Source organism: Streptomyces sp. NPDC049597 (genome assembly GCF_040675505.1).
Lineage (GTDB): Bacteria > Actinomycetota > Actinomycetes > Streptomycetales > Streptomycetaceae > Streptomyces.
This window is the reverse complement of record NZ_JBFAOY010000041.1, coordinates 1-50,915: the sequence shown is the minus strand read 5'-3', so window position 1 is coordinate 50,915 and position 50,915 is coordinate 1. Positions and strand designations below refer to the sequence as shown.

Below are 50,915 nucleotides of genomic sequence, written 5' to 3'. Positions count from 1 at the left end.
CAGGCACAAGATCAGCAGACACCCCACAGATCCTGCCGACTCAACACGCAACTGCCAAGCCCCACAACGAACTTCATTCTGAAACGATCAGTAAGTCGACCTTTTACTCGACACCGCCTGCTCGACACCGCCGGCGAGGTTGGCCTTCCCAACGGTCCCCGATTTCCGGGCCGTATTCGTCTATCTACATCGAGTGGGGCACACGCATGGCCCTGATCTACTCGGACCGGAACCCGCCCCCACTGGGGGCGGCGCCCGTCCCCGCTGGGACTGGGGGCAGACCCCGCCGTGGCAGCCCGGCGGTTGACGGAGAACCACGCCGTTGCCGCCGGGTGTTTCCGGTACGCCTGGGATCGGCAGGTCGCAGGACGACGCGATCGCAGACGGTTCCTCAGCGCGGAGGTCACGGGTTGCCCGTCCCAGGCTACGACGGCGGTCCGCTGCCGGCGGTCCCGCTGCAGCCTCGCGGCCGCGTGCGCTGCGCCGCTCGTACGATAGGGCCATGGGTTACGACGTACATATCACGCGACGCGACTTCTGGTGGGACGAGGAGGGCGAGCCGATCGGCGCGGACGAGTGGACCGCGGTGGTCAAGGGCGATCCCGAGCTGGAGATGGCCGGGGCCGCGGAGGCGGCGGTGGAGGGGGGCGACGCCGTCCTGCGGTACGAGAACCCGCTGCTGGCGCGGATGGTGACGCACCCGGCCGTCGACACCGAGGGCGCCTGGCTGGACCTGCGGGAGGGCGTGATCACCGTGAAGAACCCGGACGACGTGCTGCTGGCCAAGATGAAAGCCGTCGCCGCCCTGCTCAATGCGAAGGTGCAGGGCGACGACGGCGAGGACTACCCGCTCTGAGCGGACCCGTGGACCGGGCCCGGCAGGCGGTTCAGAGCGCGGCGACGTACACGGCGATGCTCTCCGTGGCGTCACCGTAGAAGCGCTTGAGGACCCGTTGGACCGGCCAGACGACCGACCCGTCGGGAAGGTGGAGTTCCACGTTGATCTCGCCCTGCGGGTCGGCGTCGTCGACCACCCACTCCCCGCCCTTGGTACGGCGGATCAGTTCTCCCACGTAGGCGCCGACGGCGAACAGCCGGGCGCCGGTGTCCTCGGCCAGCAGGCCGCCCGGGACGGGGTTCCCGGCGTCCGCGGACTCGGCCAGGAAGCGCTCGATCTCACGCGCGCTGTCCGGCGTGAAGTCCACGCGGTAGCCTGAGCTGCTGAGCGCCTGGGCGATCCACTCGGAGTAGACCTGAATGTCCTGGGCCAGTCCCTGTCCGGGCATCTGATTCGTCCTCGCGATGTCGTGGTGCTGGTGGCTGGTGGAGTGTAACCACGGACGGCGGGGCGGCCGGGCGGCGGGAGTGCCGCCCGGCCGCCCCGTAGGTCACGGCACTTCGAAGACCTCTACGACCACCCCCTGCGTCTGTCCGTAGGTGACGACGTCGTCCAGCGCCTGCTGCTGCGCGCTGCTCATGCCCGGCGGGACGCCGATCTCCAGCCTGCGGGCCTGGATCGCGCTGCCGTCGACCGTCGTACCGCGCCAGGTCCGGCCGGTGAAGTTGGCCATGTCACGAACGTATTTGCGGCCGAGGCCCCGGATACTGGACGCCTGCTGGTACGAGGCCAGGCTGGTGTCGATGGATTTGATGCTGGTCGCGGTTCCGGTGGCCGCGTCCCAGCGGTCGATCGTCGGGAAGCTGTTCGGCAGGTTTCCGCCGCGCATGTCCTCGATCGCGAGTCCGCGCTCGTTGGCCGGCAGCTTCCACACGGAGCCGGCCTGCGCCACCTCTGCGCCCGCGGCGAGCCTGCGCAGCATCTGGAACGCGCCCCGTACGAGGAACGGCAGTCCGGCGACCACCTCGCCGCTCCCGTACATGTCGGAGCCGGTGTCGGCACCGTGCTCCTCGGCGAACTCGTCGTAGTCCTCCTGGAAGGTGACGCAGTCCTGGAACCAGCAGCCCGGTCCGACCTCGCCGAAGAACTCCAGGGTGGAGGCGATCATCCGCCCCATGCCCCACAGGAAGTCCTCGCCGTCGCCGGTCGGGGAGCCCGAACCGGCCGCCATGCAGGCGTCCTTGACGTGGTAGCCGTACTGGTCGCACTCGCTGCTGGTGGATCCGGACGAGGTGCCGGACGAGTCGCCGCCGCCGTAGCAGGTGGCCGCCGGGTAGCAGTGTCCGTCGAGCTCGACGAAGCTGACCGGGTTGCCTCCGGTGAAGGCGTACCGGTTGCCCGTCATCGGGTCGCTGACCAGCCGCATGTCGGCGAGTGCGCCGTTGTACATGTCGCGGCTGGTGAAGCGGTTGAGTCCGGGGCTGTAGTCCCGGAAGCCCATGTCGTAGGTACCGGACTGGGCGTCCCAGCGCTTGGCGTTGAACCGGTAGGGGTTGTAGGCCTCCTTCGCGGGATCAGCGGTGTCGGGCTTGTCGATGCCGGTGAACTCGGAGGTGTCGTCCTTGCCGTAGGCGGTGTAGCCGTACGTCGCCCGGGTGTCGCCGTCCTTCGTCGTCAGGGTCTCGACGTCGGTGTGGCTGTTGTAGCCGTAGTAGCTGTCCTCGGTCGAGCCGTCCGTGTTGTGCTTGATCTGCGAGAGACGCTCGCCCCACGGGCTGTATTGGTACGACTTCGTCAGCCGGCCCGCCTCCGCCTCACCGAGGATCTCGCCGGACAGGCCGAGATAGGTGAAGTCGGTGGTCTTGCCGCCCGTCGTCTTCGACGCTGTGCGGTCCAGCGGGTCGAAGGTGTACTTCGTGACCTCCTGGCCGCCGGTGTCGGTCAGCTTGCTGTTCTCCACGACGTGGTCGAAGCCGTCGTAGACGTTGCGCTGGACGATTTGGCCACCGCCCGTCACCGTCTCCAGACGGCCGAACGGGTCGTAGTTGTACGTCGCCTTCGACCCGCCCGAGGAGGCGGAGAGCAGCCGGTTGCGGTCGTACGTGAACGACGTCTCCGTGCCCTTGACGTTCTGCCAGACGACGTTGGCGTTGTCGTCGTGGACGTACGACTCGGTGCCCGCGCCGTTGCCGGTCTTGACCGACGTGGCGAGCCGGTCGGCCGGGTCGTAGGTGAAGTCGGTGGTGGAGGAGAGGTACGCCGCGTGGTTGTCGGCGTTCATCTTCTTCGCCACGTCCCGCGCTTTGTTGCCGTTGGCGTCGTAGGCGTAGGTGTGCTCGGCCACGAGCGTGCCGTCGGCCTTCTTCTCGACGGAGTTCTTGATCTCCCCGTCGAGGAAGTAGGTGTAGTCGACGGTGTTGCTGTTGGCCTTGGTCTCGCGCAGCTTCTGCCCGCGGTCGGTGTACGTGTACTGGGTGACCTTGGGCGAGGCGTCGGCCGCGGTCTTGCCGACGGAGACCGTCTTGACCAGTTCCCTCAAGTCGTAGGTGTACTTGTTGAACTGGTCGGGGTGGGTGACCGTGTCCGGCTGGCCGTTGGCGTCGTAGACGTACGACGTGGAGCGCTTCTCCTGGCCCGCAAGCGCCTCGGTGATCTTCTGGACCTCGTTGAGGCCCGTGTAGGTCATCGTGTAGGCGTCGATCCTGGCACCTGAAGAGGTGTCGTCGATCGAGGTCAGGTTGCCGTTGAGGTCGTAGGCGTAAGTGAAGGTCCGCTTCTCGGTGTCGCTGTCACCGGAGTTGTCGCGGACGAGCTTGACGCCGTCGGCGACGACCGCGCCGCCGCTGTTCTGGAACAGCCGGAGCTGGGCCGCGTTGCCCCGCGTGAAGGCGTACGAGCCGAGTGGCACCCAGGTTCCGGCGGCGGTGTTCTGGTCGATCGTCTTGTCCGTCGTGCCGCCGGAGTGCGTGACCGTGTACTTCGCGGTCGTGGCGGCCCCGGCGACCTTCGGGAACTTGACGTAGGCGGTGTAGGTACCGTCCTTCGGGATGTTGAGGGTCCAGGTGAAGGCGTCCGTGCCCGTGCCGGCGGCGTGGACCTGGTGGTCGTAGCCCTGCTGGCCGGTGAGGTCGCCCTTCGTCCAGGTCCCCGTGGCCGAGGTGTTCTGGGTGTCGGAGTTGTCGACGAGCACGACCGCGCTGCCGACCGGGACACCGTCGTCGGTACGGGTCTTGAGCTTGCCGTCCGGGTAGTAGTCCCAGCCCATGGTGCGGCTGGAGGATCCGCCCGCCGAGGTCAGCGTCCTCGCCGTCTGCTGGCCCAGGTCGTTGTAGCCATACGTGGTGACGATGTCCCACGGGTCGGTGGACGACTTGACCCAGCCGTTGTCGAAGTAGCTGTATGTGGTGTCGTTGCGGACGGTCTGCCCCTCGGACGGCGGCGCGGAGACCTTGGAGACACGGCCGACCTCGTCGTACGTGGTCTCCGTCCAGACCTTCCTGTTGTAACGCGCGTCGGCCGGGTCGTACGGCTGGATCTGCCGGGACGGCCGGTTGAGCGCGTCGTAGGTGGTCTCCGCGGTGAAGTCGTCCGCGGCGGCGGTGTCCACGCCGCGCGGGGAGACCACCCTGACGGTGTTGCCCACCTGGTCGTACTCGTACTTGGACGTGCGGTAGGTGATCGTCGAGGTGCCGTCGTGCGGCACCTTCATCTCGATCGCCTTGGCCCGCGCGTCGTAGGCGATCAGGGAGCGGTTGTTCTCCTGGTCGACCGTGGCGATGACAAGGGAGTCCTTGTCGTACTCCCGCTTGGTGACCTTGCCGGCCGCGTCGGTGACGGAGACGACCCGGTGGTTCAGGTCGTACGCCGTCTTCGATGTGTAGTCGTCCGGGTCCGCGCTCTGGTTCTTCTTCGGGTCGACGACCTTGATCGCGTTGCCGACGTTGTCGTACCCGTACGAGACCGTGTGACCGGCCGCGTTGACAACGGACGTGAGCTGGTAGATCGCGTCGTAGTTGTTGGTGGTGCGGTAGTCGTTCGGGTCGGCCGTGGTGGCCGCGCCCTTCGGCTCGGTGGTCGTCTTGAGGTTGCCGACCTTGTCGTAGGTGTAGAGGGTCCTGCGGTCCGCCTGGGTGGCGGTGTCCTTGGGCGCGGTGGCCTCGACGACCTGGTCGGACTTGTCGTACACGGCCGTGGAGACCGCGCCGTTCGGCGAGGTTGAGACGGTGACGTTGTCGTTGGCGTCGTAGACCGGGGCGGGGGTGGTGATCAGGTCACCGGCGGCCTGGTCCTTCGGTGCGGTGGAGACCAGCGGACGCCCGTACACGTCGTACGTCTGCGTGGTCTTCTTGCCCAGCGCGTCGGTCACCTGCGTGACCTGGCCGCGCTCGTCGTACACGTACGTGGACGACTTCTGCAGCGCGTCGGTGATCTTCGCCGGGTATCCCGTCGGTCCGAAGTCGCTGTTGGTGGTCGCGTTGCCGTTGGCGTCGGTCGCCTTGGTCAGCAGACCGTAGGAGTTGTACGCGTAGGTGGTGGTGTAGTCGCCCTCGGTGGTGGTCGTCTCCACGCCTTTGGGGTCCGTGACCGAGGTCAGGTTGCCCCGGGAGTCGTAGCCGAACTGCCAGGTGCGCCCCTCGGGGGACTTCTTCTGGAACAGCTCGGCGGTGTGGCCGCCGAGACCGTACTGGTAGGTGAAGGTGGCCGCGGCGGTGCCGTTCTTGTTGGCCTCGGCGTCCTTCTGCTCCAGCGGGTAGCCGGTCTTCGGGTCGTACGACCAGGTGCTGACCGCTCCGTTGGCCTCCTCCAGGCGCGTGACGTTGTTGTCCGCGTCCCAGCTGAGCTTGGTGGTGAGGTTGGCCGCGTTGGTGATCTGGGTGACCCGGCCGTATCCGTCCATCACATAGGTGCCGGTGTGGTTCTCGGCGTCCGTGACCTTCGTCTCGATCGTCGAGCCGGCGGAGCCGTCGGGATCCTGGTAGACGTAGCCGGTGGTGCCGCCGAGCCGGTCGGTGACGGTCTTCGTCCACCAGTGGAACTTCGGGTCGTCACCCGTCTGCGGCGCGTGGTAGGCGAGCTGGGTGTCATGGCCGCGCGGGTCGGTGACCTTGACGAGCTTGACGTTCTTGTTGCCCTGGGTGGCGTCGTACGTGAAGCCGAACACCTTCGGCTGGGCCGAGCCCACGCCGTCAGTGAGTGCGGTCAGCAGGCCCTTGTCGGAGTACTCAAAGGCCAGCTTCCGCCCGGAGATGTCGGTCATCGACTTGACGTGGTCGATGATCTTCGGGTTGTTGCTGTCGGCCTTGGTGTAGTACTCGACGGTCAGCGACTGCCGGCCGGCCGGGTCCGTGATGTACGAGAGGAACTTGACCGGCTTGTTGTTGGACTTGCGCTCCTCGTACGTGTACCGCTGCGTGTTGCCGTTCTTGTCCACGATCGACGTGAGGAAGCCGTCGCAGTCGAAGAAGAACTGCGTCCGGTCCGGGCGGGTCAGCGACCATGCCTGCGGATCGCCGTCGCTGGACGGCTTGCAGTCCACTCCCGCCTTCTGCTGGAGCAGGTAGTGCACGCCCGCCGGGGCCTTCCACACGCTCGTCGCGCTGTCCCAGCGGAAGACGTGCGCGGTGCCGTCGCCGTCCGGCAGGGTCACCTCGGTCGGGTTCGGATTCGGGTGGAAGTCCAGCGCCGCGCCGAGCCGGATCGGACCGGCGGCCTGGGCGGACCAGCCGTGGCCGAGCACCGTGTCGGAGGTGTCGAGCGAGTTGTACGCGAAGCGCACGAACGTGCCGAGACCGCGCCCCGGGTTGCTGAAGGCGTTGTACTGCCAGACCGTGTTGCCCGCTGCCGTGTTGTTCATGACGGACGAGCCGGCGCCGGTGTTCTCACCCGCGTACGAGTAGAACTTCTCCAGGCCGAGCTGGTTCGAGGTCGGGTCCTCGACCGCCACGTTCTGCTTCAGGCCGGCGATGCCGCCGGTGCCCGACAGCCAGGTACCCGCGGTCTTGTCGAGGATGTCCCAGGTCAGCACGTAGTCCGTGCGCTTGTTGCCCTCGTCGGAGTTGATCGGGGTCTTGACCTGCGCCTGGACGGTGACGGACCCGCCGGGCGAGACATCGGCCGGGAGGGCGGTCTGCACCTGGTTGCCACCGTTCGTTCGGTCGGTGCCGTCCGGCAGGGCCCACTTGTAGGTGAGGACGTGGTCGGCGGCCTTCCAGTTGGAGGCGGTGGTGTTGGTGAGGGTGACCTCGACATTGTGTATGTCGCCGGGGATCATCCGGGCCGGGGTGTGCGGCGCGTAGTACGTCGACTCGGTGGTGGAGTCGATGTACGTGAGGACCAGCCGCGGGCGCAGGCGCTGCTCGGGCGCCTCCGAGGAGAGGAACAGGGTCCGCTCCTGCGAGGCGGCCTCGTTGGCCGTCTTGATGAGCACACCCTGCTGCGACGACGGAGTGGTGACCCAGCCCTGGGCGAGCGAGGTGACGTTCCACTCGTGGCGTGCGGGGTCGTTGGTCATCTGACCGACGGTGTCGGCGACGGCCGTGCCGTGGTCACCTCCGGGAGCGGTCCAGTTGGTGGTGGCGTCCGCCTTGACCCAGGTCGCGGTGGCCTCGTCGAAGTCGCGGGTCAGCGGCCGCAGTTCGTAGACCGTGCCGGAGGACTGGATCGTGCTCTGGGTGCCCCACAGCCGGACGTTCGCATCCAGGACCCGGGCAGTGGTGGGTATGCCGAGCGCCGGGAACTTCAGCAGGGTGCGGGTCTTGCCGTACGTCACCGAGTTGTTGCCGACGGTCAGCCAGTTCTGCGGAGCCCCGTCCTGGATGGTGTCGTGCGGCAGGGTCGACTCCGCCGAGGACAGGGTGGTGTCCTGCACGGCCTCGATGATCTTGGTGGTGCGGCCGGCCTTCGGCAGGCGCACCAGCTGGGTCGGGGCCGGGACGACCTGGCCGTCCTTCGTCTTGACCGCGACCATGTAGTAGTACGCGCGGCCGAACGGGTCGGCGTCGTCGGCGGGTGTCGGCGTCGCCGAGGTGTCCGTGTACGACGTCGTGCCGGACGCCACCGGGGAGACCAGGGTCGTGGCCGACGGCGTGAACGTCTGGTAGACGCTGCGGTGGACCTGGTACTCGACGATGTCGTCGCCGGTCGCGGCCGACGGATCGGCGTACGAGGACCAGGTCAGCTCGGCGCCGGTGTCGTGGATCACCGAGGGCGCGTTCAGCGTCACGCCGGGACGGGCGTAGGTGAGGACCAGCCTGGGGTAGTTGACGGTCTCACCGCCGTAGCCGAACTCCGACGCCTCGTAGCGCGGACCGCCCTTCGGCGCACCGGCGGCCTCGTTGACGGCCTTGATGACGAAGCCGTTGTTCGTCTGAGTGCCGTCGATCCAGGACTGGACGGTGTCCTTCACCGAGAACGAGTGCCACCTGTTATACGTGTTCGCCGGCATCGAGACGGTACCGGCCTTGGTGAACCGGACCGCGTCCGCGATCACCGCGGTGGACGTGGACGCCGGCCCGTCGCCGAGGACGACCTTGCCGGCCGTGCCCGCCTTGAACGGGTGCGCGCCCAGCGGCTTCCAGATGCCGCCGGTGCCTGTCTTCTGGTCGACCGTGTACGGCTTGCTTCCTCCGTCGTAGGTGACGGTGTATGGCACGGCGGTGGACCGGTCGTCGGCCGGGATCACATGGGCGTCGACCTGGTAGGTGCCGTCCTCGGGCAGCGTGGGCTGCCAGGTGTATGTGTCACCCGCGGTCGCGTCCTTGTTGTACAGGTAGTCGCGGTTGATGGCGTACTGGGTGAAGGCCGCGTTGCTGGAGGCCGGCCAGGCACCCTGGGCCGCGGTGGTCCCCGCGTCGCCGTCGTCGACGACGGAGGAGGTTGCGGACAGCTCGCCGACCAGACCGTTGGCGCTGTTCCAGGTGGCGTTGCTGGCGAGCCACGACGTCGTGGCACGGTAGGCGCCGAGGGTCACCGGGGCGCCGGGACTCACGCCGGTGTGCGTCTGGTCGTAGTACAGCTGGAGCCGCGCGTCGTCCAGCTTGGTCCCGGCGGGGACGCCGGACAGACCGAACCGAACCAGTGCGCGGGCAGCGGCGCCGGCCGAGTCCAGTCCGGCGGACAGCCGCCAGGTGGTGTTGTAGTTGGTGCTCGCGGCGGAGGACAGGATCATCGTGTCCTGCGACTCCGACGGCGTCGGCGCGATCGCGAGGGTCGGGTCGACGGTGACCGGGTACTGCCGCTCTGGCTTGGCCAGCCACTTCGCGTCGGGGGTGACGGTCAGCTTCCAGCCCTTACCCGACCGGGTCAGCGTCTGGGCGACCTTGTCGCTGGAGGCGTAGCCGTACGGGGAGTCAGCGTCCTTGCGGGCGTCGGTCATGAAGGCCGGCGGGATGACGAGCACGGGGTGCTTGGCCTCGCCGTAGAACTCGACGGAGCCGTCCTTGCGGGCCTTCGGCGTCAGGCCGTCGGCGTCCAGGGTGAAGGTGAAACTGACCGGGCCCTTGGGCCGTTCGGCCAGGACGATATTCTCCTTCACCCGGCCGGGACCGATCTGGTACGTCAGATCGGCGCCACCGGGCAACGCGTTGGGGTAGCTCACGGCGCTGCCCCTGGCGGCGGGTTTCAGCCTGCTGCCCGCCCCCGCGAGGCCGAGGGTGACGGCGTGGCCGTCCTGCGTCTCGAACCGCAGGAGGCGCTTCGGGTCGGAGCCGAACCAGCTCCGGCCGGTGTTGGTGGTGTTGGCGAAGTCGAAGCCCACGCGGTCGGCGGGGGTCACCGTCGGGTCGACGGTCTTCCAGGTCTTCCCGTCGCGGTACGAGGTGGGCGCGACGGACACCTCGGCCTGGATCCGCCCGTCGGAAAGCAGCCAGGAGCGGGAGTGCGGGGTGCGCCGGGCGGTGAGCTCGGCGACGCGGGTCGGCTTGGCGGCCGGCTTCCCCTTGGGCAGCCGCTCGTTGCGGACGACGCCCTCGGCGGGCTGGGCCGGCGGGTCGCCCTTGCGGCCGGACTCCTCCCAGTCCCTGAGTTCCTCCCGCCATCTTTGTTCGTCGAATCTCTGCGGCTTGGAATCCGCGACGGCCGGTGACACCGGTTGTATCAGCGTGCCGGTCATCGCGGCGGCGACGGCCGCAGTCAGCAGCCGTCTTGAGCGAACATTCACGTGGTAATTCCCTCCGGATAACTGAAACCGGTCGGCGATGCGCCGGTTTCAGGTCGAGGGTTCTAACCACCGTACTGATGTTCCGTCAAACTGGGCGACATACAGGATGGTTGATCCGAATCGGGGAATCAGTCGCACGGCGGAGCGTATCTGGTCGATGCCGCCCAGCGGCAGGCGCCAGGCGTTGGCTCGCACCGCGCGTGGCGTACGAACTGGCACCCCGAGGCCTCGCACTGGGGCAATCCCCTGACTCGGTGGCCCATTCCTGCGTCCGTTCAGGCTCCCTCACCCACACGGACGTCTGCCGACTTCTCGGGCCCCACCCCTGCGCAGCTGCTCGAATTCGTCCGTCGTACCGCCGCGGACGCCGACCTCATCGCCGCGCTCCCGCTCGACGCCGAAGGCCGTACCTGGGTACGCATCCAGGGACCGGGTGGCAGTGAGGCCTGGCCCATCAGCTGGCCGCCCGGCGCGGGCACCGGCTGGCACGACCACGCCGAGTCCATCGGTGCCTTCGCCACGGCGCAGGCGAACTGACGGAGAACTCGCTCGCGGTGCGCCTTCCCGCCGAGGGGTGGAGGTCCCTGGAGCCGGCCGAAGGCGTCGACCGCCGACGGAAGTTGCCGCCCGGTGAGGGCAGGGCCTTCGGCCACCACCACGTGCACGAAGTGCTCAACGAGTCCCACACCGAACACGCCGTCTCCGTTCACGCCCACTACCCGCCGTTGCCGCTGATGCGCCGCCTCAGCCGTACCGGTGCGGTGCTCTGGCTCGAACAGGTCGAGAGGCCGGAGGACTGTCGGTGAGCGACAAGCCGTCCATCGATGAGCACCTGGCGCGGATCCGCGCCAGGCTCGACCGCGTCGGCCCGCAGGGGGCGTACGCGGCGGCTGCCGACGGGGCAATGCCGGTCGACATCCGGTAGGCCGAACTGCGCGGCGCGACGGGCTGATTCCCGGCGCCCTTGTGATCGAACGCAACGAACTGGAGTGGCGTCTGGATCCGCAGAGCTCCCACCGTGTCCCGCAGGCCATGGGCCACGATCTGCGGATCGTGGTGATCTGCAACGAGGGCTACGCCTCGAGCCTGGCCGCCGCATCGCTGCACCAGCTGGGGCTGCACCGCGCGACCGACGTGGCCGGTGGCTTTCAGGCATGGCGTGCGGCGGGCCTGCCCGTCAGCGCACCGTAGGACCCGTGCGGGTGGGGCCGTCCCCTCCGCGCACGGCAGCACCGGCTCCGCTGTGGGGCGACGCCTCTGCGGAGCCGGTGCTGTGAGCCGGTGTGCGGCGGGATCGGGCGGGCATCGTGTGCCGAGCGCGATCCCTGCTTTCAGCGGGTGAGCAGTCCTCGACTGCGCAGCACCCGCCGTTCCAGCGGGCTGAAGATCAGCAGATCGATGGCGATACCGACGACGAGGATCAGGAAGATGGCCAGGAACACCTGCGACATGCTGGCGTTGTTCCGCCCGTTCTCCAGCAACTGCCCGAGCCCGACGCCCAGATCCGGCGAGGAGGCGATGATCTCGGCGGCCATCAGCGACCGCCAGGAGAACGCCCAGCCCTGCTTCAGCCCTGCCAGATAGCCGGGAAGCGCCCCCGGCATCACGATGTGCCACGCCCCGCGCAGTCCGGTCGCGCCCAGCGTCCGCCCGGCGCGCAGGAACAGCGGCGGGATCTGGTCGATGCCGGCGACGAGCCCGTTGGCGATGGAGGGGACCGCGCCGAGCAGGATCACGGCGTACATCATCGAGTCGTTCAGGCCCAGCCAGATCACGGCAGGCGGCACCCAGGCCACCGACGGCAGCGACTGCAGACCGGACAGGATGGGGCCGACGGCCGCCCGGACGAACTTCACCCGGGCGACCAGCAGGCCGAGCGGCGTGCCGATGGCCAGTGCCATCAGGAAGCCGAGCAGGCCGCGCGAGACGGATGTCCAGATGTAGTCGAGAAGGGTGCCCTGCCGCCAGGCGGCGTTGACCTCGTCCCATACCGCGGACGGCGACGGCAGCTTGTAGTCGGGGGCGACGTCGGCCCACACCAGCAGCTGCCAGAGCACCAGCACCAGTGCGACGGCGGTGACGGGCGGCAGTACTTTACGTGTCAGCGTCTCGTGCAGTGGCGTACGGCCGGTCTGTACCGAGTCCAGCGCGTCGAGCCCGGCCTCCAGCCCCGCCAGATCCTGTGTGTCCTGGGGCTCCCCGGCTGCCGACGAGCCGTCCTTCCTGTCGTCGACGCCGGTGTCAGTGCTGGCCATGGCGGCGGATCTCCTTGCGCAGTTCTTCGGTGATCCCGACGGAAAGCCCGGCGACCGCGCTGTCCTCGATGCGGCGCGGTTGCGGGATGCCGACGGTCCACTCCCGGGCGATCCGCCCCGGCCGCGAGGACAGCAGGACCACCCGCTGCGCAAGCTTCACCGCCTCCCGCACGTTGTGCGTCACGAACAGCACTGACATTCCTGTCTCGTACCAGATGCGGGTCAGCTCGTCGTGCAGTACATCACGGGTGATGGCGTCCAGCGCGGCGAACGGCTCGTCCATCAGCAGCAGTCGGCTGTCCTGGGCCAGCGCACGGGCCAGCGCGACGCGCTGCCGCATACCGCCCGACAGTTCGTGCACCCGCTTGCGGTACGCGCCCTGCAGCCGTACGAGCTCCAGCAGCCGCTCCGCCTCCTGCCGCCGCTCCGGCTTGGCCACCCCGCGCAGTTTCAGCGCGAGCTCGATGTTCTTGCCCGCGGTCAACCACGGGAACAGCGCGTGCTCCTGGAACATCAGGGCGGGCCGGCCGTCCGTGGCGATGGAGCCGGCAGATGGCCTGTCCAGTCCCGCGACCAGGTTGAGCAGGGTGGACTTGCCGCAGCCGGAGGCCCCCAGGAGGGTGACGAACTCGCCCGGTGCGACATCGAGCGTGATGTCGTCCAGCACGAGCTGCTGCCCCCCGGGCGCGCCCGGTGCGGGGAAGTACTTCGAGACGTGCTCGATACGGGCGGCGTGGGTCACGGCCGTGGCGTCACCGGCAGCCTTGACGGTCGTGGTGGCCATGGCCGTCACCTCCTGGGAACTCATCGGGTCCGGGTCGTCGTTACTCGGCGCCCAGACCGGCGTCGTCGACCGCGTCCTTGCCCTCGGCCTTGAGGACCTTGTTGAGCGGTGCGAGGTCGTAGATGCCCTTCAGATCGGGCTTCTCCAGCAGACCGGCCTTCACCGCGTGCTCCGCCTGGGTGCTGAGGGTGGCGGCCAGCGGGTCGTCGAGGAAGGTGATGGACTTCCAGGCCGGGTCGATGACCTCGGGGGGCAGCGCCTTGCCGGACTCCTTCTTGAGGGCCGCGTTCGCGGACGCCTTGGCCTGCTCCGGATTGGCGTTGATCCACTCGTTGGTCTTCACCGAGCCGCGCAGCACGGCCTCGACGACGTCCGGGTGCTCCTTGAGGAACTTCTGCGACACGATGATGTTCGTGATCACGAACTTCTTGTCGGGCCACAGGGCCGACTCGTCGAGCAGTACCCTCGCGCCCTCCGCGACCAGCTTGGACGCTGTCGGCTCCGGCACCCAGGCACCGTCGACGGAGCCGGACTTGTAGGCGTCCGGGGTCACCTTGTTGTCCGTGCGGACCACTGAGACGTCGCCCTTGCCGCTCTGGGCGTCGACGTTCCAACCCTGCTCCGCGATCCAGTTGAGGAACGCGACGTCCTGGGTGTTGCCCAACTGAGGGGTGGCGATCTTCTTGCCCTTGACGTCGTCCAGAGACTTGATCCTGTCCGGGTTGACGACCAGCTTCACGCCCCCCGAGGCGGAACCGCTGATGATGCGCAGGTTCGTGCCGTTCGACTTGGTGTAGCCGTTGATGGCGGGGGAGGGGCCGATCCAGCCGATGTCGATGGAGCCGGCGTTCAGTGCCTCGATCTCGGAGGGGCCGGCGTTGAAGGTGGACGCCTTGATCGTGGTGCCGCCGAGCTCCTTCTGGAGCAGACCCTCCTGCACTCCCACCAGAGCGGTGGCATGCGTGAGGTTGGGGAAGTAGCCGATCCTGACTTCGTCGGCGGAAAGCTTCTCGGCGTCCGCCGCGACCTCGGTCTGCTTGCCGTCGTCGGTGGACTCGGACCCGTAGCCGCAGGCGGTGAGCAGGAGGGGGAGCGTGGCTGTGACGGCGAGGGTGCGCAGGGCGGTGAGCGATCTTGCGGCAGACACGGAGGTGTCCTCTCAGGGGATGGTGATCACGGAGGTACGGAACTGCGAGGCGTACTGCTTGCCGGCGCGCATCGGCACTCCACTCCTCGGCCGACGGCACGCATGCTGTCGCGGGCTGAGACGTGGAACGCGGGGGCGCTGTCAGCCGACTGCGTCCGATCCGCCGGCGGAAACGGAGCGCCGGCGGAAACGGAGCGGAGGCGGGGGGAAGCGCTGGTTCGGAGAGAGCCAGGACCTGTGGCGTCAGAAGGGCCGACAGATGGCACTGGACGTAAGGCCCAGGTCGATGTGACGGCGCGAGGTCAGAAGGGGCAGCATCCGGCTCGTGCGGTCGAGCGTTCTCATGGCCACCCCCATTCCTAGTTTTCCTACCTGGTTGCTAGGGATCGTGGCAGAAGGCGGCGTCGACCCCAAGGGGTGTTTCGCATGGCGGACGCCGCTATCTCGCTTTTTGGGATCGGTGGTGACTGGCTCAGCGTGTCAGGGATTTACCCAGGCGCTGGGCGCGTTCGTCAACGCAGATACATCGGCGGGCAGTTTGGCCGACGCGACGTCGGCGAGCGACACGCCCTCGAGGATCTCTCGCACGTTGGACCGCAACGCGATCCACAGGGGGAGCAGTGACTCGGCGGGGCCGGTGTAGGACAGCTCCGGGGGGCGTACCCCGCGTACCGAGACCAGTGGTCCGTCCACGACGCGGATGACGTCGGCGATGCTGATGGACTCGGCGGGCTTGGCCAGCCGGTAGCCACCGTTGCCACCGCGCTGGCTGAGCACGAGACCGCCCCGGCGCATGTCGTTCAGGATGCTTTCGAGGAATTTGTGCGGGATGTCCTGGGCATCGGCGATGGCCTCGGCCTTCAGTGGCCCGTCATCCCGTGACGCGGCGAGCTGCAGCGCGGCACGTACCGCGTAGTCCGCCCTGGCTGAGATCCGCATGTGTGCATTATCCCGTACGGCTTCCGTCGGTGTCCGCTGCAGGGGGGCCGCCGGGCGGGGGCGGGCGTCCCCTGCCCGGCGGCCCAGGTGCTCAGGCCGCGGTGGGCGTGTAGTGGGCGGCGTCGTCGCCCTCGATGACGTGGCTGAGGGTTCCGTCGACCCCGGCGGGGACGTCGCCCGCGACGGTCACCCGGTGCAGCAGGCGCGGCAGGTCGCCGTAGTCGTCGGGGGCGTAGTGCTGAGTGATGCGGTTGTCGAACAGGACGAGGTCGCCCGGCGTCCAGGCCACGCGCACGATGTTCTCGGGGCGGGTGACATACGACTGGAAGATGCGCAGCAGGTCCCGGGAGTCGGAGGGGCCGAGGCCGACGATGCTCTGGGCGAAGCCTCCGATGAACAGCCCCCGCTCCCCGGTCTCGGGATGGACACGGACGACTGGGTGGGCGGTGCGGTACTTCTGGGAGACGAACCGCCTGCGGTGCTCGGCCGCCTTCTCGTTCTTCGGCGCGGCGTAGTCGTAGTCGTTGGTGTGTACCGCCCACAGTTTGTCCGCCAGCTCGCGCAGCGGCTCGGGGAGATCCCGGTAGGCGGCGGACGCGTCGGCGATGAGGGTGTTGCCGCCGTAGGGCGGGACCACGATGCTGCGCAGCGTGGACGCCTTCGGGGGCGTACGGACGAAGGTGACGTCCGTGTGCCAGTGGTTGGCGCGGATGCCCTCGTCGCCGTCGACGGGCAGGATCTGGGGCTGGCCGTCGACGGAGGGGACGGTGGGGTGCGCGGTGGTGAGGTCACCGAAGAGGGAGGCGAAGCGGAGCTGGCCCGCGTCGTCGAGGTTCTGGTCGCGGAAGACGAGCGCCTTGTGTTCCAGGAGCGCGGAGTTGATCTCGGTGACGACGGCGGGGTCGAGGTCGGTGGAGAGATCCACGCCGAGGATCTCGGCGCCGATACGGCCGCCGATCCTGCGGATGTCGAAGCCGGTGCTGGTGGTCATGTGCGGGTGTTCCCTTCAGGAGGTGATCAGCGGGAGAGGTGATCAGCCGGATCATCAGGAGGTGATGGGCAGGGAGGTTCCCTTCGACCCCGGCGGTCCGAGGGAAGGGCCGACGGCCCGCAGGGCGCCGGGGGTGCGGCCTCGTCCCCAGCCGATGTGCCGGCGGTAGCTGCCGAGCAGGCCGGCACGGTCCAGGTGCTCCTCGTCCCGGGTGCCGGGGTCGTCGGCCAGTGGGCGGGTCAAGGGTGCGACGTAGAGCGCGTCGGCCGGGCAGTTGGCCTCGCACTGGAAGCAGGTCTGGCAGTCGTCGCGGCGGGCGAGCACGGGGATGCCGTCCTCGCCGCGGTCGAAGACGTTGGTCGGGCAGACCTTGATGCACTTGTCGCAGGTGATGCAGCGTTCCGCCGAGACCAGTTCGATCACGAGGCCACCTCCAGAGGCGCGGCCGGTGCCGTCGATGCGGTGGGCGCCGTGGTCAGGGGCTCGGTGCGGGTCCACACCTGGTCGAGACCGCCCGTCACGATGCGGTGGTGCTGCCCGGGATCCTGCGCCGGGAAGTCGAGGCGTTTGGCCATGCCTCGGGTCTCGGTGCGCGCGAGAGCCGAGGCGTACATCCAGCGGGCGTGCGCCGTCATCGCCGCAGCCTGCCGGGCCCGTACGGTGTCTCCGCCCCCGGCGTGCAGTGAGGCGCGCGACTCCTTCCAGAGGCTGTCGAGCACCTCCAGCGCTGCGGCGAGCCGGTCGCCGCGGCGCAGGTAGTTCTTCTCGTACGGCAACACCTCGCCCTGGACCGCGGTGACGACCTCGCGGAAGCCGTCGGCCGGACCCGGCGTCCCGGTGGGCCGGAGCCCGGCGCCGCCGACGGCCACCAGATGTCTCGTACCGGCGTGGGCGCCGAGTGAGCGGGCGTGGCGGGCCGCGCCCCGGCCGGCCCAGGTGCCGGAGGAGATGGCCCAGGCGGCGTTGTGGCTGCCCCCGCCGGTGAAGCCGCCGCAGATCAGCTCACGTGTCGCCGCGTCCCCGGCCGCGTACAGCCCGGGGACGGTGGTGGAGCAGTCGTCGCCGGTGATGCGGATGCCGCCGGTGCCGCGCACGGTCCCCTCGGCGAGGAGTGTGACGGCGAAGCGCTGGGTGAAGGGGTCGATGCCGAGCCGGTCGAAGGTGAGGAAGAAGTTCGGCTGGGCCAGCCGCATCGACTGCCGGGCAGCCGCGTCCGCCCGGTCGAGGCGGCAGTAGACCCTCTCGCTGAGCAGCGCACGCGCGATGACGGACCGGCCGCCCTGGCTGGCCGCACCCTCCAGGACTGTGCCGTCCTCGCGGTAGAAGGTCGCGAAGGAGTAGAACGCGGTCTTGGTGACGGAGGTGTCCTCGGGCGCGATGCCGTACGCGTTGGAGAACTCCATCCCGGACAGTTCCGCGCCCACCTCGGCGGCGAACAGTGCGCCGTCGCCGGTGTTGACGTTGCAGCCGAGCGCGCCGCTGAGGAACGCGCAGCCGCCGGTGGCCAGGACGACCGCCCCCGCGCGCACCCGGTAGGGCTGCCCGGCCTGCCGCTGGTGGCCCCTGGCCCCGGCGACCGCTCCGGAGGGGTCGGTGAGCAGTTCGGTGACCGGGCTGTGGTCGAGGATCCGGGCCCCGGCCCGCTGGACGCGGATGCGCATCCTGCGCATGTACTCCGGTCCCTGCAGGCCGTTCCTGAGCTGCTTTCCGTCCGGCCCTGTGGGGAAGGGGTAGCGTCCGGCCGCCGCAAGCTCGTTCATGCCCGCGTACGTCTGGTCCAGCACCCGGGTCATCCAGCGTCGGTCGGCCAGGAATCCGCCCAGTGCCTCCCTGCTCGCCATGGCGGCCTCCCGCGCGGCGGGCTCGGGGCGGACGTACCAGACGCCGGTGCCGGCGGAGGCGGTGGCGCCGCTGGTGCCGCAGTAGCCCTTGTCGGCGAGGACGACGTCCGCCCCGTCCTGGGCCGCGTTGAGCGCGGCCCAGGCGGCGGCGGGGCCGCCGCCGACCACCAGGACGTCCGTGGTGAGCTCCAGCCCGGTCATGCGGGCCGGCTTTCTGCTGCTGCTGCCGCGGCCAGCCGGTTGGCGGGGCGGGCCAGGCCGTAGTGCTCTCGCAGGGTGCGGCCGGTGTACTCGGTGCGGAAGAGGCCGCGATGCTGCAGGATCGGGATGACGTGGTCGACGAAGTCCTCCAGGCCGCCCGGTAGATGGGGCGGCATGATGTTGAAGCCGTCGGCGGCGCCTTGGGTGAACCACTCCTCGAGCTGGTCGGCTATCTGTTCGGGGGTGCCGGTGAAGACGCGGTGGCCGCGGCCGGCGCCGAGGCGGGTGATGAGTTCGCGCAGGGTGAGGCCGTCGCGGCGGGCGAGTTCGGCGACGAGCGTGAAGCGGCTCTTGTTGCCGTTGATGTCCCGCTCATCGGGCAGTTCCGGGAGCGGTCCGTCCAGCGGCAGCCCGGTCAGGTCGGTGCCGAGCATCCCGGAGAGCTGGGCGAGTCCGTACTCGGGTACCTGGAGATCCGTCAACTGCTGCTCCAGCGCGCGGGCTTCGGCCTCGGTCGAGCCGATGACGGGGGCGATGCCGGGCAGTACCAGCAGCTCGTCCTCGGCTCGGCCGTAGCGGGCGAGCCGCGACTTGAGGTCCTTGTAGAAGGCTTGGCCGTCGGCGAGGGTCTGCTGGGCGGTGAAAACGGCCTCGGCGTACTGGGCGGCGAACTCCTTGCCGTCCTCCGACGAACCGGCCTGCACCAGCAGGGGGTATCCCTGAGGGGCGCGCGGTACGTTCAGCGGACCCTGCACGCCGAAATGCTCCCCGCGGTGGTTGATCTCCCGCACCTTGCCGGTGTCGGCGTAGACGCCGCGTTCACGGTCGAGCAGGATCGCGTCGTCCTCCCAGCTGTCCCACAGCTTGGTGGCGACCTCGACGAACTCCCGTGCCCGCTCGTAGCGCAGCCGGTGCTCCAGGTGCTCGTCCCGCCCGAAGTTGCGGGCCTCGTTCACGGTGCCGGAGCTGACGATGTTCCAGCCGGCCCGGCCGCCGCTGATGTGGTCCAGGGAGGCGAACTTGCGGGCGGTGTGAAAGGGCTCGTTGAAGGTGGTGGACACGGTGGCGATCAGGCCGACGTGTTCGGTGACCGCTGCCAGCGCGGACAGCAGGGTGAGCGGTTCGAAGCCGCCGAGCGCGTTGTGCCGGACCTTGCCCCACAGGGCGAGGCCGTCGGCGAGGAAGACCGAGTCGAGCAGGCCGCGCTCGGCGGTCTGCGCGAGCTGCTGGAAGTAGCGCAGTTCGGTGACCCGTTCGGGTTGGGTACGGGGGTGGCGCCAGGCGGCGTCGTGGTGGCCCGCGTTCATCAGGAAGGCGTTGAGGTGGAGCCGGCGGGGTCTGGTCGCGGTCATGAGGTTCCTCGGATCAGGGGCAGCGAGACGATGGGGGAGAAGCAAGAGATCGGGGAGGACGGTGGGACGAGAAGGCGGCCGGGTCAGCCGCCGACTGGCACGCGCCAGGAGCTGAGCCGCCGCTCCACGACCACCAGGAACTGGTTGAAGGCCACGCCGATGGCGGAGATCGTGATGATGCCCGCGTACATCTGCGGGATCGCGAAGTTGTACTGCGAGGCGTTGATCAGATAGCCGAGGCCCGCCTTGGCGCCGATCATCTCTGCGGCGACCAGCACAAGGATGGACACCGCTCCCGCCAGCCGGATGCCGGTGAACATCACCGGCACCGAGGAGGGCAGGATGACCTTCTGGAACAGCCGGGGCGCGGACAGGTCCATCGACTTCGCCAGCTTCAGCAGGGTCGGGTCGACGTTGCGGACCGCGCTGATGGTGTTGAGCAGGATCGGCCAGGTGCACGCGTACACCACGATGGAGATCTTCGAGGTCTCGCCGATGCCCAGCAGCAGTACGAACACCGGCAGCAGGGCCAGGGCGGCGGTGTTGCGGAACACCTCAAGGAGCGGTCCGAGGAGGTCGGCGACCGGCCGGTACCAGCCGATCAGCAGGCCGACCGGCACGGCGACGGCCACCGCGAGTCCGAATCCGCTGAACGAGCGGACCAGGCTGGCGCGTGCGTTGTCGGCGAGCTGACCGTCGGTGGCCAGCCTCCACCAGGCGCGGGCGACCTCGCTGAACGGTGGCAGGAAGATCCGGTCGACCAGGCCGAGCCGGGGTGCGGTCTCCCACAGCAGCAGCAGCGCCACGATCGCCGCGGACTTGATCGCCCCCTTGACCAGCAGGTGCGGCAGTCGGCGGACGGCCCGGCGGACCCAAGCCGCCGTGGAGGGGACTTGGCGCACTCTCGACGGCGATGCGTCATGTGGCGCGGACACTGCGGACTTGGCGGAGGAAGGTCCGGGGACGGGCACGGGCTCGGCGGCGCTCACCGAGTCCGGCGCCGTGGTCTTCTCGGTGGCCGTGCCGGTCATGGGGCTCATACGGAAGCCTCCTCCTTCTCCAACTGCTGGGCCCTGGCCACCTCGTCGTGCAGCAGCGACCAGATCTCGTGCCGGTGTCGTGCGAACTCGGGACTGGAGCGGAGGTCGTCCGTCGCCGTTCGGGAGTCGAAGGTGACCGGCACGATCTGCTTGATGCGGCCCGGCCTCGATGTCATGACGGCGACGCGCTGTCCCAGGTAGACGGCCTCGTCGATGCCGTGCGTGATGAAGACGACGGTCTTGCCGGTGCGCTGCCAGATGCGCAGCAGTTCGTCCTGCAGGGACTCCCGGGTCTGGGCGTCCAGCGCGGCGAACGGTTCGTCCATCAGGAGCACATCGGGGTCGTAGGCGAGGCTGCGGGCGATCGCCACCCGCTGCCGCATCCCGCCCGACAGCTCATGCGGATGGCGCTCCTCGAACCCGGACAGACCGACCAGGTCCAGGAACTCCCGGGCCTGTGAGGCACGCTGGCGCCGTGGGACGCCGACGGCCTCAAGGCCGAACTCGACATTGCCCTGGGCCGTGCGCCACGGCAGCAGCGCGTACTGCTGGAACACGACGCCCCGGTCCAGGCCGGGGCCGGTGACGGGTTCGCCGTCCAGCAGGATGCGTCCGCCGGTGGGTCGGGTGAGACCGCCGAGCAGGTCCAGCAGCGTCGACTTCCCGCAGCCGCTGGGGCCGACCAGGACGATGAACTCACCGGCCGCTATCTCCAGATCGATGCCGTCGAGGGCGGTGAACCGGCTTGTCCGTCGAGCCCCCGTGCGGTCCTTGACGGTGAAGTCCTTCCGAACGTTCTCGAACACGATCTTGGGTGTGAGGGGTTCCGTGGTGGATTCCGGCATGGGATCAGCTCCAGCTCTTCGCAGCGGTGGAGGACTTCTGGTTGCCGTTGAACTCGTTGGTGTAGAGGTCCGACAACGTGACCTGGCCCTTCTGGACGTCACCGCGCTCGATCAGCCAGTCGATCCACAACTGGAGTTCCTTGCCGGTGATCCGGCCCGCCGTTTCGGCGACGCCGTAGGACCGCCAGTACTTCAGTGGTGCGGTCTCCTCGTTGCGGCCGCGCTTCTCCACGATGTCCGTCATCCGGGCGATGACCTCTTCGCGCGGAGTGGAACGGGACCACTCGATGGCCCGCCCCACGGCGGTGACGAAGATCCGGGCCGTGTCGGGGTTCTGCTTCAGGAAGCGGTCCGTCATCACGTATGTGCCGGCGCTGAACGAGCCGAGCAGTTCATGGTCTGTGAACAGCGGACGGATGCCCCCGGTTGCCAGGGCCTTGTCGCGCAGAATGCCGCCGAGCACGGCCACGTCGATCTGCTTCTGACGCAGTGACTGCTCCGTGTTGACCGGAGGCACTACGAGGGGTTCGACCTTGCCGATCTCCGCCCGGGAGAGACCGCCTCGCTGCAGATAGATGTCGAGCATGGCCTCGGAGTGGGCTCCGAGGGTGTTCATCCCGACCTTCTTGCCGATCAGGTCGCGGGCCGAACGGATGGGGCTGTCCTTGAGGACGTAGAAGCCGTTGTACGCGTACTTGTCGGAGCCGTAGTAGCTGATGACGGCCTTGATGGGGGCGTTGTTCGCGGCCAGTTTGACAACTGCGCCGTTGAAGGCGCCGCCGAAGTCGATCTGGCCCGTGGCCGCGGACTGGATGTCCTGTGGCCCGCTGATGGTGTTGCCGACCCACTTCAGTTTCACGTCCTCCAGATAGCCGAGATCCTCGGCAAGTTCCGGCAACGTGACCTGACCCGCCCAGCCTTGGTACCGGAGCGTCTTGGTCTGTCCCTTGCCGGAGGTGGCTCCGGTTGCGGTGGTGCCGCAGCTCACGGCCACCGCCGAAAGTCCGAGCAGAGAGAGGAACTGGCGTCGGGTCGATGCCGTAGTGGCCATGGAAAGGTCCTGTTCAAACGAATGGGGACTGACGTGGGATCGGCGTGACGCGCTGCCCGAGATGGCGAGAATCGACGCCTGCAGGGGGTTCTTTGGCATGAAGAAGCCCCCAGCGAAAGGGATGCTCGGCAGCTGAGCGCGGCAAGGCGGAAACCGAATGAGGAAGGAGGCCTCCGTCAGAACGCCTGCGAGAAATCAGTGGTCTACGACAGCAGGGGCATGGTCGTAGCGGCCGACTTCGAAAAGGAGCGGGAGAGAGCAGCGCTCGTCAGCGGGTTCAGTGGCCGACGGCACAGATGGCGCTGGCCTGACGTCGCAGATCGACGTGCAGGCGCGCGGCGAGATTCTCGAAGTTGCTCACAGCAAAGAGAGTTGCAGCGAAATCCGGCCAGGTCAACGTCGCGTGCGCGTATGTCTCATATCCTGAACTGCCTGACATGCAAGTGAAGTGTGGCGTTCACATTTGCCTGGATGTCAGGTTGCGTGGCGAATCCCGATCACGCCCCGTTCGGCCGTGAGATATCGAGCCAATTCGTTCTTGGAGGAGGTGGGGCGGGCGCCTTGTCGCAGATCCGGAGCTCCGGGTCCTCAAGGTCGGACAGGCAGGACAAATGGAGGGTGCGCACCGGTGAGGAAGTAGTCCCCGACGTCGCGGAGCCGATGGGCGACGGGCTCGTACAAGGTGTGAGTTCGGGCGTTGCGCCAGAAGCGGTCGAAGCCCAGCCGCGAGGACGCGGAGCGGGCGCCGACGATGTCGAGGGCGCGGGCGGTGGACTCCTGCGCTGCCCTGGAAGCGGCGGCTTCGGCCATGGCCACGAGGACGGAGATCTCCGCGTACTCGTCATAGGTGAGGTCTTCGCCTCGTGCCAGCCCGCCGTTCACGGCATCCACTGCCTGATCGGCGAGCGCGGACGCGGAGCGGGCGAGGACAGTGAGTTCTCCGTAGGCGGTCAGCACCTGTGGGTCCTGGGGGGAGCCGGCCGGCCAGTCCGGGTGCCAGGGTGAGTGGCCCGCCCTGCTGTACTCACGGGCTTCGGCGAGCACCCCCTCAGCCATGCCGAGAAGGAGCTGGACCGAGAGAAGACGTCCGACCGGCGATGCCAGAGCAGCCAGGGGTGACAGCACGTCCTCGTCCGCGGACAGGGAGCCGAGTACGTCGTGGGCGGCGACCGGTACGGCGTCGAACTCCACGCTCCCGCCGGCCGCGAGCCGCTGGCCGAAGGTGTCGGTGTCGCCGTCGATCCTCACGCCGTGACGGACGGAATCGACGACGACCGCGAGTGGTTCGCCGGTGTCGGCCCGCTCGGCCCGCACGGCGAGGCGGTCGGCGACCAGAACCCCCGTGGCGTAGCTCTGCCGACCGTCGAGCACATAGCCACTGCCTTTCCTGGCCAGCGTCAGAGGCAGTTCCTGACGGGCGAGACCACCACCCCAGCACCACTGCTCCGCCGCGGACTCCCTCTCGACCTGAGCGGCGAGGACGGGCTCGGCGAACAACCGGGCGCTCCACGACAGGAAGTAGTGACAGCCGAGCACTTGACCGATCGCGCCGTCGGCGGCGGCGACCTCCCGGACGACGGCGTAGGCCGTGGGCCAGGCCGCGCCGCCTCCCCCGAGCTCAGCCGGTATGAGGAGCGTCAGCAGTCCCGCCTCACGAAGCCCGGACACCTCGTCGAACGGGGCCTTGCCTGCCTGCTCCCTGGCCACCGCGTCCGTGGCCAGGTCGTCCGCCGTTTCACGGGCCACGCGCAGCCAGTGCGCACGACCGGGCCCGATCCGGTCGGAATCCGAGGCGGCTCCGGACGGCGCAGTGGCAACGCCCATGGCGGCTGTCTCCTCAAGGTCGGCGGCCAGGTGCGGCGTTGGGGCCCTCTTGCTGGTCCGGCACGTACTTGTAGCCCACGCGCCGTACGGTGACGATCCGGTGCCGGTGGGCGGTGCCCAGCTTGCGCCGTAGCCGCGCGATGTGGACATCCACGGTGCGGCCGTCGCCGATGTGGTCGTAGCCCCAGATGCCGGCCATCAACTGCTCGCGCGATGCACCTGGTGGGGATGTAGAACGAGATGGGCCAGCAGCCCGAACTCCAGGTAGGTGAGGTCGAGTTCGCGTCCGTCCAGCTCTGCGGCATGCCGCGTGGGATCGATGCGCACCACACCGCCCCCCGTCTGCTGCACGGGAGGTGCGTCCGTATAGGCGATCGGCCGGATCTCCGGTCGTGTCACGTCCTTCGCGAAGAGCTGGGCGGGATCGGTCCCCTCAGGGACGAGCACGAGGTAGCCGACGAGGGGAGCGGAACCGTTTCCCTCGTCGCCGAACTGCGCGGTGTCGCCCACGAGGCGGAGATGGCGCATGTCAGGGAGTGGCGAATTCAATGGAGTGGCCTGGGCCGGAAGTGCCGTGGTCATGGCGGTCGTCCTTCAGGAGTGCGTCGGGCCATCAGGCGCACCGGTGGCTCTGCCTGATCACCTGGGATGAGAGAGAAGGAGCGGAGTGGCACGCCCAACTGTGAGTGGCGTGCCCTCTACGCGCGACAGCAGGCGGCGCTGACGACGTGACCAAAGTCGACATGCCGACGACGAACGAGTCGCTGCTGCGTGTGGGCCATGTGCATCATCCTGCGCACCCGCTGGGTGGGCCGTCAATGCTTTCCTAGTAAATCCATGGGAAAAGTAGGGAACGCAACACCGCGGGTGGGCTCACCGGCCACCGTCGATTGCCGGGCGGGCGTCGGGCGCCGTCGCCCTGCACAGCCGGACGCGCAGCGCGGCCATCGGCTGTCTCCCAAAGGCTTCAGGGGTACCCTGACCACAGCTCATTTTCGGGCGACTTCGCGCACTCCCCACCGACACTTGGCCGTCACACAAGGTGGCCGCTGCACGGAAGGTGAGCCAGAACCGGTTCTCGTGAACAAGGCCAGGTGTGCGGCGGTGGACGTGGCGTAGTACTGCTGGGGAGACAGACACGTTTGTTCTCACGTGGAGGCGTCGATGACCGTTCGCCGTGTCGTGCCCAACATCCAGTCGGAGGCGGCGCAGGAGAGCCGGGAGTTCTATGGCCTGCTGGGCTTCGAGGAGGTTATGAACCACGGCTGGATCATGACGCTCGCCTCCCCGTCCATCCCGGCAGCGCAGATCAGCGTCATGACCAGTGACAGGACCGCGCCTGTCACCCCCGACATGAGCGTCGAGGTGGACGACGTGGATGCGGCTTATGCGGTCATGCGGGAGAGCGGTGCGGAGATCGTGCACCCCTTGCAGGATGAGGAGTGGGGCGTGCGGCGGTTCTTCGTCCGCGATCCCAGCGGACGGGTGGTCAATGTGCTGGGCCACCGCTGACGGCCTCGCCCTCCAGCACCGCTGGTGAAAGTGCTGGTCACAGCCACTCGTTGATGGCCGCGATGAGCACGGTCGCCCCCTGACCGCGAGTTTGATGCCCCTATGGATGTCAAGCAGCGACTCCGGCGGGTTCTGTCTGCTCAACCGGAGGGTTGGCTGGGACGATGAGTCGGTAGATCTCTCGTGCGACGTAGCGCTTGAGGCAGCGGATGATCTCGCGACGTGTTTTGCCCTCGGTCAGACGTGGCATCGTCGCACCACTTCGTTGACGCCCACGTGATTCCGGACCCTTCGGACACGACCTGAGTCCCTACTGCCGGAGCAGCCGTCCCGGCTGCTCCGGCCCCTTGCGGCGGGGGAGTGGCACCCTCGCCGCGCCGAGAACACCACCTCGAGAGGGCACCGTGGTGAGCGCGCGCACCGCCGAGACCGTCAGTCAGTTGGTCAGCTTCCTGGCCCTGTCGGCCCGTATCGCCGGGTCCGGCAGCATCACGCACCTGCCGGAGACGATCCGCCCCGTGGGCCGGGCGGCGCACTACGCCGGAGCCGGACAGCCCTGGGAGCGGGTGGGCAGAGGCCCGTGTGAACCAGGAAGTCGCCCCGCTGCTCGCCGAGATCGCGACGGCCGAGCCTCGGGCCGACGTCGCGCGCCTGTACGTCTCCGTGGAGAGCTGGTGGCGCGCAGCGGTGGCGGAGGCGCGCCGGACGGCCAGCGAGGAGGCGTACGAGCGAGTGGTGAGCGAGATGCGCTGGGAGCCTCTGGCCGTCATCGATGCCGAGGGTGCGGCCTTCCAGCCGGCTGTGTGGGAGGAGGCCACGCGCATCTTCCGTGTACAGGGCGAGTGGACCGTCACGGTGTCCGTCAGCGGAACTGACCACACGGCTGTACGGGAGGCGTTCGCGGCCGGTCTGCCGGGTAGCGCGATGAGTTCCTGGCAGACGCTCAGAACCGCATCCCGCGCGTCTCCGGCACCGTCCGCGCCGCCGCCGATACCCCAGAGCGGGTTCGCAAGGCATGGCGGCGAGACCGCCGCAAGGGCACCGCATCGAAGTGGGCCGATGTGTCATCCGGGGCAACTGCCGGATCCCGGATGCTCCCGCGCCTCTGGCAGGCTGGGCACGTGACGTCAGGGATCGCCGAGGAGTTCACTGCCCACCGCCCCAGGATGTTCGGCCTGGCCTACCGGTTGCTCGGTTCCGCCGAGGAGGCGGAGGATGCGGTGCAGGACGCATATCTGCGCTGGAGCAGCGCCGACCGTGTGGTGATCGATCACCCGGGGGCCTGGCTCGCCAGGGTCGTCACCAACCTCTGTCTCAACCGGATCACCTCGGCCCGTGTGCAGCGCGAGCAGTACGTGGGGCCGTGGTTGCCGGAACCGGTGTTCACGCAGGACGGGTCGCTCGGCCCGATGGAGTCGGCCGAGCAGCGCGATGCCGTGTCGACGGCGCTGCTGGTGCTGTTGGAGCGGCTCACGCCGACGGAGCGTGCGGTCTATGTGCTGCGCGAGGCATTCGGCTACGGTCATCGGGAGATCGCCGGGGTGCTTGACCTGAGCGAGGCCAACTGCCGCCAGCTGTACCGCAGGGCCGTCCAGCGGGTGGCGACGCCCGAGGCTCGCTTCACACCGGCAGCCGAGCAGCAGCGCGAACTCGTGGAGTCCTTCATTGCAGCGGCACGTGAGGGCGATCTGGCAGGCCTGGAGAAGCTGCTCGCCGAGGACGTCACCTGGTGGAGCGACGGCGGCGGCAAGGTCACCGCGGCCCGGCGGCCCCTCGTCGGCCGGGAGACGGTCATACGCTTCCTGGTGGGCGGCGCGCAGCGGTTCGAAGGCGGCTTGGACCTCGCGGTCGCCGAGGTCAACGGGGCGCCGGCGCTGGTGGCGCACGCGGCGGAGCAGCTCATCGCCGTCGCCTCCTTCGAACTGCGCGAGGGCGTCATCGCCCAAGTGCAGGTCGTCGTCAACCCGGACAAACTCATCTTCGCGGGCCGCCAGTTCGCCGCCATGGCTCCCGGGGCGTGAGCCCGCGTGCGAGTGCAGACACGAGGAGGCTGTCACATCTTTGGATGCTCGTCGGTTCCCAGCGGGTGACGGGCGCTCCACCGGGGAGCGCCCGCCCACCGAAGGGACGACAACTGCGATGACCACGATCCTGGTGACGGGCGGCACCGGAACGCTCGGCCGGCGCCTCACCGAGCGGCTGCATGCGGACGGGCACGAGGTGAGCGTGCTGAGCCGGCACTCCCGGCCGTACGCCGTGGACCTGCGTGAGGGCACCGGGCTGGCCGCGGCCGTCGCGGGCGTAGACACGGTCGTGCACTGCGCGACCAACCCGCGCGGCGGCGACGAGCAGGCGGCACGCCATCTGATCGAGGCGGCCCGCCGCGCCGGGGTACGGCATCTGGCGTACATCTCGATCGTCGGCGTCGACCGGGTGCCGCTTGGCTACTACCGGACCAAGCTTGCCGTCGAAAGGCTGATCGAGGAGTCGGGGCTCGGCTGGACCGTGCTGCGCACGACGCAGTTCCACGACCTGGTGCTGCAGTTCCTCCAGGGCTCGGCGAAGCTGCCGGTCATGCTGCTCCCGGCGCAGGTCGCCGACCAGCCGATCGAGGTGGCGGAGGTCGCCGCCCACCTGGCCGAGCTGGCAACCGGGGCACCCGCGGGGCGGGTGCCGGACATGGGCGGCCCCGAGGTCCGTACGTTTGCGGAGTTGGCCCGGGCCTATCAGCGCGCAAGCGGACGACGCCGTCCCGTGCTGAACGTGCGCCTGCCCGGCAAGGCCTACCGCGGGTTCCGGGCGGGCGGGCATCTGACACCGGAGCGGGCCGTGGGTAAGGTCACGTTCGAGCAGTTCCTGGCGGGACGTTTTCCTGCGCGAGGCTGACGCCTGGATGGGGGCGCGTACCGGGCGGCGTGAGGGCATGCCCCCACGAGCTGGGGGGAGCCCCCAACATGAGATCCGGCTTCGGGGTCGCTGGCCGGTCTGGTAGAACGCCAGCGTGGCGCGTGCGGAACTTACTGATGACAAACGGGAGTTGATCGAGCCATCCTTGTCGATAGGCAGGTTCGGCCCGAACCCAGAGCGGTTGCGGCAGCAGTTCGAGGGGGCCATCTGGCGGTTCCGCACCGGCAGCCCGTGAAAGCGGCGCGGCAGGGGCAGGTGGATATGTCGCTGGTCAGTGTGGACTCCACGGTGGCCCGCGCCCACCATGATGCGGGTGGGGATGGTCGTTCGCGAGGAGGTGCTGGGCGACACGAACGACGCGAAGAACCTCCTGACGCTCGCCAGCGAGGAAGCACTCAAACCGCCATCAACGACCAGAGCTGCCGTACGACTGGGCCGTCATGGACCTGGCCGAACCCCGGCCCGGGGCTGTCCGGAGTGTTCTGTGAGACTGTGTGGATGGAACTCCGTCTGTCCCACATCGTCATGGACTGCGCAGACCCGGTGCGGCTCGCGGCCTTCTGGTCGGCCCTTGTCGGCGTCCAGATCAAGACGAGATGGAGGCAGTACGTCATCTTGGCGCCCTCCGGGGACGGCGCACCGGCACTTGCGTTCCAACGTGTCGGCGAGGCCAAGACGGGTAAGAACCGCGTGCACGTCGATCTGACCGTGGCGGATCTGGAGGCAGCGACACGTCACGCCTTGGCCCTCGGCGCCCTCGTTGTCGATGAGACGACCGAAGACGGTGTCACCGCACGGGTGATGGCCGACCCCGAAGGCAACGAGTTCTGTCTCGTCCGACTTCCGTCGAACCAGGGTACGTCTGCAAAGATCACCGCGTGATGGATCACGACGGGTGTGATACGTCGCCATGTACTCACTGGTCGCGAGTGGGAGTTACTCACACGTGGCAGGGAGCGGCAGGGCGATCATGAACGACGAGACGATCAAGTTGGGCGACATCTTGCGTGTCAGCTGCTCCTTTACCCCCACACGGGTAGTCGAGATCTCAGACCGGGACGTGTCCATCGTCTGGCCATGGGAGCAGATCGACCCTGACTCTGGAATCCGGTGGAACGGGCAGTACGCCATTCCGCGCAAGCAAGGATCCTCCGAGTCTCGGCTCAGCCTCTTCCAGACCGATCCTGCCCCCTGGACGCTGTCTGCGGGCGACAGCTGCGGCGTGGGTGTTCCCGAGCAGTTGGTACGGGTGATCGACATCGAGTACTGCGATCCACCTCAAGACGTTGGGTGGTTGCCTCGTCCTCACACGATGTTGATCGTGCTACCCGTCGATTACGAGGATCCTCAAGGTCTCGCTGAAGGCGACACAATCTCCATACCATCCGTGGCGCCGGTCAGGTTTGAGCTTGTGCAGCAGCAAGCTGCTCCAGCGGGTTAACAGGCGCGTACGCGCCCGACCTGAACCCGCAAGAGGGCATCTGGTCGCTGGTCAAGCGCGACATCGGCAACCTGGCCGCCGCCGACCTCAGCCAGATCACCCGTGCTGTGAAGCGCAAGCTCACGATGCTGCAGTACCGACCGGAGGTCATCAACGGCTGCCTCGCTGGCACCGGCCTGGCCCTGGACGCGTGAACACGCTGGCCAGCCGAACGGCGATAGAGCGAGCACGGCCGGGGTCTAAACGTGCTGGTCAGATACGGTGACGGGATGAACGAGAGCCTGCCTGCCGACGTAGCCGACGTGCTGGTGGCAGTCCTGAACGCGGACAACCCGGTTCATGTCGCGCTGCGAAGGCAGGTTCCTCACCTCAGCGTGCGAGCGCGCTGCACATGCGGGTGCGGCACCGCCTACTTCGAGCTCGACATCAGCAAGGCGGAACCTGCCCCCACCGGCCCCAGCACGGTCGTGGCGGCCGAAGCGCCGCTCGTCACCGAAGCCGGCGAGTGCCCCGGTGAGGTCCTGGTCTTCACCCAGGACGGCTACCTGTCGTGGCTTGAAGTCTGTTCATGGAGCGACGACATGGGAGTGACACTGGCTGCCGCGCGTCACTGGCTGCAGACGCACTCTTGATCCCGAACGACCAGCGCCCAACGGGCTCCGCGACACCGCCGACTTCACGAGTTTGAGTTCAGTTGCGTCCAAGCAGGCAGTTACAGGGAGCTGAGTGGTCGGTCGACGTAACGGTGGCGTGACGGGCCTATTGGTATGTGGCGAGGTCCCCCACGGTCGCGGTACCTGATCTCACCGTCCAGATCCCGCTGCCCACGGGGGTTTCTTCTGAACGCGTCTTGAGATCTTCGATGTCAACATCGTTCGGCCACTGGGTTCCGCTCATGGACCAGCGCACCCCGACAAGGTCAATGCCGCCCAGGTCAGCGTTGCGCAGGTCTGATGTCGTGAAGTCGTTGAGGAATCCGTCGACCAGATCCACATCGAGTCCGGGCAGCGCCTGGCCGAGCGCGCTGTCGATGGCCTGCTTCACCTCCTCGGCGCGGGTGCTCACAAGGTCGTCGGCGGTGGCGCGGGCGGTGTCGAGGGCGGGGACCGGGGTTGGCTCGCGGGCGCCGGCGAGGGCGACGGTGTGGGTGGAGTCGAGGGCGAGGGCAAGGTCGAATGCGCGGGCGCGGTCGAGGGCGCCGGCCCGAGCGAGGCCGCGGGCGAGACCCAGGTCGAGGTCGCGGTGGACGCGGAGGGCGAGGTCGCGGGCGCGGTCGAGATCCAAGGCGAGGCTGCGGGGGCGGCCGGGGACGAGCCTGCGGGCGAGGCCGAGGGCGCGGACGAGGTCACGGGACAGGGAGCGGTCGCGGGCAAGGCCGAGGTCACTGTCGACGCTGAGGGCCCGGGCGAGGGCGCGGGCAAGGTCGAGGGCGCTCACGAAGGCACGGGCACGGTCGAGTTCGAAGCCGAGGGCGTGGGCGAGGCTGATGGCGCGTTCAAAAGTGCGGTATGCCCTTGTGACGGCGGGGTGGGCACGCAGTTGCAGACGGGCCTGGTTGCTCACGGACGGAAAGAGCTGCTCAGCAGATGGGGAACCGGCCTCTGCGGTACGCAGTTGTGGTTGAACCTTGGGTGCGGGCGGAGCTGTGGGGAGTACCTCGCGCAGGCCGGCTTCGACGTCGAGGACGGCGTCGAGGTCGTCGATCACCGCGGCGGGCCGGGACTGGAGCAGAACCTCCCGCAGGCCGGCTTCAACGTCGAGGACGGCGTCGAGGGCGTTCATCAGGACGCGCTGCCGGGTGAGCCGGCCGTCTGCTGTCTGATCGTTTTCGTATGTCTCACGGTGGTCGGTCACTTCTCCTCCTCCCCGTGGCTGGTGGTCCCGGTGATGGCGCGCCGGGCCTTCTTGAGGCTCGCGCGTACCGCCTCGGGGGTCAGTCCGAGCTGCTCGGCGATTTCTGCTGGGGTGAATTCGCTGATGGTCCAGGCCAGGACTTGGCGTTGCCGGGGCGGGAGCGCTTTCACCCACTGCAGCGCATCGTGCCGGGCCTCCCACTCCTCGACAGCGTTTGGCCTGAGCAGCCGTGAGGTCGGCTCGGGCGGTGAATCGACAGGCTCCTCCCGTACCTCGGCGAGTCGTCGGATGTAGGCGCGCGAGGCGACCGCGTGGACCCACGCCCGGGGCGCACGAAGCCCGGCCCAGCTTCGGTATGCCTGGACCATGGTGTCCTGGGCGATGTCTGCGGCCTCCGGCAACGAAGCGCCCTGGTTGACCAGGAAACCGGTCAGGCCACGGATGGTCTTGCGGTAGAAGTCCGAGAACTCCTCGTCCAGGGAGAGACGTTCGTGGCTGCGCCGGACGAGCGCACCATGGCCAGCAGGTGCGGCTGCCGGGGCATCCGCACCGTCCGCCGGTTCGTGGGTGCTCACTCTTCCCCCTCCTGCGTCCTGGCCGGACCACAGGTGATCTCCATCCGCAGCCGGTGCCCGTCGCTCCTGTGCTCGTCGACCTTCACGCGGCCCCCGTTGGCCACCGTCTCGACCGTACTGGCGAGATACTGGCGCTGCGCCTGCTCGTAACGTACCCGCCAGCGCAGGCGCAGCCACAGACCAAGCAGAGCACACACCTGGCCGACGACAATCGAGACGATGGTGACGGCGGCTGTAGCCGAGTCCATGGACGTCTCCCCCTCTCATACGGGTCCCAGAGCCAGGTGTCTGGCCCCGTCGATAGGGAGAGTCCGGAAGGGCCGATTCCGTGAACCCCTGCCGTCGGGATTGTTCAACCGGAGGCAGAAGGGAGCTGAGGGGCACCGGCCAGCAGGTATCGTCCCAGCGACAGTCAACGTGCCTGACGACCCGACGATGGGTTTTCTGACTCACCCGGAAACCCACGCGGCGACGGGGCCCGCGCCAGCGGCGGGGTCGGGCTGGAGTGCAAGGCCGTCGGCCCCCCGGCGACGTCTGCCGGGAACCGAGCCGGCCCGCCTCTCATACGGCCAGGCCGCCCTGCTGGACGAGCGGACTCCGCCGTGCGCGGGGCCGCGAGGGGCTGGGGACCTGCACGAGTGTCGCCGCCTTTCCCTGACTCACATAGGTGAGCAAGGTGCCGCAATGCTGATGCTATGGCGAAGGCCGGGGCACAAGTAGGGGTATCGCCGGGTAAGCCGAGAAGCCGTCAGTAGCTGATCTCGGGGTTGGCCTGACCGAGGCCGACGACCGGTACGGCCCCAGAGTGTCGGGGAGTCGGAGCGCGGTACCGCGCCCCGGCCCCAGACAGTCCTGACAGACCGCCGGGAGCGGACCTGACGCTCGATCACAGCATCCTCCACGGCATCTTGACGGCGTTCATATGGTTCGCACCGTCTCCTCGCCGGCCGCTAGGAAGGGCGCGGGAGGCCGCAGCCGGAATTCGGCGGGGAGCACCCGGACGTCCTGGATTCGGTCGACGCGGAAAGCGCGGATGTCGTCCCGCAACAGGTCCCACGCCAGGGCGTACCAGACCGGCATGTTGTAGTAGAGGAACTGGAGCTCGATCTCGCGCTCGGTGACCGCGCCGTGCCGGTCTTCGTAGCGCATCAGGGCAGTGCGGCGCCGCGCGAATGCGTCGAGCAGTGCTTTCGTTACCGCCGGCCGGGGTGCGGTGTAGCCGGCGAGGACCTGCACGGACGCGGCCTGCCCGATCAGGATCCGCTGGCGCAGCGCGAGGATCCGGCGTGCCTGGGTCGGTGCGAACGCCGCTGCGACCTTGCGGGTGATCGAGCGCAGGTCGTCCAGCAGCAACGGGGAACCGACCTTCTCGGCGATGGTGAGGCTGAGGAGCAGGCCGAGCGCCTCGGATTCGTTGAGGTGGACCCGGCCGAGCGACCAGCCTGGCTCCAGGCGCAGCCCGCCGCCGGTGCCCCGGTCGCCCTCGACGGGGAGTCCCATCTCTCGCAGCAGCGCGAGGTCGCGGTGCAGGGTGCGCGTGCTGACCCCGAGTTCCTCGGCGAGGTCGGCGGCTGTCGTGTACTCGCGCTCGGCCAGCAGTGCCTTGAGCTTGTCGAGGCGCAGGACGCGGCTCTCCCGGGGCTGATCGCTGCTCATCCCCCAAATATGCCAGTGAGTGACATGTTGCTCCCTATCGTCGGTGTCACCGCGAAAGGAGAAAGACCGATATGCACATCGCACTGGCACCGTTCGAGCTCAAGGCGGGCGTCTCCGAGGACGCCCTGCTCAGCGCCTCCGACCGGTTCGAGGAGGAGTTCGCCGGCAAGCAGGACGGGATCATCAGGCGGGTCCTGGTGAAGGACAGCGAAGGCGGTGGCTACGCCGACCTCGTGTTCTTCCGCGACCTGGAGTCGATCGACCAGGTGCTCGAGGCGGAGCAGAACAGCGACGTCTGTGCCGCATTCTTCTCGATCATGGACGGCGACGGCTCGCACCGCGTCTACGAGGTCCTGAAGAGCTACGAGTGATGGCGGCGCGGCTTCCCCTCAAGGACCAGTTCTTCACGCGCGAGAAGGTCGAGCTGATCGCCGGCGAGATCGAGCGTGTGGACCCGGCGTTCCGGGCGGACGAGTTCGCCGCCGCCGTCGTTGCGCGGTTCCCGGAGCTCGAACTCAAGGCGCGCATCGACTGGATAGCCATCTGCCTGGAGAGGAGTCTGCCGCGCGACTTCCGGGAGGCAGCGGGCGTACTGGTGCGCTCGCTGCCCGCCCCGGCCGACCCAGGCCTGTCCGACGGTGACTTCGGTGACTTCATCTACGCGCCGTACGCCGAGTACATCGGCCGGCGCGGCTGCTCGGCCGAGGACCTCGAGTTCTCGCTCGCCGCGCTCCGCGAGATCACCACACGGTTCTCCGCCGAGTTCGCGATCCGGCCCTTTCTTGACGCTTTCCCCGACCAAGTGCTGGCAACGCTGCTGGTCTGGACGGAGGACGAGCACTATCACGTACGTCGGCTGTGCAGCGAGGGAACACGACCGCGGCTCCCGTGGGCACGGAATCTGACGCTGCCCTACGACGTGGGGGTCCCGCTCCTCGACCGGCTCTTCGCGGACCCCACGCGCTACGTCACCCGGTCCGTGGCCAACCACGTCAACGACATCTCCAAGAAGGACCCGGATCTCGCGCTCGACACCCTCGAGCGGTGGCGGAACTCAGGGCAGCAGCGTCCGCGCGAGATGCGCTATGTGATCCGCCATGCGGCCCGGACCTTGGTCCGCGCGGACCACCCTCGCGCGCTGGACATCGTCAGTTCATCTCTCCCGGGGCGCCATGGGCGAAAGATGAAAAGTAGCTGGGTGCAATGCTCGAGTCGTGACGTTCGCCTCGACAAGGACGCGTGACGGTGACGACCGAGGGGTCTCGTCCTTGTTCTGCCGGGGCGGGACGACGACGTTGCGGGCGCTGGCGTTCAATCAGGTGGGGAATCGTCGCGGGAGCGTGCCGGCAGTGCCGGGTGCGCCCGACCTGGGCCCCACGCGGCCTGGGGAACCGTGATCAATCTCCCGATGACCGCGGTTCCGTCCCCAGGTCGTCTTCGCACTGGATCTCGTCAGCTCGGCAGAAGCGCCGGTGCTCGACTCTGCTGTTGTCGAGGACGTGGATCTCGTGGCGGGGCACGGCGTGCTCTTCGGTCGGTGGCCCCGAAGAGCCGCACGGGCAGCGCGACCTTCTCTGGACTGGGCAGTTCGTTTGGATCAGCGGGCGGGCCAGAGGAGGACGCCTGCGATGTGGACGAAGCAGCGGCATGCCTCGTCACTGCTTCGGGCCGTAGATGCCGCTGGCGTTCCGGTCTGGAACTCTTGAAGGAAACTGCGTCGATCACCTGCCGTGGTACCGCCAGCGGCCACCTTGGCTCGGCGTCCGGTCCGGGAGTAACGGATCAATCCATGCCCACTCGTCAGTCAACGGCATCCCTGGACCAACGGCAGTGTGGGAGTCGATAACGCGTATGTGGAAGCCGTCGGTGCCTCTGCAGCTGGAGTCAGGTCAGAGGGGCGAGTGTGAAGTGCCGCACCTGAAGTGGTGCAACAAGGTACTCGTCTTCACCCGGGAGCACCACGGGCTGGTCACGCCAGTGCTCGCCGGCGTAGCCGACCAAATCCTGCTCGCTGCGCCAGCGACTGACGTACAGCAGCGAGTCGGGCGGCGCCAGCAGTACCTCGTGGTCCACCAGCCCCGGGTAGCGGCTGGGAAACTCGCGTACCGCAGAGACGATCATGTCGCGGAATGCTTCGAAACGTTCGGGACGTACGCGTGCCTCACTCACTCTGACGATCACAGTCGTTCCTCATCTGGTTGGGGGTGTTCGTTCATTTCGCAGGATTCGCCTCCGGGGAGGGGAACTGACGAAATGCGGCTCGTGGAGTGACGTAAAGCCCGTTGGTCGTCTTCGTGGGCCGCCACCGGCGTCTACGCCGTGGGGCCGAGGTGGCCTTCGAGGATGGTCTGGGTGATCGGAGGGCGGTCCCAGAGATCGAGGAGTTCGTTGGCGAGAGCCACGATCGCGAGCGGGTGCCGATCGCCGCGCACCTCGATGGCGGCGGCCGACAGGCTGCGCGGGACGGCTCCGGCGTCGAGGAGGACGCGCCACTCCTCCGGCCCCAGCTCCAGGAACTCCAGTCCGGTCAGCTTGGCGATCTCCAGCGGGTCGGCCAGCGTACCGGGGTAGGCAGTGAGGGTCCGTAGGCGGGGCAGCCCGATGACCGGGGCGAGGCTGAGCGGCTCACCCTCCCACACGCCGATGCTCAGCACCTCCAGCCCGGGGTGGGCAGCAGCGTGGATACTTGGCAGGCTTCGGATGTTGACCCGGGCCACAACCGGCAGCTGGTCATGGCGACGGCCGCTGTGCCGTCGGCTGCGCCGGTTCATCACCAAGTCCGTGAGGGAGTCGGCGACCAGGTCGGCGCCGATGTTCTCCTCATGGCTGAGCACGATGATCTGCCCTGTGTGTCCGCGCGGGCCCGGTGTCAGGTCGACCGCGATCCGGTCACCGCCGCCGTTGTCGCCGAAGGCGATCCAGCCGGGCGAGCCGACCACCCCCTGCACCGCGGCGTCGGGCGGAGTGACGACCGCAGCCATCGCCGCGAACTCCCACGGGGAGGGACGGGACGGCGCGTCGGCGATGTACAGGTCATCCAGAGGGAAGAGCTCGCAGCCGACCGCTCTGAAGACGCGCTCCGCCTTCTCGTAGTCATCGCCCCAGTCCTCCCAACGCCCTCGCGTCACCCGGTAGAGAACCTTGAGCTCGTCGGGCAACGCGACGCCGAGGCGCGCTTCCGTCGCGGTGATCTCCGCCTCGGTGGCGCCGATGGCATGGGGAATCCGCTTGCGCAGCCTCCGCTCCAGCAGCGCCAGATCCACCGACGGGGCCGGCACCGCCCCTGGCACCGGATCGGGCACGCGGCGCCAGGGCTCGGGGACGGAGCCCTCAACCAGGACGAGCGAGCCCGGGTGCGGACCGGTGCCAGCCTCCACGGCGGGGCCGAAACTCACCAGGTGGAGCGTGGTCTGTCCGCTCGGGGAGATCTCCGCAACGAACGAGATCTCGTCGAAACCTGCGTCCGCGAGCGCGCTCCGGACCCGCTCCACGGCGTCGAACTCGTCCTGCATGTCCTCCACCTGGAGGGCTCGTCCCGGCCGCGGGAGTCGCGGAGGCATCGGCATGCTCCACCCGTGTCGGCCGATGCGTCCCCCCACGTGGCCGCCCGGGGCGGCCAGCCTCTCCATGTTGGCGGCACGCAGGAGCCGCAGCACGGGCTCCCAAGTCGCAAAGTCATGTATCGAGGGCAACGTGGGCCTCCGGTCGTTCCGGGTGACGGTGGGGGCGGCAAGGGCGGGCGCGTCGTGAAGGGTGATTATTACGGAAGGCCACCACCCTGGCCGAGTCCCACCGTCCTCGGCCTCATCCCTCCGGGAAACCGACAAGCTCATCGTGGGACCCCCACGAGCCCGGAGCTGCAAAACGGCAGGTAGACGGATTCCGTCGGTAGCCCGGGGAGGTCGGCGGGCCATCACTCCCTGGGGGCCACCTTGCCGAGAGCCGACGCCGAGGACCCTTTCAGCTGGCCGTCTTCACCGCCCTCCGCTGCCAGATTCCGCACGTGTGCCACGGCCTCGCCCAGAAGTTGTGCGGGGACGAGCCAGTAGTCGTAAATGCCGCCCTGCGCGGAGTTGTAGCCGCAGAGCACGGCCACGCCCGTGCCGAGGTGGCCCTTCAGCTCGCCGGCGAGCCAGCCCACAAAGCCGCTGTTGTCGGCTGCGGCTGGGAAGTGGAAGGAGAAGACGCCGAAGACCTCCGCCTCGTCGCCCTGCGCCGGCTCGAGGACCGACCAGCTCTCCTCGTCCCGCACCAGAGCCAGTGCTTCGGTGGACGGCTGCGGTACTGGCCCTGCGGGGTGCTCGTGGTACGCCCAATGTCCGGGCACTACTGTGAAGGCGGCCTCTGCAAGCACTCGGCGCAGCCGCGTGCGGGTTTCCTGTGATGTTTCGTGGCTGATGCTGACCACGTGCCGTTCCTTATCTGGTCAGGGGGCGTTCGTCGATTCCGCAGGATTATTCACCCCCGGGGCGTGCGGCAGTGGACGGGGCCGTCGTTTCCCGGGGGACCGCCTTGTCGGGATGCCGGTGCCGAGCATGGCTGCCGCCACGTCACGTGCCTCGTGGGCGGGGGCGGTCGTACGCTCCCGCAGGGCGGTGACGATCGCCCCGTCCATGAGCAGGACGAACCGCCGTGCCAGTTCGTCGGCTTCGGGATGGCCGCAGTCCGCGAGCAGGCCGGCGACATAGGCCGTGACGCTCTCCTTGTGCTCGGCCGCGACCCGGTATGCAGGGCTGCCGGTGTCAGCGGTCTCGGCCATGGTGTTGATGAAGGCGCAGCCGCGGAAGTCGGCGCGGGAGAATCGCTCGGCCAGAGCGTGGAACACGTCCAGCGGCTCGCCGCCCAGCGCCGCGACCCGCTCGGCCAGCCAGGCGCGCCAAGCCTCATCCCGTCGCCGCAGCACGGCCACGACGAGGTCGTCTTTGCTGGCGAAATGACGGTAGAAGGAGGCCCGGCCCACGCCGGACTCGGCCACGATGCGCTCCACTCCGACCGCCCGGATGCCTTCGGCGTAGAAGAGTTCCTCGGCGGTGTCAAGGAGGCGTTCGCGTGCTCTGGTGGCCATGACCTCACCTTATCCCGGTCTTGACGAAAAATGGAACCGATCGGTACCGTCCTGCAAGACGGAACCGATCAGTACCATCTGGAGTCATCGTGCCACGTATCCCCCAGCTCGCCGAGGACGCCTCAGAGCTGCTCGAGAAGACCCGCCGCCAGTTGGGCCGCGTGCCCAACCTCTACGCGGCGCTCGCCAACGGCCCGGCCGCCCTCGCCGGCTACCTGGCCATGCGCGACCACCTCACCCGCGGTGCCCTGAACGTCCGCCTCCGCGAGCAGCTCGCCCTGCTGATCGCGCAGGAGAACCACTGCACCTACTGCGTCAGCGCCCACACCCTGCGGGGCAGCAAGCTCGGTCTGACCGACGAGGAACTGGCCCGCACCCGGCAGGCCGCCGACGACTCCGACCAGCACGCCGATGCGGTCCTGCGTCTGGCCCGCGACATCATCCGCACCCAGGGCCGGGTCGACGACGCGGCGCTGGCCGACGCCCGCACGGCCGGGGTGTCCGACGCCGAACTGGCCGAAATCGTCGCCCACGTCGCGCTCAACACGCTGTCGAACTACTTCAACCACCTGGCACAGCCCGACCTCGACTTCCCGGAGGTCGCCGCATGACCAGCGACTGGCGCACCGGCTCCATCGAACTCGTGGACGGCTACACGTTCACCGGGGCCGACGGTCGCCGCACGGCCCGCGCCGACGGCGTCCGCTTCGCGATCGAGGGCGGCTTCGTCAACATCCAGGTCCCCGACGTCCCGCACATCCAGGTCGTCTCCGCACCAGCCGTGCGCCTGATCAGCTGCACCCCGTAGAGCTACGGCAGGAGAACGTAGAGGCCGGTTCCACAAAGCAACCGGCCTCTACGGCCCGGCCTGGACAGCAGCTACGCGCGGATCCGCACTCGATGCCATCGCCCCCTCAAGCCAGGAGCACCCCGAATGAGCACCACACGCGCGGACCAGACACGGAGACAGGCCGCAGCGATCGCTTTGGCCGCCGGACTGCGGCCTCTCACTGTTCCAACTCGCTCTCGCGCTCGGGGCGCCACTCGGGCACGCCGCATGGGGCGGCATCCACGCGGGCTCCCTGCCCACCGACCTGAGAGTGGCAAGCGGTGTGGCGATCCTTATCTGGGTATCCGCCGCGGTGATCGTGCTCCGCCGCGCCGGGCTGGGACGGCTCTCCATACCCGAGGCGTTGGCTCGCAGGGGCACCTGGGTCCTGTTCGGACTCCTGTTCCTTGGCGCGGTGATGAATGTCGTGTCCTCAAGCGTTTGGGAGCGGTACTTGTGGGGGCCGTATGGGTTGGTCCTGGCCGGTCTGTGCTTCCTGACAGCCCGCGGTGCGAGGTGACGTGACCGCCGCACTGTCCTGGCTCAGTCGGACGGGAGCGTTTCACCTCAAGGCAATGCGGTGAAGCCGTCGGCACTCGCCTCCTGCCGAGGAGCTACCGTGCACATCGGCCTGGTGAGGACGGCATGCGGCCGCACAGCCAGCCCCGGGCTCGACCGGCGCCTACCTCGGCGACTCCGACCCGTCTGTCGCTGAGCGGCTCACTTTCTCCGGCCCCAGGCCACCCGACCCTGACGCCGGTTCTACGACCCGCGTCGCCGGAAGGCGATGGTCGGGCGAGATATGAACGCTGTGCTGTACGCCCCGGGCCTGATGAGGCGCGGCATCCTCAACCCGTGGTCCAGGATGCGGCAATGGGCCGGTGGGAAGGCGCTCGCGAGCTGCTCGCCGCGACCGGCGCGGACTGGGACCGGCGCATCCTCCGACTCCAGGTTCTTGCCCGCATGGGCCGCAGCGAGGGCATGGAGCGGGCGTGGGCGGCATACGATGCAGCGGCTGACGCTCCGCCGCCGGACCCGGCACCGTACGTCGTCATGCTCGCGCTGCTTCGCTTCCACTCCCCATCCCGCGATCCGGAGTGGAGGTCGGCAGTGCGGATCGTGTGGGAGGAGGTGGAGCAGCGAGACCGGTGGAACAGGGAGGCTCACCACGAGCTCCTCACCTACATGTTCCCGTCCTGGCACGGCTCGGGCGGCGAGATGTTCCACTGGGCTCAGGAGCGGTGCGCACACGCCCTGCGCGGCCTGCCGCTGCACATCCTTCCCCTGGTCGCTCTTGCCGAGTCGCACCGGTTGCGGATGGAGACGGAAGGCGAGCGGTACGGGCTGACAGTCCATCCGTGGACCGACCACCCGTCGACCCAGCAGGCATGGGTCAACTGGTGGGCCTATGGGGTGCCGACCCGGCCCCATGCCGCGTTCCCTGAGGACGCCAACTGTCTCGCACATGCACTGTCCTTCGCGAACCGGCACAAGGCTGCTGCGGAGGTGTTCGACGCCATCAGCCCGTACGCCACCGATGTGCCCTGGAGCTGCTGCGGGGCACCTGATCGGCGTCGTGATCGTCGGGGCCCTCCTGGCCGTCCCCGACCGCCACCAGTCCGCCGAGTTCGTGTTCACCGAATTCGTCAACAACACCGGCTGGGGCTCCGCCGTCTACGTCGCCCTCATCGGCCTGCTCATGGCCCCGGTACACCCTTACCGGCTACGACGCCTCCGCCCACATGACGGAGGAGACGATGAATGCCTCCGTGGATGGGCCGAAGGGCATAGTCCGCTCAATCCTGGTCTCCTTGGCTGCCGGGTTCGTCCTGCTGTTCGGCCTGACCTTCGCCATCCAGTCCTATACCGGCTCCCTCACGTCGGAGACCGGGGTGCCGCCCGCACAGATCTTCATGGACGCCCTCGGCGCCAGCACCGGCAAGGTGATGCTCCTCATCGTGATCGGCGCCCAACTCTTCTGCGGTATGGCCTACGTGACCGCGGACTCCCGCATGATCTACGCCTTCTCCCGCGACGGTGCCCTGCCGAAAAGGGCACACGGGGGATCCCTGCTGGTTGCGTCGTCTTGCGCGGGGCTCATTTGTCGCTCTTTTCGGGTCCTCAACAGCAATGGATGCGGTTGCAGGGCCTCAGCGACGAGATCGCGTTGTTCAGGGGGCAGGCACGCTTGCGCACGACTGACGGGACCAGCCCGGGTCGGGGGACGAACACGTCGCGGGAGCCCGTGCCGGTTCCCGGCCGAGGTCGCGAGGCCGTCCCGGCATCAAGGCGCAGGCCAGCCGGCTGCAGCGTACACATGCCAGGACCGGACGAACGGCCGGTTCCCCGGCTGCTGGTGTCACTTGGCGGTCATGCGCCATTCGCCGCCCGGCGCTCGCGGGGTCATCGGCTCGGGCGCAGGATGCCGGACAGGGCGAGGCGGGAAGACACATCCAGCTTGCGGTAGACCCGGAACAGATGCGTCTCCACCGTGCGCGGACTGAGGAAGAGCCGCTCCGCGATTTCGCGGGTACGCATTCCCGAGGCCGCGAGCTCGGCGATCTCGCGTTCCCTGGTGCTCAGCAGTGCCAGGGAGTCCACCACTGGCTGATGCTGCGTCAGTTCAGCACGCCGGGCGGCAACTTGCTCCTCGACCAGCAGTGCCCCGTAGGTACGGGCAGCCGTCTCGGCCGCGTCGAGCTGCCGCAGAGCGGTGGCCGGCCCGTGCGCCGCGCAGGCCGAGCGGGATCCGATCGCCAGGGTCCAGGCGTACTGCACAGGCATGTCGGCGCGCCGGAAGTTCTCGGCGGCCAGCTCGAACAGTTTGGCCGCAGCGTCGTGTTCGCCGTCAGCCATGTGGAGCAGGGCGCGGGCCCGGCGTACGCACGCCTCCTGGACCGGCAGTCCGAGTCGCGCTGCGTCCGCCTCCGCTGCCCCGATCAGCCCGCGCGCCGTGTCGCGGTCTCCGCAGGTCAGGGTGGCCGTTGCCATGAGGGCGAGCTGCGAGGGCCGGAGGGTCGGCTGGACCAGCGGCAGCTGCTCACCGCCACCGCCGTCCAGCAGGGTTCGCAGACAGCCCGCCGGATCGCCGGCGAGGAGCCGAGTCTGGGCCAGCAGGCCGGTCGCCGAGGTGGTCCACCAGTCGTGACCCACGGGGGTGTTCCGCGCCGCCTGCTCGGCGAGCGCGATGGCCTCGGGTGCGTACTGGCGTCCCCGGGACCACATCAGGGCCAGCACTCGCATGGCCTGAGCCAGAGTGACCGCGTTCGGCGTGCCGAGGGAGCGGGCCAGGGCCTCGGCCTCGCCGGCCCGCTGCACGGAGGCGTCCAGCCTGCCAGTCCACTGTTCGGCCATCGACAGGCCGAGGAAGTGGTGCATCAGGATGTGCCGCTGGGCACCCCCGCCCACGGCTCCCAGCCCGCGGCTCAGATGGCGTATCGCGTCCGCGTACCGCTCCAGGTAGAGCTCGGCGGTGCCAAGAAAGGCGAGGGCCTCGGGAGTGTGTCCCGCGACCGTGTCCGGCAGAGAGTCCACCAGCCGGGCGCAGCGCGTGATTTCGGGACCGGCCTCGTCCAGCCGCCCCAGGTAGGTGTCGCAGAAGGCGGTGAGCACCCGCAGCGCGGCGCACGTGGCGGAGTCGGCGTCGCTGCGTGCCCGCGAGGCGTCGTGGAGCAGGGTGCGCGCCTGCGCGTACGTACCGCGCAGCGCGTGGACCAGTCCGTACTCGATGACGAGTTCGGCGGCCTCGGAGGGCAGCGGATCGGGCAGCGGTCGGGGGAGCAGGGCGAGCGCCGCGGAGACGAAGGCTGCGGCCTCCTCGTACCTGCCGAGCAGCCGCTCGGCCGTGGCACAGACAGTGTGAGCCTGCAGGCGCTGTGCTCCGGTGAGGCCCGCGTGGCGGTCCGCCAACACTTCATGGGCGCGGGCACGGGCTTCCTTCAGCTGCCCGGCGGCGATCAGCGCGCTGCAGCAGGCGAGTTCCATCGTCGTCCGGTGGCCGGAGTCCGTGCCGCCCTCGGGCAGCGACTCCAGCGCCTGGCTGAGCCAGCGTGCCGCGGTGGCCGGCGCCCGGGTAACGATCTCCGCGGCACCTTGGGAGAGGACGTGCACGGCGGTGCCGCTGTCCGTGCCCAACAGGTGCTCGGCATGGCGGGCCCGGTCGCGGGCGCGGCCGCCACGTTCGGTGATCAGTTGCATGGCGCGCCGGTGGGCGCGCAGCCTGAAGGACAGCACCGTGGTCTCGTGCACGACATGGCCGATGACGCGATGGCGGAAGCTCAGCCGCCCGCCCCAGTCGGCCGACCGCACCAGATCCGCGCGTTCGAGTTCCGCGAGGGCATCCAGGGTGCGTTCCAGGCCGAGCTCCGAGACATGAGCGACGTCCTCCGGCCGGAACGGGCAGCCCAGCACGGCCGCGGCCGCGGCCGTGACTGCGGCTTCAGGTGTCAGCGCGTCAAGTTCGGCGATCAGCGGCCTGGCCTCGCGCAGCAGCCCGTCGGTGTCGTTGCCCGGGTGGTCCGGCCAGTGGTCGGGGTGCCAGCCGGCGGCGACGAGGAGGCGAAGATAGCGCGGGTTGCCCCCGGCCGCCGCGTGCAACTGGTCGGTGAACTGGCGGAGTCCGGCCGTCTCCGGTGCGGCGGGGTTCCCGGACACCCCCCAGTCGTCGAGGAGGAGGGCCGCCGCATCCGCGTCCAGCGGGCCGGGTTCGATCCGGCTCACGGTGCCCGCGCGCAGGCCGTCCTCCAGCGCTTCCAGCAGTTCCGGGCGGGACTCGCGGGGGCGGTGGACCAAGGCGAGAACGAACGGTGCGGCTACCACGGAGCGGACCAGCCGTACGATCAGCTTCGCTGACTCGGGCTCACACAGGTGGATGTCGTCCAGGAGCAGCACGCCCCCCGCGGCCCATTCCGCGGGCTGGTCATACATGTTGTCGAAGGGCTCCTCGGGGCCTTCAGGGCGCTGTGGGAAGCCCTGCCGCATGTGCCAGGCGTCACGGAAGACCTGATACGGGCTGGTGTTTCCGCGCACGGCACGGGCGCGGGCCACCGGGAGGCCGTGCCGCGCCGCGAGTTCCGTCAAGGCGGCCGCCAGGCAGGTCTTTCCGATGCCCGGCTCTCCGGTGATCTCCACGACCGCGCCTTGTCCGCTGGTCAGTGCCTCCACGATGCCCGTGAGCCGGGCGAACTCGGCTTCGCGTGCGACGGGAATATCCCCAGCCGCCTGTATGGGCACGGTGACCACGAGCGCCCTTCCTCCCCCGTGCGCTCCGGTGTGCATCCCGGCGCACATCTGTCCTCGGGTGATGTCAGGGCAACCATACAGAAAGAACAACACCTGTTCGACTTACGATTTTTAACCAGCCGATGCGTTCGGGTGCGGGTTCCAACGCAGCCGCGAAAGCGGGGCAGGGGTGGCTCAGTCCGGAATGTCCCAGGTGAATCGATGTACATGGATCCCGAAGTAGGGGAAGGACTCCACCTCGCGGACCCCCGGGATCGTACGGACACCGTCGTTGATCAACGTGGACAGTTCGTCCATCGTCCGGCACACCACTTCCACGAAAAGATCGAAGGAGCCCGCGGTGGCCACCAGATAGATCACACGGTCGATGCGCTCCAGCGCGTCGATGATCTCCTGGACACCGTTGTCAACCTTGACGCCGAGCAGCGCCATCACGGGCAGCCCCAGCTTGAGCGGATCGGTGACCGCGGCGAACTGCAGCAGCCCGCGCTCCGTCAGCCGCTGCACCCGGGCCCGTACCGCCGGAGCGGAAAGCCCCACCTCCTTGCCGAGATCGGTGTAGGACGCCCGGCCGTCCTCCTGAAGCCGCCGGATCAGCGTCTTGTCGAGTGCGTCCAGCTCGATACGGGCCGTCACGTGATTGTTTTCCTTCCCTGGGGCGTCGGACGGCGACCGTACCAACAGGTTCGGGGTGTGGTGACCGGCCGGTAGTACGTATACGAATACGTAGTTCTTCGAACGCGGCCGTGATCCCCCGGGGACTTGACTCGCCGTACGCCACAGAGGGCCACGCTCCTCATATCGGCGACCGTCCAGACGACACCACACGGTCCAGCTCGTCGCAAGCCGTTCGGCAGGGAGCCGTACGGCATCGGTGTGCGTCCGGGGCGACACCGACTTCCGCGACCATCTGAACGGGCTGATCCAGCAGTACATGCGCGATGGCCGGTGGGACGAGGCCTCCCGGGACACCATCGGCGTGATGAGGGTGTCCGCGAAGACGGCCAGGCCGTCCCTGCCCCCTCTTCCACACCGTCCCGCTGAGCGCAAAGCGCACAAACCCTTTGCGGGAGTGCGTTCCTCCTACGGTGACGCCATCGCCGCCGAGAACGGCATCGGCTGCGAATTCGAGGAAGGGAGGGATTGTTCCCATGGCCAAGGTTATGTCCGCGACGCATCAGCGGGTGGTGTCGAGCACCGACCTGGTGGTGCTCGACAAGGTCAGCAAGCACTTCGGGCCACTGAATGTGCTGAAGGACATCGAACTGGCCGTGAGTCGCGGTGAGGTCGTGGTGCTGATCGGTCCCTCGCGGTCCGGCAAGTCCACGCTCTGCCGCACCATCAACCGGCTGGAGACGATCGACTCCTGCACCGTCACCGTCGACGGAACGCCGTTGCCCTCCGAAGACAGGCAGCTCGCACGACTGCGCGCCGAGGTCGGCATCGTCTTCCAGCGCTTCAACCTCTTCGCCCACAAGACCGTCCTGGACAACGTCGCCCTCGCCCCGGTCAAGGTGCTGAAGCAGAACCGGAGGACCGCCGAGCAGCGTGCCCACGAACTCCTCGACCGGGTCGGTATCGGCAGCCAGTCACACAGGTACCCGGCCAGCTGTCCGGCGGACAGCAACAGCGGGTGGCCATCGCCCGGGCCCTGGCCATGGACCCGAAGGTGATCCTCTTCGACGAGCCGACCTCCGCCCTCGACCTCGAGATGGTCAACGAGGTGCTGGACGTCATGACGGCCCTCGCCCGGGACGGCATGACGATGGTCGTAGTGACGCATGATTGGGCTTCGCCCGCCGGGCCGCCGATCGCGTCGCAGGCGGGAGCGTTCGTCCAGCCCTCCGGGGTGCTCAAGCGCATCGCCGTCAAGGTGTCCAAGACCTGCAACGACCTGCGTCTAATGTCCTCCGGGCCCCGCGCCGGCCTCGGCGAGATCAACCTCCCCGCGGTACAGGCCGGCTCCAGCATCATGCCCGGCAAGGTCAACCCGGTGACCCCCGAGGCCGTCAGCCAGATCGCCTTCAAGGTCATCGGCAACGACATCACCATCACCATGGCCGCCGAAGCTGGCCAGCTCCAGCTCAACGCCTTCGACCCGGTCATCGCCCACTGCCTGTTCGAAAGCCTCGGTTGGCTGGAGGCCGGATGCCTGACGCTGGCGGGCCGCTGTGTGAACGGCATCACCGCCAACCGTGAGCACCTGCGCGCGGTCGTGCACAACACCATCGGGATCGCCACCACCCTCAGCCCCGTCATCGGCTACGCACAGGCCAGCGCCGCCGCACAGGAAGCACTCGACAGAAGCCTGCCGGTGGCCGACGTGGTCCTGGCACGGGGACTGCTCACAGCCGACGACCTCCGGCGCGTCCTGCGAGCCGAGACGCTGGCCCGAAGCGGAGACCAGGAGACGCTGCACTCGCGTCCGACCGACACCACGCCTGCCTTTCCATGGGCCCCGGCGAGCCGCCACCGGACCCCTTGTCCACTGCGCGTGTTCCACGACGTCCGCCGTGCCGGGCATACCGTGAGCGGGGCCCCGATCCGCGGAACCCGGAGTTCAGGGCCCCGCCGCTCGTCGCCGGCAGGGCCGACGGGCGGCCGGACGCTTGACATCGTGGCGGGCTCCGACGCTCGGTATGAGGAGCCTGCTTCAGCCGTCTTGCCCGGTGGAAGACGCTTCGGGCGCGGTGACGCGTCGGCGGCTCTTCAGCAGGAGCACCGAACCTGAGACAAGCGCCACACCGGTGCCCGCGGTTATCAACAGCAGCTGCTGTTCTACCTCCTCCCGGTCGGCCAGGGCCAACTCGGCCCACTGGTGCGAGCTCTTCCACTCGCGCAGCAGCTCGACTTGTTGCTCCCCCTCTGCATCGCGCGACGCTTGCAGGGCCTTTTCGGCTCTCGTGATGTCGTGGTCGAATCGCGACTGGAATTCATCGACCAACGTGTTGCCTCGTACAATTCCCGCGACGCCGATTATTGCGATCAGCAGCAACACCAGGCCGAAGGCAAGCAACTTACGATTCATGGGTGTTCCTTCTCAAAGCTATGGACGGCGCATACGGATCGCACGGCCCAGCACGCCCATACCAAGGGCCCTGGTCGTCGACGAAAAGCGAGGCGACCTCGTGCATGCATGGACAAGGGTGGGCGCGACGCCGAGTGCGGCACCGGTGTCGCGCGCCCGCTCGCAGTCAGCGGAACGTGGGTGTGATGCCCTCCGGCCGGGTCAGGCGGGCCGCTGTGCCAAGAAGCGTGTCAGATAGGCCCGCTCGGAGTCGGTCAGGCGCCGCGGGAGCCTGCTCTTCAGGTCGTAGGGGACCATCGTGGAGGCGGCCTTCGCGTACAGCGTCCCTTCGTCCTTGACCTCGTAGGCCAGGTTGAAGGAGGCTGCCCTCAGGTCGGTGACCCATACCTCGACATCGACCGCCGTCTCACGCCACTCCAGGGGCGTCTTGTACTCGATCCCGTGCTTCGCACTCACGCAGCCTGCGGCGAAAGTGTCCACCCCTGCCCTGGCGGCATGGACGCCGAGCATGTCGCTGCGGGCTTCTTCGAGATAGGTGAGGAAGACGGCATTGTTGACGTGTTGGTAGACATCCATGTCCGACCAGCGGATGGGGCAGTGGTACACGTGGCGAGTCATATCCGAGTCAGTCCGTTTGTCGTTGAGTTCTCAGGAGACCGTGGACGAGTGAGGTGACGGGCACAAAGGCGGTACTCTGCCTGCCTCGTTCTCACGTCCAACCCCTCTTGGCGGTGGGTCAATGTACGCGCGCGAGAGGAGTTGACGATGACGTCCGGCAGGCAGCGCGCGCGCCTCAGCAGGACATGATCAACACAGTAGACGCCCAGTCCGCACTCACTCGCCCTGAAGATCACATTGACCAGCGATTGAGTAGAGGATTACGTATTTTTACCTATGGAGAAGCCGACGCGCGCGGGGGAGATGGAGGCAGAGGACAGCCAAGGGAGGGGGCGGGAAGCACCCGCCTTTCGCAGTCGGGGACCGGATGAGGTTGCGTCTCGGGAGACGGCGTGCCGGGGCGTTTTCCGACCGACATCCCCACCTCGTCCGGGGCTGCTTCGGCGGCCCCCCCGCGTCCGCCACACCGTCGACGAGAACCCCTTTTTCCCCTCTGACGGACCAGAAGTTCCTCCCAAGCCAACGGCGGACCAGCGCGCTGCGCGAACTGCATGCCGCACGCCGCCGCCCGGCCCTGGGCGCCGCCGCGGTCGTCGGCGCCCAGATGGCCGGCGTGATCCTGGCCAACGAGGCACCCGGTTTCATGGCGTTCTCCTGGGCGGGTCCGCTGAACATCGCGCTCACACTGGTCCTGGTGCAACCCATGATCACCGGCTGGGCGGTCCTGCGGTACGCACGGTATGCGCGGAACTCACTGGAGCCCGTGGCCGAAGGCACGGATGCCGCGCCCGCCGGCCAGGGCTTCGGCGGCGACGCGGGTGGCCGCGGTGTATCCGATGTGCGGATTGAGGGCTCTGATCGCACCGGCCCGGCCGGCCGGATCCTTGCGGGCCTCGACCGCCAACCGCCTCGCACGCTCGCGCCGTTCGTCGGGGTACGTACGGGGAGCAGCCGTGATCGGCATCCTTCCGGGTCTTCGATGTCTCCATCAAACCCGGGGCGGTTCAGGATCATTCGGGAACGTACGTCCTTCGCGTCCAACCCGAGGCCGATCCACACGTCGATCCACAAGTCTTGAGCACTGCTCGTTCATTCGGCTTCTGTACGTAGTTCTACTCAACTGTGGCTGCGGAGGCATCTGGTGGGCGGTGGAATGTCGGCTGGGATGGTTGCATGGGGTCATGTCTGATGACCTGCATGTTGACGGTGTCGAGCCCATGCTTATAGGGGCGGATGGGCGGTTGGCGGATCCGCAGTTCTTGGTCAACGCGGAACACGGGGAGGTGATGGGGCTGGTGGATGCGGCATCGTGGCCTGCGGCGCGGCTGGGGGCGGCGGTGTATCGGGCGTCGTCGTATCTGCATCATCGCGCGCCGGCGGTACAGCGTCGGCATTTGTTGATGTTGGATGCGGCGGGTTACGGGGACCGGGAGTTGTCAGCGCGGATCGCGAATGTACCGGTACAGGGGGATTCCGGCGCCCGGTGGCATGTGGAGTGGGCCACCGGCTCCCGGCTCGACTCCCGATTCCGCAATGCATTGCCCCGTCCCGGCTGGGTGAGAGCGGTGGCCACAGCGATGGTTGACGGCCGCACGCTCGCTCTTGGCGGCAGCGCCGATGCCACGGTCCGGATCTGGGATCTGAATACCCGTGAGCAGATCGGCGAGCTGGCTGGCCATACACGCTCGATAGGCGCGGTGGCGACGGCTACCGTGAACGGCTGTCCGGTCGCTGTCACCGGCAGCGCCGATGCCACGGTCCGGATCTGGGATCTCGCCACGGGCCAGCAAAGCGGCGCGCCTCTGACCGGCCACACCGACCCTGTCCAGGCGGTGGCGACGGCTACCGTGAACGGCTGTCCGGTCGCTGTCACCGGCAGCGCCGATGCCACGGTCCGGATCTGGGATCTCGCCACGGGCCAGCA

At 68.5% G+C, this 50,915-nt stretch carries 38 protein-coding genes and 8 pseudogenes; 18 read left to right on the top strand and 28 right to left on the bottom strand.

Annotated elements, in window-relative coordinates:
• The first annotated feature begins 502 nt into the window (after positions 1-502).
• On the top strand, positions 503-856 hold the full coding sequence (locus AB0K02_RS30465) for a hypothetical protein (RefSeq protein WP_365995798.1): 354 nt from the start codon (positions 503-505) through the stop codon (positions 854-856).
• Between the two features lie 31 nt (positions 857-887).
• Here AB0K02_RS30465 and AB0K02_RS30460 read toward each other — a convergent pair whose 3' ends face one another.
• Together AB0K02_RS30460 and AB0K02_RS30455 are read right to left on the bottom strand one after the other, a co-directional pair.
• On the bottom strand, positions 888-1,286 hold the full coding sequence (locus tag AB0K02_RS30460; RefSeq protein ID WP_365995797.1) for a hypothetical protein: 399 nt from the start codon (positions 1,284-1,286) through the stop codon (positions 888-890).
• A gap of 102 nt (positions 1,287-1,388) precedes the next feature.
• On the bottom strand, positions 1,389-9,995 hold the full coding sequence (locus AB0K02_RS30455) for a DNRLRE domain-containing protein (protein WP_365995796.1): 8,607 nt from the start codon (positions 9,993-9,995) through the stop codon (positions 1,389-1,391).
• Between the two features lie 261 nt (positions 9,996-10,256).
• Between AB0K02_RS30455 and AB0K02_RS30450 the strand changes: the two are divergent.
• A pseudogene (locus AB0K02_RS30450) lies at positions 10,257-10,801 on the top strand (cysteine dioxygenase).
• Positions 10,798-11,186 (top strand): annotated as a pseudogene (locus AB0K02_RS30445) (rhodanese-like domain-containing protein). The pseudogenes AB0K02_RS30450 and AB0K02_RS30445 overlap by 4 nt, the downstream one beginning before the upstream one ends.
• 140 nt (positions 11,187-11,326) lie before the next feature.
• On the opposite strand, the gene AB0K02_RS30440 reads toward AB0K02_RS30445, so the two are convergent.
• The 13 genes and pseudogenes from AB0K02_RS30440 to AB0K02_RS30380 form a co-directional block, all read right to left on the bottom strand.
• Positions 11,327-12,250, bottom strand: coding sequence for an ABC transporter permease (locus AB0K02_RS30440; protein WP_365995795.1), 924 nt, complete (start codon positions 12,248-12,250; stop codon positions 11,327-11,329).
• Positions 12,237-13,034 carry an ABC transporter ATP-binding protein gene (locus tag AB0K02_RS30435; protein WP_365995794.1) on the bottom strand — a complete coding sequence of 266 codons (798 nt, stop codon included), beginning with the start codon at positions 13,032-13,034 and terminating at the stop codon, positions 12,237-12,239. Before AB0K02_RS30435 ends, AB0K02_RS30440 begins: the two co-directional genes overlap by 14 nt.
• Before the next feature lie 40 nt (positions 13,035-13,074).
• The gene (locus AB0K02_RS30430; RefSeq protein ID WP_365995793.1) at positions 13,075-14,181 is read right to left on the bottom strand and encodes an aliphatic sulfonate ABC transporter substrate-binding protein; all 1,107 of its coding nucleotides are present in this window, start codon (positions 14,179-14,181) and stop codon (positions 13,075-13,077) included.
• 480 nt (positions 14,182-14,661) lie between these two features.
• Positions 14,662-15,120 (bottom strand): Rrf2 family transcriptional regulator, encoded by a 459-nt coding sequence (locus AB0K02_RS30425; protein WP_365995792.1) that lies wholly within the window; start codon positions 15,118-15,120, stop codon positions 14,662-14,664.
• A 91-nt stretch (positions 15,121-15,211) separates the two neighbouring features.
• The gene (locus AB0K02_RS30420) at positions 15,212-16,111 is read right to left on the bottom strand and encodes a TauD/TfdA family dioxygenase (RefSeq protein WP_365995791.1); all 900 of its coding nucleotides are present in this window, start codon (positions 16,109-16,111) and stop codon (positions 15,212-15,214) included.
• A gap of 54 nt (positions 16,112-16,165) precedes the next feature.
• Entirely contained in the window at positions 16,166-16,534 is a 369-nt protein-coding gene (locus tag AB0K02_RS30415; protein ID WP_365995790.1) for a ferredoxin family protein, read from the bottom strand.
• Positions 16,531-18,153 (bottom strand): FAD-binding protein, encoded by a 1,623-nt coding sequence (locus AB0K02_RS30410; protein WP_365995789.1) that lies wholly within the window; start codon positions 18,151-18,153, stop codon positions 16,531-16,533. The genes AB0K02_RS30415 and AB0K02_RS30410 overlap by 4 nt, the downstream gene beginning before the upstream one ends.
• Entirely contained in the window at positions 18,150-19,505 is a 1,356-nt protein-coding gene (locus AB0K02_RS30405) for an LLM class flavin-dependent oxidoreductase (RefSeq protein WP_365995788.1), read from the bottom strand. The genes AB0K02_RS30410 and AB0K02_RS30405 overlap by 4 nt, the downstream gene beginning before the upstream one ends.
• Before the next feature lie 83 nt (positions 19,506-19,588).
• Positions 19,589-20,545 (bottom strand): ABC transporter permease subunit, encoded by a 957-nt coding sequence (locus tag AB0K02_RS30400; protein ID WP_365995787.1) that lies wholly within the window; start codon positions 20,543-20,545, stop codon positions 19,589-19,591.
• Complete coding sequence (locus AB0K02_RS30395; RefSeq protein ID WP_365995786.1) at positions 20,542-21,390, bottom strand: ABC transporter ATP-binding protein; 849 nt, start codon at positions 21,388-21,390, stop codon at positions 20,542-20,544. The genes AB0K02_RS30400 and AB0K02_RS30395 overlap by 4 nt, the downstream gene beginning before the upstream one ends.
• Before the next feature lie 4 nt (positions 21,391-21,394).
• Positions 21,395-22,441 carry an ABC transporter substrate-binding protein gene (locus AB0K02_RS30390; RefSeq protein WP_365995785.1) on the bottom strand — a complete coding sequence of 349 codons (1,047 nt, stop codon included), beginning with the start codon at positions 22,439-22,441 and terminating at the stop codon, positions 21,395-21,397.
• A 588-nt stretch (positions 22,442-23,029) separates the two neighbouring features.
• Positions 23,030-24,265 carry an acyl-CoA dehydrogenase family protein gene (locus AB0K02_RS30385; RefSeq protein ID WP_365995783.1) on the bottom strand — a complete coding sequence of 412 codons (1,236 nt, stop codon included), beginning with the start codon at positions 24,263-24,265 and terminating at the stop codon, positions 23,030-23,032.
• Between the two features lie 13 nt (positions 24,266-24,278).
• A pseudogene (locus tag AB0K02_RS30380) lies at positions 24,279-24,847 on the bottom strand (winged helix-turn-helix domain-containing protein).
• Positions 24,848-25,429: 582 nt separating this feature from the next.
• Between AB0K02_RS30380 and AB0K02_RS30375 the strand changes: the two are divergent.
• From AB0K02_RS30375 to AB0K02_RS30345, 7 genes are all read left to right on the top strand, one after another.
• Positions 25,430-25,777 (top strand): VOC family protein, encoded by a 348-nt coding sequence (locus tag AB0K02_RS30375; RefSeq protein WP_365995782.1) that lies wholly within the window; start codon positions 25,430-25,432, stop codon positions 25,775-25,777.
• Positions 25,778-26,359: 582 nt separating this feature from the next.
• Positions 26,360-26,902, top strand: coding sequence for a hypothetical protein (locus tag AB0K02_RS30370; RefSeq protein ID WP_365995781.1), 543 nt, complete (start codon positions 26,360-26,362; stop codon positions 26,900-26,902).
• Positions 26,899-27,798, top strand: coding sequence for an RNA polymerase sigma-70 factor (locus tag AB0K02_RS30365; RefSeq protein WP_365995780.1), 900 nt, complete (start codon positions 26,899-26,901; stop codon positions 27,796-27,798). The genes AB0K02_RS30370 and AB0K02_RS30365 overlap by 4 nt, the downstream gene beginning before the upstream one ends.
• 118 nt (positions 27,799-27,916) lie before the next feature.
• The gene (locus AB0K02_RS30360) at positions 27,917-28,663 is read left to right on the top strand and encodes an NAD(P)H-binding protein (RefSeq protein WP_365995779.1); all 747 of its coding nucleotides are present in this window, start codon (positions 27,917-27,919) and stop codon (positions 28,661-28,663) included.
• Between the two features lie 519 nt (positions 28,664-29,182).
• Positions 29,183-29,566: a VOC family protein gene (locus AB0K02_RS30355; RefSeq protein WP_365995778.1), complete on the top strand. Its 384-nt coding sequence runs from the start codon at positions 29,183-29,185 to the stop codon at positions 29,564-29,566.
• Between the two features lie 88 nt (positions 29,567-29,654).
• Positions 29,655-30,125 carry a hypothetical protein gene (locus tag AB0K02_RS30350; RefSeq protein WP_365995777.1) on the top strand — a complete coding sequence of 157 codons (471 nt, stop codon included), beginning with the start codon at positions 29,655-29,657 and terminating at the stop codon, positions 30,123-30,125.
• Positions 30,126-30,394: 269 nt separating this feature from the next.
• A complete protein-coding gene (locus AB0K02_RS30345; RefSeq protein WP_365995776.1) occupies positions 30,395-30,757 on the top strand; it encodes a hypothetical protein in 363 nt (120 codons plus the stop codon).
• A 127-nt stretch (positions 30,758-30,884) separates the two neighbouring features.
• Here the strand turns inward: AB0K02_RS30345 and AB0K02_RS30340 are convergent, their stop codons facing one another.
• From AB0K02_RS30340 to AB0K02_RS30325, 4 genes are all read right to left on the bottom strand, one after another.
• On the bottom strand, positions 30,885-31,979 hold the full coding sequence (locus tag AB0K02_RS30340; protein WP_365995775.1) for a hypothetical protein: 1,095 nt from the start codon (positions 31,977-31,979) through the stop codon (positions 30,885-30,887).
• Positions 31,976-32,554, bottom strand: coding sequence for a sigma-70 family RNA polymerase sigma factor (locus AB0K02_RS30335; RefSeq protein ID WP_365995774.1), 579 nt, complete (start codon positions 32,552-32,554; stop codon positions 31,976-31,978). The genes AB0K02_RS30340 and AB0K02_RS30335 overlap by 4 nt, the downstream gene beginning before the upstream one ends.
• On the bottom strand, positions 32,551-32,802 hold the full coding sequence (locus AB0K02_RS30330; RefSeq protein WP_365995773.1) for a hypothetical protein: 252 nt from the start codon (positions 32,800-32,802) through the stop codon (positions 32,551-32,553). The genes AB0K02_RS30335 and AB0K02_RS30330 overlap by 4 nt, the downstream gene beginning before the upstream one ends.
• A 670-nt stretch (positions 32,803-33,472) precedes the next feature.
• Positions 33,473-34,210, bottom strand: coding sequence for a WYL domain-containing protein (locus tag AB0K02_RS30325; protein ID WP_365995772.1), 738 nt, complete (start codon positions 34,208-34,210; stop codon positions 33,473-33,475).
• 71 nt (positions 34,211-34,281) lie between these two features.
• On the opposite strand from AB0K02_RS30325, the gene AB0K02_RS30320 reads away from it, so the two are divergent.
• Both AB0K02_RS30320 and AB0K02_RS30315 read left to right on the top strand, forming a co-directional pair.
• A complete protein-coding gene (locus AB0K02_RS30320) occupies positions 34,282-34,581 on the top strand; it encodes a hypothetical protein (RefSeq protein WP_365995771.1) in 300 nt (99 codons plus the stop codon).
• Complete coding sequence (locus tag AB0K02_RS30315) at positions 34,581-35,453, top strand: hypothetical protein (protein ID WP_365995770.1); 873 nt, start codon at positions 34,581-34,583, stop codon at positions 35,451-35,453. Before AB0K02_RS30320 ends, AB0K02_RS30315 begins: the two co-directional genes overlap by 1 nt.
• Positions 35,454-36,094: 641 nt before the next feature.
• Here AB0K02_RS30315 and AB0K02_RS30310 read toward each other — a convergent pair.
• From AB0K02_RS30310 to AB0K02_RS30295, 4 genes are all read right to left on the bottom strand, one after another.
• Positions 36,095-36,379 (bottom strand): antibiotic biosynthesis monooxygenase, encoded by a 285-nt coding sequence (locus tag AB0K02_RS30310; RefSeq protein ID WP_365995799.1) that lies wholly within the window; start codon positions 36,377-36,379, stop codon positions 36,095-36,097.
• A 143-nt stretch (positions 36,380-36,522) separates the two neighbouring features.
• A complete protein-coding gene (locus tag AB0K02_RS30305) occupies positions 36,523-37,902 on the bottom strand; it encodes an SMI1/KNR4 family protein (RefSeq protein WP_365995769.1) in 1,380 nt (459 codons plus the stop codon).
• A gap of 221 nt (positions 37,903-38,123) precedes the next feature.
• A complete protein-coding gene (locus AB0K02_RS30300; protein ID WP_365995768.1) occupies positions 38,124-38,618 on the bottom strand; it encodes a DUF6196 family protein in 495 nt (164 codons plus the stop codon).
• An 18-nt stretch (positions 38,619-38,636) separates the two neighbouring features.
• Complete coding sequence (locus AB0K02_RS30295; RefSeq protein WP_365995767.1) at positions 38,637-39,275, bottom strand: TetR/AcrR family transcriptional regulator; 639 nt, start codon at positions 39,273-39,275, stop codon at positions 38,637-38,639.
• An 89-nt stretch (positions 39,276-39,364) separates the two neighbouring features.
• On the opposite strand from AB0K02_RS30295, the gene AB0K02_RS30290 reads away from it, so the two are divergent.
• The 3 genes and pseudogenes from AB0K02_RS30290 to AB0K02_RS30280 all read left to right on the top strand — a co-directional run.
• Complete coding sequence (locus AB0K02_RS30290; protein ID WP_365995766.1) at positions 39,365-39,886, top strand: carboxymuconolactone decarboxylase family protein; 522 nt, start codon at positions 39,365-39,367, stop codon at positions 39,884-39,886.
• Positions 39,883-40,083 carry a hypothetical protein gene (locus AB0K02_RS30285; protein ID WP_365995765.1) on the top strand — a complete coding sequence of 67 codons (201 nt, stop codon included), beginning with the start codon at positions 39,883-39,885 and terminating at the stop codon, positions 40,081-40,083. The genes AB0K02_RS30290 and AB0K02_RS30285 overlap by 4 nt, the downstream gene beginning before the upstream one ends.
• Positions 40,084-41,665: 1,582 nt before the next feature.
• Positions 41,666-42,152, top strand: a pseudogene (locus AB0K02_RS30280) (amino acid permease); the annotation flags it as partial.
• 355 nt (positions 42,153-42,507) lie between these two features.
• Here the strand turns inward: AB0K02_RS30280 and AB0K02_RS30275 are convergent.
• Together AB0K02_RS30275 and AB0K02_RS30270 are read right to left on the bottom strand one after the other, a co-directional pair.
• The gene (locus AB0K02_RS30275) at positions 42,508-45,345 is read right to left on the bottom strand and encodes a LuxR C-terminal-related transcriptional regulator (protein ID WP_365995764.1); all 2,838 of its coding nucleotides are present in this window, start codon (positions 45,343-45,345) and stop codon (positions 42,508-42,510) included.
• Between the two features lie 174 nt (positions 45,346-45,519).
• Positions 45,520-45,981, bottom strand: coding sequence for an Lrp/AsnC family transcriptional regulator (locus AB0K02_RS30270; RefSeq protein ID WP_365995763.1), 462 nt, complete (start codon positions 45,979-45,981; stop codon positions 45,520-45,522).
• A gap of 515 nt (positions 45,982-46,496) precedes the next feature.
• On the opposite strand from AB0K02_RS30270, the pseudogene AB0K02_RS30265 reads away from it, so the two are divergent.
• Both AB0K02_RS30265 and AB0K02_RS30260 read left to right on the top strand, forming a co-directional pair.
• Positions 46,497-47,163 (top strand): annotated as a pseudogene (locus tag AB0K02_RS30265) (amino acid ABC transporter ATP-binding protein); the annotation flags it as partial.
• Between the two features lie 7 nt (positions 47,164-47,170).
• Positions 47,171-47,746 (top strand): annotated as a pseudogene (locus AB0K02_RS30260) (lyase family protein); the annotation flags it as partial.
• A gap of 252 nt (positions 47,747-47,998) precedes the next feature.
• Here the strand turns inward: AB0K02_RS30260 and AB0K02_RS30255 are convergent.
• The 3 genes and pseudogenes from AB0K02_RS30255 to AB0K02_RS30245 all read right to left on the bottom strand — a co-directional run.
• Positions 47,999-48,373 (bottom strand): hypothetical protein, encoded by a 375-nt coding sequence (locus AB0K02_RS30255; protein ID WP_365995762.1) that lies wholly within the window; start codon positions 48,371-48,373, stop codon positions 47,999-48,001.
• A gap of 201 nt (positions 48,374-48,574) precedes the next feature.
• Complete coding sequence (locus AB0K02_RS30250) at positions 48,575-48,991, bottom strand: thioesterase family protein (RefSeq protein WP_365995761.1); 417 nt, start codon at positions 48,989-48,991, stop codon at positions 48,575-48,577.
• 778 nt (positions 48,992-49,769) lie between these two features.
• Positions 49,770-49,856: pseudogene (locus AB0K02_RS30245) on the bottom strand (aspartate ammonia-lyase); the annotation flags it as partial.
• A gap of 316 nt (positions 49,857-50,172) precedes the next feature.
• On the opposite strand from AB0K02_RS30245, the pseudogene AB0K02_RS30240 reads away from it, so the two are divergent.
• Positions 50,173-50,915, top strand: a pseudogene (locus tag AB0K02_RS30240) (hypothetical protein); the annotation flags it as partial.

Coding starts and splice junctions, on each gene's coding strand:
- AB0K02_RS30465 (WP_365995798.1), top strand. CDS start 503: ATGGGTTACGACGTACATATCACGCGACGCGACTTCTGGTGGGACGAG.
- AB0K02_RS30460 (WP_365995797.1), bottom strand. CDS start 1,286: ATGCCCGGACAGGGACTGGCCCAGGACATTCAGGTCTACTCCGAGTGG.
- AB0K02_RS30440 (WP_365995795.1), bottom strand. CDS start 12,250: ATGGCCAGCACTGACACCGGCGTCGACGACAGGAAGGACGGCTCGTCG.
- AB0K02_RS30435 (WP_365995794.1), bottom strand. CDS start 13,034: ATGGCCACCACGACCGTCAAGGCTGCCGGTGACGCCACGGCCGTGACC.
- AB0K02_RS30425 (WP_365995792.1), bottom strand. CDS start 15,120: ATGCGGATCTCAGCCAGGGCGGACTACGCGGTACGTGCCGCGCTGCAG.
- AB0K02_RS30420 (WP_365995791.1), bottom strand. CDS start 16,111: ATGACCACCAGCACCGGCTTCGACATCCGCAGGATCGGCGGCCGTATC.
- AB0K02_RS30410 (WP_365995789.1), bottom strand. CDS start 18,153: ATGACCGGGCTGGAGCTCACCACGGACGTCCTGGTGGTCGGCGGCGGC.
- AB0K02_RS30405 (WP_365995788.1), bottom strand. CDS start 19,505: ATGACCGCGACCAGACCCCGCCGGCTCCACCTCAACGCCTTCCTGATG.
- AB0K02_RS30400 (WP_365995787.1), bottom strand. CDS start 20,545: ATGAGCCCCATGACCGGCACGGCCACCGAGAAGACCACGGCGCCGGAC.
- AB0K02_RS30395 (WP_365995786.1), bottom strand. CDS start 21,390: ATGCCGGAATCCACCACGGAACCCCTCACACCCAAGATCGTGTTCGAG.
- AB0K02_RS30390 (WP_365995785.1), bottom strand. CDS start 22,441: ATGGCCACTACGGCATCGACCCGACGCCAGTTCCTCTCTCTGCTCGGA.
- AB0K02_RS30385 (WP_365995783.1), bottom strand. CDS start 24,265: ATGGGCGTTGCCACTGCGCCGTCCGGAGCCGCCTCGGATTCCGACCGG.
- AB0K02_RS30375 (WP_365995782.1), top strand. CDS start 25,430: ATGACCGTTCGCCGTGTCGTGCCCAACATCCAGTCGGAGGCGGCGCAG.
- AB0K02_RS30360 (WP_365995779.1), top strand. CDS start 27,917: ATGACCACGATCCTGGTGACGGGCGGCACCGGAACGCTCGGCCGGCGC.
- AB0K02_RS30355 (WP_365995778.1), top strand. CDS start 29,183: ATGGAACTCCGTCTGTCCCACATCGTCATGGACTGCGCAGACCCGGTG.
- AB0K02_RS30350 (WP_365995777.1), top strand. CDS start 29,655: ATGAACGACGAGACGATCAAGTTGGGCGACATCTTGCGTGTCAGCTGC.
- AB0K02_RS30345 (WP_365995776.1), top strand. CDS start 30,395: ATGAACGAGAGCCTGCCTGCCGACGTAGCCGACGTGCTGGTGGCAGTC.
- AB0K02_RS30330 (WP_365995773.1), bottom strand. CDS start 32,802: ATGGACTCGGCTACAGCCGCCGTCACCATCGTCTCGATTGTCGTCGGC.
- AB0K02_RS30325 (WP_365995772.1), bottom strand. CDS start 34,210: ATGAGCAGCGATCAGCCCCGGGAGAGCCGCGTCCTGCGCCTCGACAAG.
- AB0K02_RS30320 (WP_365995771.1), top strand. CDS start 34,282: ATGCACATCGCACTGGCACCGTTCGAGCTCAAGGCGGGCGTCTCCGAG.
- AB0K02_RS30315 (WP_365995770.1), top strand. CDS start 34,581: ATGGCGGCGCGGCTTCCCCTCAAGGACCAGTTCTTCACGCGCGAGAAG.
- AB0K02_RS30295 (WP_365995767.1), bottom strand. CDS start 39,275: ATGGCCACCAGAGCACGCGAACGCCTCCTTGACACCGCCGAGGAACTC.
- AB0K02_RS30285 (WP_365995765.1), top strand. CDS start 39,883: ATGACCAGCGACTGGCGCACCGGCTCCATCGAACTCGTGGACGGCTAC.
- AB0K02_RS30255 (WP_365995762.1), bottom strand. CDS start 48,373: ATGAATCGTAAGTTGCTTGCCTTCGGCCTGGTGTTGCTGCTGATCGCA.
- AB0K02_RS30250 (WP_365995761.1), bottom strand. CDS start 48,991: ATGACTCGCCACGTGTACCACTGCCCCATCCGCTGGTCGGACATGGAT.